The following is a 57,671-nucleotide window of genomic DNA, read 5'->3' as shown; positions in this document are numbered from 1 at the left end:
AGCGTCACCAATACAAACCAAAAGAACAGCGCGCTGTAGATCCATGAATAGATGGTGCCTTTACCCAGCGTACGAATCGAGATTTGCAGAATCACGCCAGCAACAATAGCGCTCCAAACGTAACGACGAATGGTTGAAAGACGTAGGGCAATCACCTCTTGGCTAGTGCTGCGGCTGTTTCGATAAGTGAATTCCAGAATAAAGCTAATCGCGATAGAACCACCTAGAACCCACCAAGTGAAGATTTCTAGAATGATCAAATGCTGCAAGCTTGGGATTTCTGATAGCACTCGAAGCGAGAGCGTAATCGCAATCAACCAAGCAATTGCTCTGTGCGCACGGCTGATATACCAAATCAAACGAACCCAAATTGGCGGTTTGGCAACGTTATCCAGTTGTGTTTCGCGGAATAGGGTAATGATGCGCTTGCTGTTAGTTAACCACCATACTAAACCGAAGTAGATAAACAACACTTTGATGCCAGCCCAAACGACCGGAATCGGTGAAATCAGAATTTCCTTAATCAGAGATTGGAAAGAGCGAATCTGGAAGAACACCAAATATTCAACGTTAAGCTGAGTTTGACGCCACTCTTGCTTAAACTGCGTGACACCATAAGGACCAAAACCGGTCAATTTGTCATGCGTGATAGGGTCGGTCAGCTCTAATAAACGTTCTTTGCTTTGACCTAGGCTGTTGACCGTCAGGTAACTGGATTGCGTTTCAAACCATTCTTTGTCTTCACCAGACTCACGGAATGTCTTTAAGTGTTGATCAAAGATAAGGGTTTGTTTGCGCTGCTCACTCATTACTGCATTGAGCAATTGGTTGACCTTACGTTTGTCTTGGTCAGACATAAACAAAGGTTCTGGCAGCTTGTTGATCTCCTGAGTGATCTCTTGTGCCACAGGGAGGATTTGAGGCTCAGGTTGGAATTCGTACTCCCACTCAGCGTGAGCAGGTAAAGAAAGCACGAGACCGACTAGCATTAAAATGCGCGCCATGAAATGCATAAAATTCTCTTAAAACTTATAAGGTTAGAGTTAGTGTAGTTGCTTTATCGCGATATGCGAGTTTTACCCAATGACCGTGCGTGATGTTGCGATTGCCTTTGAGAAACGGATGCTTAATAAAGGAATAACGTACGGAATTGATAAAAGGGGACGCACTATAAACCCAATTTCATGGGGTATGTCAATGGTTAGTCATGACGGATTTATGTCTCAGTTTTGAGTCGGTTAGAGTGAGAAACCTTAAAGTTGGAGCGGTTTATGTTATCCAAATCTCAAAATTCAGCTCGCGAAAGAGTGCTTTTTCTCATTAATTAATAAAAACAAAACTTGAAGTGTGTAGCCTTAAGCAGTAACGTTGCGCGGTTTTTCCCAATAAACTTGAATTGCTAAGGTAAAGGTTTTGATTTCCACAGCGAATATTACTCAACAATTTGGCGCTAAGCCGCTATTTGAAAACATCTCAGTTAAGTTCGGCGAAGGTAACCGCTACGGCTTAATCGGGGCTAACGGTTGTGGTAAATCAACCTTTATGAAAATCCTGAGCGGTGAGCTTGAACAAACAAGCGGTAACGTAAGCTACGATCCAAACGAGCGCGTTGCAAAACTGAACCAGGACCAGTTCGCGTACGAAGAATTCACTGTAATCGATACAGTAATCATGGGTCACAAAGAGCTATGGGAAGTGAAGCAAGAGCGTGACCGCATCTACTCACTTGCTGAAATGAGCGAAGAAGACGGCATGAAAGTGGCTGACCTAGAAGTTCAGTTCGCGGAAATGGACGGATACATGGCAGAAGCGAAAGCGGGTGAGCTTCTTCTTGCTGTAGGTATTCCAATGGAGCAACACTTCGGTCTAATGAGTGAAGTTGCACCGGGTTGGAAACTTCGTGTGCTTCTAGCACAGGTTCTATTCGCAGACCCTGACGTTATGCTTCTTGACGAACCTACCAACAACTTGGACATGGACACTATCCGTTGGTTGGAAGACACGCTAAACGCGCGTAACTGCACAATGATCATCATCTCGCACGACCGTCACTTCCTAAACTCAGTATGTACGCACATGGCTGACTTGGACTACGGCGAGCTACGTGTTTACCCAGGTAACTACGACGAGTACATGACTGCAGCTTCTCAAGCTCGTGAACGTCTACTGAACGACAACGCGAAGAAGAAAGCACAAATCGCTGAGCTACAAACGTTCGTTGCACGTTTCTCTGCAAACGCATCGAAAGCAAAACAAGCAACATCTCGTGCGAAGCAAATCGACAAGATCAAACTGGACGAAGTAAAAGCGTCTAGCCGTCAAAACCCATTCATTCGTTTTGAACAGTCTAAAGAGCTATTCCGTAACGCTCTGATTGTTGAAAACCTAAGCCAAGGTTTTGAAGACGACCTGTTTGCCAACTTCAATGCTATTTTTGAAGTTGGTGAGCGTGTTGCAATCATCGGTGAGAACGGTGTGGGTAAAACAACCCTACTGAACACACTTGCTGGTGTACTAGAACCACGTACTGGTGAGTTCAAATGGTCTGAAAACGCGAACATCGGTTACTACGCGCAAGACCACGCACACGATTTTGCTGAAGACATGAACCTAACAGATTGGATGGGTCAATGGCGTCAAGAAGGCGATGACGAGCAAGTCGTTCGAAGCTTCCTAGGTCGTATGTTGTTTGGCCAAGACGACATTAAGAAGTCAGTAAAAGTACTGTCGGGTGGTGAGCAAGGTCGTATGCTGCTTGGTAAGCTAATGATGCACAAACCAAACATGCTGCTGATGGACGAACCAACCAACCACATGGATATGGAATCGATCGAATCATTGAACACGGCACTAGAGCAGTACAAAGGCACATTGTTCTTCGTATCGCACGACCGTGTATTCGTAGACTCGCTAGCAACACGTATCATCGAAATCCGCGATGGTAAAATCACAGACTTTAAAGGCACTTACTCTGAGTTCCTAAAATCTCGTGGTATCGAAGGTTAATCCTTCTTCCGAATAAAGAAAAAGACCTCATCGCGAGGTCTTTTTTTATGTCTATTCTTTGTGAGCGCTAATGCTTTGCTAGCGCTAGGTTGTGGCGTTCAATCCTTAAATTGCCTCATTAGGTAAGCATATATCCCAACGAGCCCGAAGGTAATGATCATCGAAACGATGATGCCGCTTGGGGTGAGTAGATAATTCCACAGCTGATCGTTGTTCATAGTTCACATCCTTTGTGAATCCACATGATAGTTTAAGTCTAACTCATCTGATGACTTAGTGAGAGGTTATTGATTTCCTTTCACGTCAAAATCAATCTTCTCTGCACCAGTAAAGACTTGGAAGCGTAAGCCTTTCGCACGAGCGATGGTGGTGATGCCAAACTTTTTCGCCAGATCCAAACCCATTTGAGTTACGCCCGAGCGAGAAAGTAAAACAGGGACACCCATCTGCGCCACTTTAATCACCATCTCTGATGTAAGGCGACCAGTTGTGTAGAAAATTTTATCTTCACCCGTTTCTTGGTTAAGCCACATTTCACCCGCAAGCGTATCAACTGCGTTGTGGCGACCAACATCTTCCACAAAAGACAGTACTTCGTTGCCTTTACACACCGCACAGCCATGCACAGCGCCAGCTTTTTTGTAGGTATCGTTGTAATGCGTCAACGCTTCAAGCGCCGCGTAGATTTCAGATTGCTTCAAAGGCACTTGTGGCACTTGGTAATCTTCAAGCTGCTTCATCACGTTGCCGTACATAGTGCCTTGACCACAACCAGACGTCACCGTCTTCTTCTTCAGCGCGCCTTCTAAGTGCTCAGTATTTTCTTTGGTGATAACCGCAGCTGAGTGCGTTTCCCAGTCAATAATGACCGATTCAATCGCCTCAGGATCAGACAAGAAGCTCTGGTTCTTTAAATAACCCAACACAAGCGCTTCAGGGCGAGAGCCAAGCGTCATTAGCGTAACGACTTCCTTCCAGTTCAACATCACCGTAAGAGGGCGCTCACAGGCGATTTGCTTAGTCAGCTTCTCACCGTATTCGTCAAACACTTCTACTTCGATGGTCTGTAGGGGATTTTCACTGGTTTTAATAATGTTTGGTTTTACCACAGTCATGTCCTAATGAATGAGAGAGCCGATACACGCTCTCATTAATGGGTCTATTCGTCTTAACTCTGCTTACAAAGCAATTCTCATTCCAAAATAGCCGTTATGCGAGAAATTGCGAGGCTTTAGGTCAATTCAATGCAAAAACCGCGATATCGCAGTAATGACACAGATATCGGTTTGCGTATCGACTAGTTTTGATCTTGGGGAGAATTTGAGTTTGATTTGGCGCGTTTATTGCTTTGTACCGCTAAAATGGTTGAAAGCAAAGTACAAAATGTCCTTTTCTGTCTTAAAGCCAACATAGAACAAATTGGGTGAGTTATGTCGGATAAGAAACAGTTCGAGAAAAATGAAGATTCATGGCCGGTAGGTGTGGATCTTGTAGAGCATGAGATCAGTACCGGTATTTGGGTTACGACCCAATGGCAACTGACGGGATTTGAGATTAATCCAACCGAAGACACTCAACACGTGTGCTTGCTGCAATTGCACAAAGACGAGCGCACCGATTATCGCTTTAACCTGAGCTCGCAACAGCCAAAGCTTTTCTTGGTTATGGACAATGTCGACTCTGGTGATACACCGACGATTCAATTGCTTACGGCGTCTCAAACTGTCGCTGCGCAATATATGGATGGCGATAACCTAGTATTATCTAATGATATGCCGTTAGCTATTCAAGCTTGGATGGAAGCCTTTATTGGGCGCCACGGTGAGTTGTTAGAAGTAAGACGCAAGAAACGCAAAGGAGCGGGCAGAGCAAATGGCAACTAGTTTTTTTAGCCGTTGGTCGAAACGTAAGTTAGAAGAAGCCACTACCGAGCCTACAGACGCTAAGGTCGTGGAGTCTGTTGAATCTACTGAACCAGAAACCGCACAAGCTCATGAAGAATTAAGCACTGAAGCGCAAGCATTGGCTACTGAGGCTTCTGCGACAGAGACTGAATCTCAACAGACATCAAGCGAAACTACTGATCCTGAAGAGATGTCCGTAGCGCAGCTATTGGTTTCTGAGGCATCAGAGAGCGTTAAGAAAGCCGCACTGCGTAAGATGTTTTTGTCAGAAGAGTTTAACGTTCGCGATGGTTTGGATGATTACGACGATGACTACAGTAACCTCAAGTCGCTTTCTGAAGGGGTGGCTGAAACACTTCGTGATTGGGTGAAAGAGAAAACGGAAGAAGAACCAGCAGAAGAAACCGCACAATCAACTGAATCTCATGAAGAAAGTGATATTGAATCGGCTGATGTAGAACTTGCTGAAGGTGCCGAAATTCCCGAAGAACAAAAAGAACTGGATATAAATACAGTGCCTGGTGAAAGTGATAATCTAGAGACAAAACTAGCCCCTGAAGAGGTGGGACAAAATATACCACACAAAGAATAGGTACATTTTGACTAAACGCTCAATGAACCGGCTGAGACAAAATGTCCCAGTCGGTTTTTTTATCCCTACAATTTCTAAGATAAATAGCTAACCTATTGAAAATTAGCTGATATTTAATTGGCACGACATTTGCTATCTGTTGCTCATTACCATTCTTGTTGAAGTTAGACCATTTGCCTAACAGGCAGTGATAACCCGGGTGGGACTACCTAAAAGGGGTAGTTACTGACGAGTTAATCAGCAGAATCGCCTGCGCTAACTACAATGAAAGATGGAAGAAACTATCCATGCGTATAAATGGAACTGAGCAATGTTGAAACAACTATTAGAACAAGCAACTTCCAATAACGGTAAAGCGCGTCTGTATGCGTTTGAGAATACCGTAGAGTTGACCAATCTTATTCCACCAACGGTGAGCTACGAGAGTGGCGGTAATACACTGATTGTTGGACCGACTGCCATCATTGAGAGTGCAGCCGCGCAGCTATCTCAAATGAACAGCCTGACACTTCTTTCTACAGACGGAGAGAAAGGCGCCAATCCAGAACTGTACTTTGCAAACTCAGTTCAGGTTTCTGGTTTCCTAGGCACGTTTGAAGTGCTTATCGAAAATAACGGTCTAACAAGCAACCTAGCAAAAGTCGCTATTAATAGTGATTGTTTCGATGTTGTTCTCGATCTTTGTCTAAGCAGCTGTATGTCAGAAGAGGTTCCGGTTCCGGGTTACTACCCAGTGGGACGCGGTTATCCAAAACTGGCAGAAGCGCTAGAAGAAATCCCAACATTGATGGGTACGTTTGATAAGCCAAAGTTCTTCCGTCTGGACACTGATCTATGTGCGCACAGTTCTCGTGGCGTAAAAGGTTGTGAGCGTTGTGTGGATGCTTGTCCTGCTGGCGCACTATCAAGTGAAGGCAGCGATAAAACGGGTCATCGCATCGAGATTAACCCATACCTATGTCAGGGCGTGGGTACTTGTGCAACGGCTTGTCCGACAGAAGCGATTCATTACGCGCTACCTAATCCTGAAGATACGCAAAAATTCATTGAACGCACGTTAGCGAACTACGAGCAAGCGGGCGGCCTAGATCCTATCGTTCTTATCTGTAGCTCTCGTCACGAGACTTACAACGTGATGGCACTGAAAGCGCTACCAGATAACGTGATTCCAATTGTGGTTGAAGAACTGCCTTCTATTGGTATCGATACATGGTTCGCCGCTCTAGTTAATGGCGCGACGCAAGTACTATTTGCAGCTTCTCGTTTTATGCCTGCAACCATCATTCGTGTTCTGAACAACGAAGTAGGTATCGCGCAAGAGCTATTGGATCAACTTGGTATCGCAAAAGAAACTATCGATATCCTTTACTTGGAATCGCTTCGTGAAGGTCCTCCAACACTATGTACAGATTCATTCGATCTTGCCCTTGGCGATCTTCAAGGTAACAAGCGTCAACGTTTGTTTACTGCGCTTGATGCAATGTCTTCTTCTCGTATTCCGGTTGAGAACATTGTTGAACTGCCTGCGAACGCGCCTTACGGCAATGTTTCTTGTGAGAGCAAAGATTGTACGTTGTGTATGAGCTGTGTGGCGGTTTGTCCGACGCGTGCACTTCATACCGATGGTGAATCTCCATCACTTAAATTCGTTGAACAAGATTGTATTCAATGTGGTTTGTGTGAAAAGGCATGTCCAGAGAAAGTTCTGACTCTAACGCCACGTATGAACTGGGTGAAAGAAGAGCGTCAAAAAGCGGTTGTGATTCACGAAGAGAAAGCCGCGGAATGTATTCGCTGTCATAAGCCATTCGCACCTCAGTCTATGATCGACATGCTACAAAACAAGTTACGCGGTCACTCTCATTTCTCTGATGAAGCGGCGATCAATCGTATCGCGATGTGTGAAGACTGCCGTGTGATCGACATGTTTGAGTCGATGGCAGAAGACCCAATGAAACAACTGAAATACTAGGAGCTCGCAGTGGATACACAACGAGAACAAGAACAAACACTGAGAACAGAGATCTACTTAGTTTTGTCAGCGCTTTTCCGTAGCGCACCAAGTGAGGAGATGATCGAGTTCCTGACTTCTCTAGAAGTTGAACCATCAGAAAGCGCAATGCAAAAAGCGTGGATTGCGCTTCAGCAAGCGGCAAAAGATTCTAATCGCGAAGCGCTCGAAGATGAATACCAAGATCTTTTTATTGGTATCGGTCGTGGTGAAGTGATGCCATTTGGCTCATGGCACATGACGGGTGCAATGATGGAAAAACCACTGGCTGAAATTCGTCACGATTTGGAACTGCTTGGTTTCGAGCGCGATGAAAATGTGAAAGAACCGGAAGACCATATCGCGGCACTTTGTGAAGTGATGTCGATGCTAACGGGTGAAGAAGAAGATCTTCAACAAGCGGTGTTTAACAAACACATCGCACCTTGGTTCAACTCTTTCACTCAGCAACTAGAAAACGCAGAGAGCGCGAACTTTTATAAGCCAGCAGCTCAACTGTGTGAGGCGTTCTTAACACTGGAACAAGTGCGCTTTAGCGTGAACACCAAAAGCAGTAAGCACAAATTAAAAATTGATGTGAAAAACGTCACTGATTACGAGTAATCGAGCAGTACTTGGTCATATCGATAGAGGGGCAATAGCCTCCAAAGATCTACCGTAAGGTAAGGAAGCAATGATGAAAGATAATAAAGAAATAAACACAAGCCGTAGGGATCTCCTGAAAGGCTTAACGACTGCAGCCGTAGCTGGTGCGGTTGTCGCTGGAACAACAAAAGTGGCAAGCGCTTCAGAAACGGTTGAGCCTTCTGAAAAAGACGTGAAGAAGAAAGGGTATCGTGAAACTCAACACATTCGCGATTACTACGACACACTTTAGGAGATAACGGATGAAACTTGTCAAACGCTCCGACAGTGTGAGCAAAGAAACCAATCAGCTTGGCGTTTCTCGCCGTGCATTCATGAAAAACACCTTGCTTGCTGCTGGTGGTGCGGTTGTAGGTGCAAGTCTTTTTGCACCGGGCATGATGAAGAAAGCACAAGCTAAATCGGTGGATCCAGAAGCGAAAACAGAAGTAAAACGTACCATCTGTTCTCACTGTTCTGTAGGTTGTGGTATCTACGCTGAAGTTCAAAACGGCGTGTGGACAGGCCAAGAGCCTGCATTCGACCACCCATTCAACGCTGGTGGACACTGTGCAAAAGGCGCAGCGCTGCGCGAACACGGTCACGGTGAGCGTCGTCTGAAATACCCAATGAAGCTTGAAAACGGTAAGTGGAAGAAGCTTTCTTGGGATCAAGCGATCGAAGAAATCGGTAACAAGGTGATGGACATCCGCAAAGAGTCGGGTCCAGATTCAGTTTACTGGTTGGGTAGTGCGAAGCACAACAACGAACAAGCGTACATGTTCCGTAAGATGGCGTCGCTTTGGGGTACCAACAACGTTGACCACCAAGCGCGTATCTGTCACTCAACAACCGTAGCAGGTGTAGCAAACACTTGGGGTTACGGTGCGATGACCAACTCTTTCAATGACATGCACAACTGTAAGTCGATGCTGTTCATTGGTTCAAACCCTGCAGAAGCGCACCCTGTTGCGATGCAGCACATCCTGATCGCGAAAGAGAAGAACAACTGTAAGATCGTTGTTGCGGATCCTCGTCGTACTCGTACTGCTGCAAAATCGGATCACTACGTATCTCTACGTCCGGGTTCTGACGTTGCGTTCATTTGGGGCGTGCTATGGCATGTCTTCGCGAACAACTGGGAAGACAAAGAGTTCATCCGTCAACGCGTATTCGGTATGGATGAAATCCGTGCAGAAGTAGCGAAATGGACACCAGCAGAAGTTGAGCGCGTAACTGGCGTTCCTGAGTCTGAAGTTTACCAAACAGCGAAACTGCTTTCTGAAAACCGTCCAGGTTGTATCGTTTGGTGTATGGGTGGTACTCAGCACACGACTGGTAACAACAACACACGTGCTTACTGTGTACTTGAGCTTGCGCTAGGTAACATCGGTAAATCAGGTGGTGGTGCAAACATCTTCCGTGGTCACGATAACGTACAGGGCGCAACTGACCTTGGCGTACTATCTGACACGCTACCAGGCTACTACGGCTTGTCTGAAGGTTCTTGGCGTCACTGGTCGAAAGTGTGGGAAATCGATTACGAATGGATCAAAGGTCGTTTCGATGACAACGCTTACGGCGGTCAAAAACCAATGAACAGTGCAGGTATTCCTGTATCTCGTTGGGTGGATGGTGTTCTTGAAAACAAAGACAACATTCGTCAACGTGAAAACATCCGCGCCATGTTCTACTGGGGTCACGCAGTAAACTCTCAGACTCGTGGTCCTGAGATGAAGAAAGCGATGCAGAAGCTGGATATGATGGTTATTGTTGACCCATACCCAACAGTTGCAGCGGTAATGAACGATCGTACTGATGGTGTTTACCTGCTTCCTGCAACGACTCAGTTCGAAACACACGGCAGTGTGACAGCATCTAACCGCTCACTTCAGTGGCGTGATCAGGTTATCGAACCATTGTTCGAATCTAAACCTGACCACGAAATCATGTACCTGCTAACTAAGAAGCTAGGTTATGAAGATCTGCTGTTCAAAAACGTACGCGTAGAGAACAACCAGCCAGTGATCGAAGACATCACTCGCGAATTCAACAAAGGCATGTGGACTATCGGTTACACAGGTCAAAGCCCAGAGCGTCTAAAAGCGCACCAACAAAACTGGCACACATTCCATAAGACATCTCTGGAAGCAGAGGGTGGTCCTGTGAATGGTGAGACTTACGGTCTACCTTGGCCATGTTGGGGCACGCCAGAGATGAAGCATCCAGGCACACACATTCTGTACGATACGTCGAAGACGGTCGCAGAAGGTGGCGGTAACTTCCGTACGCGTTTCGGTGTTGAATTCGAAGGCCAAAGCCTACTTGCTGAAGACAGCTACTCAAAAGGCTGTGAAATCAAAGACGGTTACCCAGAGTTCTCTGACAAGTTAATCAAACAGCTTGGTTGGTGGGACGACCTAACAGCTGAAGAAAAAGCAGCAGCGGAAGGTAAAAACTGGAAAACTGACCTGTCTGGCGGTATCCAACGCGTAGCAATTAAGCACGGTTGTATCCCGTTTGGTAACGCAAAAGCGCGCGCGATTGTTTGGACATTCCCAGACCGCGTACCGCTACACCGTGAGCCGCTATACACGCCTCGCCGTGACCTTGTAACGGATTACCCAACTTGGGACGACAAAGAAGCAATCTTCCGTGTACCAACGCTTTACAAGTCTATCCAAAAAGAAGACAAGTCTGGCGAATACCCAATCATCCTGACTTCTGGTCGCTTGGTTGAGTACGAAGGTGGTGGTGAAGAAACGCGTTCAAACCCATGGCTCGCTGAACTTCAACAAGAAATGTTCGTTGAAGTGAACCCGAAAGACGCAAACGACCTTGGCTTCAAAGACGGCGATGATGTTTGGGTTGAAGGTGCAGAAAAAGGCCGCATCAAGGTGAAAGCGATGGTAACTCGTCGTGTTAAACCGGGTCTGGCATTCATTCCGTTCCACTTCGGCGGTAAGTTCGAAGGTGAAGACCTACGTCCTAAGTACCCAGAAGGTACGGATCCTTATGTTGTTGGTGAAGCAGCCAACACGGCAACCACTTACGGTTACGACCCTGTTACTTTGATGCAGGAAACTAAAGTAACCCTATGTAACATTCGTAAAGCGTAAGGAGTCTGACAATGGCACGAATGAAATTCCTATGTGACACCAAACGCTGTATCGAGTGTAACGGCTGTGTTACTGCATGTAAGAACGAAAACGATGATGCGCTTGAGTGGGGTATTCAACGTCGTCGCGTGGTAACACTGAACGACGGTGAACCAGGTGAAAACTCAATCTCTGTTGCTTGCATGCACTGTACAGATGCGCCTTGTATGGCAGTTTGTCCAGCTGACTGTTTCGAGCACACAGAAGACGGCATCGTTCTTCACAACAAAGATCTTTGTATCGGTTGTGGTTACTGTCTGTTTGCTTGTCCATTCGGTGCGCCTCAGTTCCCGAAACAAGCGTCATTCGGTGAGCGTGGCAAAATGGACAAATGTACTTTCTGTGCAGGCGGTCCAAACACAGAACCAGGTTCTCTAGAAGAGCGTGAGAAGTACGGTGCGAACCGTATTGCTGAAGGTAAGCTACCTATGTGTGCGTCACTATGTTCAACAAAAGCACTGCTAGCGGGTGATGCAGAGAAAGTATCTGACATCTTCCGTCAACGTGTGGTTGAGCGCGGTGCGAAAAACGCAGGTTGGACAGACGGTAACGATCTTTCTTACGACGCAACCAAAAGCTAAGTAGGAGAGACACATGTTAAATACTCTTAAACGTGCGTCTCTTGTAATGCTGTCGATGATGACAGCATTACTGCTGACCTTCGCGATGCCAGCGTCTGCGCAAGAAGACACATCTCCAGTGGTCCAACAGGAGATGACGCAACTTGCAGGTGCAGACTTCTGGCGTCAGGTCAAAGAGGGGCAAGAAGGCTATACCACGTCGAAATCAGCGGAACACGGTGTGCTGATCAGTACTCCGGGTGAGACTTGGTACATTCTTAAAGAGAAATGGATGTCTCCTGCGGGCGCTGTCGCGATTTTCGGCAGTATCGCAATGGTTATCATGGCTTACGTATTCGTTGGTCCTCTGATGCTAAGCAAGCCACGTACTGGCAAGAAGATGAAACGCTGGTCTCGACTAGACCGTGCACTACACTGGAGCATGGCGTTTACCTTCTTAACGCTGGCATTCAGTGGTTTGATGCTGGTTTACGGTAAGCACTTCTTAAAACCGTACGTACCCACTGAGTTCTGGGGCTTCATCGTCATGTTGGCGAAGCAGTACCATAACTACATGGGTCCGCTGTTCTTCATCTTGCTGATGTTTGTTCTGCTGAAATGGTGGCGCAAATCTATCCCTAACATGACAGACATCCGTTGGTTCATGAAAATGGGTGGCATGGTTGGTAAACACAAAGGAACGCACCCATCGGCTGGTTTCTCGAACGGTGGTGAAAAGGCGATCTACTGGTTGTTGATCTTCTTCGGTGCTATCGCTGCAGTGAGTGGCTTAATTCTGGATTTCCCAATTTTCGGCCAAACTCGTCGCGATATGGAATTGTCTAACCTCGTTCACGCGATTTCGGCACTGATTCTAATCTGTGGCTTTATCTTCCACATCTACATCGGTCTATTCGGTATGGAAGGTGCGTTAGAAGGTATGGTTACCGGTGAAGTTGACGAAACATGGGCGAAAGAACACCACGATCTTTGGTATGAAGAAGTAAAATCCAAAGAAGCGATGGGCGAAACAGATACGGCAAACACGGAACCAAAAGGAGCGAAAGCGAATGAACAAACCTCATAACGGGATTTGGGTTGCGTACATCCTGAGTTGTTTGACCCCGTTTACGTTTTTGATCTCAGGCGTTATCGCAATCATTTACGCGGGCTACCGCTTGGATAAAGGCGAAGACAGTGATGTAGTGAACTCACATTACTACGGCTTGATTCGTACTTTCTTCCTGTACTTCACGTTCTTTGTTGTATTGATCGTAACAGTGGCAACATCGAACGGTGTGTTGGTTGGCGTAAGTGACTATTGGGTACACAGCAGCTTGCTAGACACGGTGGCTTACTTCATTCCTTGGATAGGTATGCTGTTCGCAACGCTTGCGATTCTTGTATGGTTCCTACGTATGTACCAAGGTATGAACCAACTGCGCAACAATATGCCTCACAGACCGTCTACAGGTCCAAACCTGTAGACCGGAATCTTTGCTCAAAAGCCTCGCCATCGCGGGGCTTTTTTATGCCTGAAAGACGGAGTGATTCCATCAGTTTTTAAACAGAAATTAGAGGCAAATCAGCAGGCTTACGACCATGGTCTAATCCTTATTGCTATTGTTGTTTTTCTATCGGTGTTAAGCTTAATAAAAAAGAGCAACAAGGATCGGTTATGAATTTCCCATACAGAAATATTGTCGTACTTACTGGCGCTGGCATCTCGGCTGAGTCTGGTATTCAAACATTTCGCGCTCAAGATGGTCTCTGGGAGAATCACCGCATTGAGGACGTTGCAACACCCGAAGGGTTTGCTCGCGATCCCGATCTTGTTCAATCGTTCTATAATCAACGTCGAAAAAAACTACAGGGCGAAGATATCAAGCCTAATGCTGCTCATATCGCGCTAGGGCGCCTAGAAGAGCAGTTGGAAGGTAAAGTGACTATCATTACTCAAAACATTGATAATCTGCATGAGAGAGGCGGTAGCGCCAATATCATTCACATGCACGGTGAGTTGCTCAAAGCGCGTTGCAGCGAATCCAATCAAGTCATCGAGCATTCAGAAGACATTGAGACTGGCGAGTTATGCCATTGCTGCCAAATTCCGGCTCAAATGCGTCCACACATTGTTTGGTTCGGTGAAATGCCACTGCGCATGGGTGAGATATATGCGGCATTGGAAGAGGCGGATTTGTTTATTTCTATCGGTACTTCTGGCGTGGTATATCCAGCCGCAGGCTTTGTTCATGACGCGAAGATGCATGGTGCACATACGATTGAAATCAATTTAGAGCCAAGTGCCGTCGAGAGTGAGTTTGAAGAGAAGCGTTACGGTAAAGCAACTATTGAAGTGCCAAAATTGGTTGACGAAATTCTTGCTCTGGAAAACGAAGCCAGCGCTTAATCAAACGGACAGAACCTTCATTTCAAAAAGGCATCGAGTGATTCGATGCCTTTTTGTATTTTGAAACGTTGTATTCTGATGCTTTGCAATTCGAGCAGTATGGATTGAGCCACAAATAGCGATCTACAGATACAAGAAAAGCGACCGAAGCCGCTTTTCTAAACTATTTCGACAGACTGATTAGTTGTCTACTTTTAGCTTTTGGAAGTACTCATCGTAAAGCACGCTTGCTTCACCAACTTCGTCTTGCCATGTACCGCTGTCCATCACTTCTTGTGGTGGGAAGATGCTTGGATCGTTAGCAAATTCTTTCGGTAGTAGATCGTGCGCTGTTTTCACTGGAGTAGGGTAACCAATCTCTAGTGCAATCTTAGCTGCGTTCTCTGGACGTAATAGGAAGTCGATCATCTTATGAGCTGCATCAACGTTCTTCGCACCAGCTGGAATTGCTAGGCTGTCCATCCAGAAGATAGTGCCTTTTTCTGGCCAGATGATGTCGATGTTCGCGCCTTCTTGACGAGCCATGTAAGCAGAACCATTCCAAAGCATACCAAGTGATACTTCACCTGCTAGGTATGGGTTCGCTGGGAAGTCTGAGTTGAATACCAACACGTTTGGCATTAGCTTTTTCAGTTCTTCGTAAGCTGCTTTGATCTCGTCTGGGTTAGTCGTGTTTGGCGAGTAACCAAGCTTAGTCAATGCAATGTGGAATACTTCGCGAGAATCATCCATCAGCATTAGTTGACCTTCCCACTTGCTATCCCAGAAATCGTCCCATTTAGAAACTGATGACTTGTCTAGCATGTCAGCATTGATACCAATACCGGTCGCACCCCAAATGTATGGGATAGAGTAGTTGTTGTTCGGGTCGAACGGCTTGTTCAGGAAGTTAGTGTCTAGATCAGCAAAGTGAGACAGTTTCTCTTTGTCGATCTTTTGCAGCATGCCTTCTTTACGCATTTTAGATACGAAATAGGTAGACGGTACTACCAAGTCGTAACCAGAACCTTGAGTTTTCAACTTCGCGTACATGCTTTCGTTAGACTCGTACGTAGAGTAGATAACTTTGATGCCGGTTTCTTTTGTAAAGTCTTCAAGAACTTCGTTTGGAATGTATTCCGACCAGTTGTAGAAATACAGTTCTTGATCAGCAGCCATTGCAGGGGTAGCGATTAGCGTCGCCGCACACAGTGCGCTTGCGTAGAATTTACTTTTCATTTTATTTCCGTTTTGTTCAGCAACAGGACAAATCAATACTAGTAACAGATACTGGTTTGAGCCAAATTGCGATAAGCACAATCCTGTTTATTTGAACTACGAAAACCAACATTACGACCAAAATAGGTAGTAATGCTTGAACTCGAGTCAAATAAACCTAGCAACATACAATTATATCAGTCAATTACAAAAATAGGCAGCGTATTGCTGCCTATTTTCATTTAGTAGATGGCTTATTAAGCAAGATCAGATTATTGACCCGCTTTTAGCTTTAGGAAGTAGTCTTCGTACTTCACCGTCATGTCGCCAACAGAGTCTTGCCATTCAACGCGGTCAAGGTCTTCTTGAGAAGGGAACAGTGGTGCAACGTCTTTGAATTTAGCGTTAGATTCTGCAACCGCCGTTAGGTAACCTGTGTCCGCTGAGATTTGCTCTGCGATTTCTGGACGTAGTAGGAAGTCGATCATCTTGTGAGCCGCTTCTACGTTCTTCGCACCAGACGAGATTGCGAAGTTATCTACCCAACCGATACCGCCTTCTTTAGGGAATACAAGTTTCAGGTTCATGCCTTCGTTTTGAGCGGCTGCTGCGCTACCGTTCCAAAGCATGCCAACGCCAACTTCGCCAGACATGTATGGTGCGCCTGGGTTGTCAGAGTTAAATACTAGAACGTTAGGCATTAGCTTTTGTAGCTCTGCGTACGCTTCGTCGATTTGTTTTGGATCCGTAGAGTTACCTGAGTAACCCAGTTTGCGCAGTGCAATGTGGAACACTTCACGAGTGTCGTCCATCAGCATTACTTGACCTTCAAGCTCAGGCTTCCATAGGTCAGCCCAGCTTTGGAAGTCGTTTGGATCGTACATGTCTGCGTTAACCGCTAGACCTGTAATCGCAACAACGTGTGGAATAGAGTAGTCGTTATTTGGATCGTAAGGCTTGTCTAGGTAGTTTTTATCTAGGTTGCCGAAGTTTTTCAGCTTAGTCTTATCGATCTTTTGTAGCATGCCTTCATCACGCATCTTCGCTACGAAGTACGTTGAAGGTACTACTAGATCATAACCTTGGTTATGAGTTTTTAGCTTTGCATACAAAGTTTCGTTCGACTCGTAAGTCGAGTAGATCACTTTGATGCCAGTTTCTTTAGTAAATTGCTCTAGGATATTACTGTTGATGTAAGGACCCCAGTTCATAAATACTAATTCTTTATCATCCGCTGCCGCTGTACCAGAGAACAGAGAAAGCGCACATGCACTACCAGCTAATAGAGTAGCCCATTTTTTCATTGACGTTAGCTCCAAACCAAACGTTGTCCAATTTTGGACGATAGATAGAAAAACAGAATGGCATGTAACCATTCTGTTTCGTGATGTTAACGGGTGCGGATTCTACTTCACTTTTTCTCTTGCTAGCAACTGAGAAATTACTACCAAGACCAAAGAAACAATCAACATCACCGTTGCTAGGGCGTTCACTTCCGGTGAAATGCCCACCTTAACCATTGAGTAAATCTTCAATGGCAAGATTTCGTAAGTTGGACCTGTTACAAACGAGCTGATAATTACGTCGTCCAAAGACAGGGTAAAGCTCAGTAGCCAACCTGCAGCAACCGCTGGTTTAGCAAGAGGAAGGATGATCTGTTTCAAGATAACCCATTCGCTTGCACCAAGGTCTTTTGCAGCTTCCAACATTTTCACATCAAAGCCATTTAAGCGGCTGTACACTGTTACCACAACGAACGGTAGACAGAAGGTGATGTGAGCAATCAATAGAGTAAAGAAGCCAAGCTGTGCGCCCAATACAAGGAACAGAGCAAGTAATGAAATCGCCATTACAATATCTGGAGACATCATTACGACAAACAGCATGCCGTTTACCGCGCCTTTACCTTTGAACGAGTAACGGAATAGGGCAACAGCCGTCAAGCTACCAATAATGGTTGCTGCTGTTGCTGAAAATACCGCTACGTTCAATGAATGCCATGCAGCCTGCATTAGGCTGTCGTTATTTACTAAGGTTTCGTACCATTTCGTGGTGAAACCGCCCCATTTCATACCAAATTTGTTGGCATTAAATGAGTTAACAATTAGGACGATGATTGGCAGATACAAAAATGCATATACCAGCGCCATAAAGCTAAATCTAACTGTGCGTCCCATTAGTCTAGCTCCACTTTCTTATTCAATAGTTTGCCTGCTCTGTAGTAAGCGTAAAGCATCACAGCCATTGCGAAGGTGAGGGCGATACTGGTCGCAGCACCAAATGGCCAGTCACGAGCGTTCAATACTTGGCTCTTAATTACGTTACCGATCAGTAGGTTCTTCGCACCGCCAAGAAGGTCAGAGATGTAGAACATACCTAGTGCAGGTAACAGAACCAACAAACAGCCACCGATAATGCCAGGCATTGTCAGAGGTAGAATAACGCGTGTAATGGTTTGAAACTTGTTCGCACCAAGGTCTTTTGCTGCCTCGATGTATGTGTTGTCTAACTTCTCGATTGCCGAGTAAAGCGGCAAAATCATAAATGGAAGTAAGATGTACACAAGACCAATCATTACTGCGGTTTCGGTATACATTAAACGCATCGGCTTATCGATGATTTCCATCGCCATCAACGACTTGTTCAAAATGCCTTGAGTACCTAGAACAATCTTTAAGCCGTAAGTACGGATAAGAGAGTTAGTCCAGAACGGTACAATCACCAAGAACAACATGAACGGACGCCATTTTTCAGGCATTTTCGCTACGATGTAAGCAAATGGATAACCAATCACCAAACACAACAATGTTGCGATGATCGCCATGTAGAAAGAGTGCATCAGCACCTTTGCGTACAAAGGATCGAGTAGGCGAAGATAGTTGTCGAATGTAAACGTTAATTCAATGAGGTTCGCTTCATCACGCGTCAAGAAACTTGTACCGATAATCATTAGGTTTGGTACTAACACAAACAGTGTTAACCAACCAACGATTAGGGTAATGATCGCGTTCTGAAGATTAAGCTTCTTGCTTATCATTTAGTACTACCTCCCAGCTCTCAACCCAAGTAATAGCGACTTTCTGGCCGAGAGAGTGGTCCACATCTGGATCATCTTCGTTAAAGAATTCGCTTACCATCACGCGCATGCCTGAATCCAATTGGATAACAGAATCAAGCGTCATACCTTTATAGGTACGCTCAGTTACGTGACCTACGATGCCTTTTTCTTCAGACTCTTTGATCTCTTCGATTCGTAAGTCTTCTGGGCGAAGTAGTACTTGTAGTTTGTCACCGGCTTGTGCTTCTTGATCGTAGTAAACAACGGATTCAACACCTTCAATCTCTGCACGAATACGTTTCTCGTCGATACGATCTAGCATGGTTGCGTTGAATACGTTGATCTCACCGATAAAGCGAGCAACAAATAGGTTCTTAGGTTCTTCGTAGATCTCACGCGGAGAGCCATCTTGCTCGATAACACCGTCGCGCATAACAATAATGCGGTCAGACATCGATAGGGCTTCTTCCTGATCGTGCGTAACGAAGATAAAGGTAATACCAAGTTGACGCTGAAGCTGTTTAAGCTCGATTTGCATTTGCTTACGTAGTTTGTAATCAAGTGCAGATAGAGATTCATCTAGCAGCAGTACTTTTGGCTTGTTCACAACTGCACGTGCAATGGCGATACGTTGTTGCTGACCACCAGAAAGTTGGTGAGGCTTACGCTGTGCCATTTTTTCTAGGCGAACCATGCGTAGCGCATCCATAACTCGTGGCTCGATCTCTGCAGCAGGTGTTTTCTGCATACGAAGACCAAAAGCAACGTTTTCAAATACGGTCATATGAGGGAAGAGTGCGTAACTCTGAAATACCGTGTTGACGTGCCTTTGCTCTGCAGGAACCTGTGTTACATCTTGGTCATCTAATACGATTTGACCGTTATCTGCCGTCTCAAAGCCCGCGATCATGCGTAAAACTGTTGTTTTACCACAACCAGAAGGACCAAGAATCGTCAGAAACTCACCATGATTAACATCCAGATTTAAATTACCGATGATTTCCTTGCCATCGAAACTTTTGCTAATACCAGATAGACGAACTACTGGCTTTCCTGCTTGCTGTTTAGCGTTCAACGTCTGTATTTCTCCCACGTTCAAATTGGGTTTCGACCAATTGATGTGACATTAGTCATTCACTTTTGAGGCGCGCATCATAATCACCAAAATTGTGAAATCAAAGCATTTTCTTATCTTGAAACAGAAAAAATTTTGCAGGCAAAAGTAAACATTCCTTACCATACTGTTTTTATGGGGGTATTCAATTTTCCGCTATACATAAGCAAGGCATTAATTTCGTCAGCAAATGTTTTCAATTTCATAGATTTGCGAGTGGTTAATTATCGACCAAATAGCAGATTTTGCAAGTATTGAGGCCGACTTATGATTTTAGACGTGGAAAGATTTCTTTATAATGACGCCCTTATTAATTAACTGGTTTTCCAGAAAAAATCTTACAAGTTAGCCTTGGATTAAATATGAACAACGATTTTGAGAAAGATTTCAATCTTGGAGGGAGTGTAGAGCGAGCTCTTTCTGGCAAGTATGAACTAAAAGCAGCAGCCGTTTTTAGTGAAGCTTGGCGCACCACCATTCAACAGTTTTTGTCCTTCTCACCTGCGATTATTCTTTTGCTTTTCGTACAGTTGGGTATCTTCTATATCGCACTGCAACTTCAACTGGGTGATCCAGGCGTAATCCTTGATGCTATTCAAGACCCAGAATCTTTCACCACTGACATCGTTTCCGCTATTTATGTGGCTAACTTTAGTTACGAAGTGATCAGTGCGCCGATTTATGCTGGTATCAGCTTAATGGCGATGAGCCACGTTGCTGGGCTACGAACCAAGATCCGTCATGTGGGCAAAGGTCTTCAGTTTACGGTACCAGTGATTCTAGCAACGCTGTTTAGCTTGATGATGCAGGGTGTGGCGGGAATGATTTTCCCATTGCTGTCTCTGTATCTTTCTTTAGCGTTTAGTCATTCTATCTTATTGATTTGTGAGAAAAGAGTGCCGCCAATGCAGTCACTTCTTTTGTCACTTCGTGCAATCAACAAGAAGCTTTTTGTCGTCGCAGGGCTTTACTTAGGCGTGATGTTGATGTTTATTGTTGCTGCAATGTTCTACGGAATTGGCTTGATCTTCGTGCTACCGTTCTTCTTCCATTTGAAGGGAATCCTGTACCGCGAAATGTTTGGTATCAAGTTAAAGATCGTAGCGACACAGCAAAATGATAACGATCACGATGGTAACTCTCAGGTGTTTGATGCCTAAATCTTTAAAATCAATGAGTTTACGAGTGGCGGCTATCACAATAGCCGCCACTTTTGTTTCTGTAGGACCATATTTGCACTACGACCGCGAATATCGCAATGCGATTGACCCGCAGGTAGTGCACGGCCCGGTAACACACCCAGACTTGTCTAACCTCCCTTATATTGGTGACATTCCTGATTTCAACTCGATTAAGGACACGAAAGATAAGAAGACAGCGTTCTTCGACTTCCTTCGACCGAAAATAGCGTTAGAAAATCAACGAATCGAGAAAGAGCGAGCATTCCTAACGTCTTTAAAAATCGGTGAGGTGAGCGCTGAGCAAACCTCTTACGCTGAACGTTTGGCTTCGCTTTACTCTTACCCATTGCAAGAAGGCACGGTGACACAAGTTTGGCTAGGTGAAATGTTCAAACGTGTCAACGTGTTACCAGAAGCGCTGGTTTTAACCCAAGCCGCCAATGAATCTGCGTGGGGAACCTCTCGTTTTGCCACTCAAGCAAACAACTTGTTTGGTCAATGGTGTTATAAGAAGGGCTGCGGAATTGTCCCGGCACATCGTGGGGCAGGAAAAACGCATGAAGTAGAAAAATTCGACACAGTACAAGAGTCGGTGCACGGCTACTTTATGAATGTAAATCGCAACCGTGCTTACGCTGATTTACGCGACATTCGCGCTAATTTAGCAGGGAAACACAAGGATTTGTTATCTGTGGCGACGGCATCGGAGCTAACTCATGGTTTGCTCGCGTATTCCGAACGTGGCATCGCTTACGTTAATGACTTACGTGCGATGATTCGTCACAATAACGCTTACTGGACACAATAGAAGAAATAACGGATCGGATGAAGAAGTTAAGCCTAAGTTTACTAGGCAGTGCGGTACTGGTCTTAGCATCGCCTGCAACTCACGCGCAAGAATACATGTTTACGTATTCTAAGCTCTACACACAATTGAAGAACAATGCCAAAGAAGGTCATGACGACGTTAAAGTCGGTGTCTTTTTTGTCGATGCAGATACTAAGCAACTGTGTGAGATAGAAAAAGCATGGATGGAAAAAGAAGAGCATTACGAAGAGTTTGTGATTCCGGCTTCTAAAGAACTTCCTATTCCGATCGACAAGAACTTGAAGTCTGCGAACCCACTTGTCTTCGTCCAAACGCCGAAAGACACACGATGTGATTACTCTTTAGTTGTGATGACCAAAGAGCCATTACAGGGTAACGTATCTTACGAACAACTTACGCCTTTGATGCCACAAATGCAGGCGTTACTTGAGGATCTAGGCGGTATGTTTGCAGGTTGGTTCACTCCAGAGGTACAAGGTGTGACTATGGAATTTGCGGATAACTTGAATGACACTATCACATTCTCCGATGGCACAGAAAAAGCCATTGTGAATGGTAAAGTTCAGGTGGCTTTGAGTGACATTGGCGTAGGAGGTCATATGATTTTGCCTCAGCCAACGACTCGTGTCCTACCTTATCTGCCAAACGCGAAAAAGTAATCGTGATTTGATTTTTGAAGAGCTGCAATTGCGGCTCTTTTTTATTTTTATCGCCCATCGCGCTGTTTTAGAGTGCATTTATTGACGACTCGGTCACACAAACATTTAATCCTGCGTAAAAAGCTCGTATAATCCACGCCCCATAGAAACCCATGTTAGGAAGCCCTAGTCGATTTATCGGCGATGTGAGAGCCCGCAATGAACCAAGTAGATACAAGAAAAGAAACCCTAGAATTCAACAAACTTCAGAAGCGTCTAAGAAGAAATGTTGGAAATGCCATTACTGATTACAACATGATCGAAGAAGGCGATGTTGTGATGGCATGTATTAGTGGTGGTAAAGATTCATTTGCGATGCTTGATATCCTGTTGAATCTACAAAAGGCAGCACCAATCAAGTTTGAAGTGGTTGCGGTTAACCTTGACCAGAAACAGCCTGGTTTCCCTGAGCACATTCTTCCAGATTACTTTGAAACACTGAACATTCCTTACTACATCGTAGACAAGGACACTTACTCAGTGGTTAAAGAAAAAGTGCCAGAAGGCAAAACGACTTGCGGCCTGTGTTCGCGTCTTCGCCGTGGTACGCTTTACTCTTTCGCTGAGAAGATCGGTGCGACCAAACTAGCACTTGGTCACCACATGGATGACATTGTTGAGACTATGTTCTTGAACATGTTCCATGGTTCACGCCTTAAAGCGATGCCACCAAAGCTTCGTTCAGACGATGGCCGTAACGTTGTTATTCGTCCTCTTACTTACTGTCGTGAGAAAGACCTGATCAAATACGCAGAGCACAAAGAGTTCCCAATCATTCCTTGTAACCTGTGTGGCTCTCAAGAGAACCTTCAACGTCAATCGATTAAAGCAATGCTTATCGATTGGGACAAGAAAACACCTGGTCGCGTAGAAGCTATCTTCAAGTCGATCCAGAACGTAAGCCCAAGCCAGCTTGCAGACCGTGAATTGTTCGACTTTGAAAACCTTCCACTGGACCGTGAAGGAAATCGCGAAGAATACGAATTCAGTGAAGCTGTAGTTTCTTCGACAAACATCGACGAATCAATGTTTATCGATGTAACCAACATCTAATTCGAAAAGAGGAGGCTAAGTTAGCCTCCTTTTTAATTTGCGTGCTTAGGGCCGTGAACAGAATAAAAAAATCCCCCAACAATTGGGGGGATTTTCAGTTCTATATTATTTCAAAAACGAGCGCTGTTATGTCGCTGTATTCGGATCGAGCGGACTGATGTAACCGTTTGGTTTTAATGCCAGTACGTCGCAATTGATTTTATCAATCACATGCTCCGCTGTGTTACCAATAAACACCGCAGAAAGCCCCGTACGACCAGTTGTGCCAAGAATAACCATTGCTGCATTTAGCTTTTCTGCAGTTGCAGGGATAATGTCTTCTGGTAGACCTTGTTCAACGATTGTTTGCTCTTCATCCAAACCGTGTTTTTGGCGAAGTGCTTTCATTGCGGTTAGGTGATGCCCGCGAACTGCATCTGTGTACGTTGTTGGGTCAAACTCGGGCAATTCAATCGTAATATTCGCCGGAGTAACCGGATAGGCATTAACGAGATACGGTTCAGCATCGAGACGATTGGTGATTTCTTTAAGGCGCTCGACCATTGAGTCGTTCAAATCAATGTGCGTTGGGTTTTCCGAGCCAACATGAACAGACGCGAGAATCTTCGCGTGCTCTGGCCAATCGGAGTTCTTAATTAGAAGCACAGGGATAGGGCACTTACGCAACAAATGCCAATCTGTAGGAGTGAAAATGACGGATTCTAGAACATCGTGTTTACGCGTTCCCTTAATAACGATGTCGTGACCGCCAGCAAAGACTTCAGCAATGATCGCTTCATAAGGGCGATTATGCCAAACAACACAAACATCAAAGTCGAAGCTATCGTCTAAATACGGTTGGGCTATCTTACGCATCCATTGTTCACGTTGGTGGATAACACCGCGACGCATAGCATCTCTTTCATCGACCGACAGCATTGAGGTCATGTCATACGAAAAATCGTAGATTGACAGAAAGAAAGTGATTCGGCTTCTGGATACACTTTTTCGAGCGAGTTGAACTGCTCTTGCAAGTGCTGGCTGCTCATCATTATTGATGTCAGCAACAACAAGGATCTTACTGTATATACTCATATCTAAGCCCACTTATTATTGTAAAACCAAATACCGAATATAAGGTAAATCAGTATATTGGAGTACACAAGGTACATTTTTACTGTAGCTCAGTTTGAGGAAGAATTTGAGGACTTTCGAAGGGATTTTAGAAGAAATATGATGTAGCTCATTTTCGAGCTACATCAATTGATAGGGCAAATTAGTCTTTGCTGACGCCAGCAAGTTCCATCAATGCATCATGGTCTAAGATGGTGATGTACTTACCTTTTACGCTCAGAATTTCAGATTTCTGGAAGCGGCCAAGTAGGCGACTGATGGTTTCAACCGTCAAGCCAAGGTAGTTACCGATGTCACCACGAGTCATGGTTAGACGGAATTCTCTTGGGCTAAAGCCACGTTGAGAGAAACGTGTCGATAGGTTGTATAGGAAAGCCGCAAGACGCTCTTCAGCATTCTTTTTAGAAAGCAGAAGGATCATCTCTTGGTCACCTTTAATTTCGTTACTCATCAGACGCATGATCTGTTGGCGAAGTTTAGGCATTTTTCCTGATAGGTCATCAAGGATTTCGTAAGGAATCTCACATACCATTGATGTTTCAAGTGCTTGAGCAAAGCTAGGGTGTAGATCGCCTGTGATTGCGTCAAAACCTACAAGGTCACCCGCTAAGTGAAACGCAGTGATTTGCTCATCGCCTTGTTCTGTAATGGTGTAGCTCTTGATAGTACCAGAGCGGATAGCGTACAGAGATTTTAGCTCATCACCTGCTTTAAAAAGCTCTTGGCCTTTTTGGATTGGCTTTTTACGCTCGATGATTTGATCCAACTGATCCAATTCAGACTCGTTAAGAGTAAACGGAATACACAGTTGGCTAATGCTACAATCTTGGCAATGAATCGCGCAACCGCCTGATTGGATACGCTTTGTTGCAGGTTTTTCAGAAATCATAACAACCTTTCACTATTTGATATACATCAATATTTTATCACTGCTTACTTCTAAAGGGTAGCAAAAAAATTATCGAAAACGACTTTCATATTATATGAAACCAAGCATTCGCATAGCTCCGGCGGCAGTATACACGCCATAACTTATGAGGATTAATGCTGAGATGTTTCTAAATATTAACGACTTTTGCAGTTTCTGAAAATGAGTGGCACCGTATCCGACCGCGAGCATCGACGGTAGAGTACCCAAACCAAATGCCAACATGATTAATCCACCGTTCAATGCACTCCCTGAAACAGCGGACCATGTGAGTGCTGAGTAAACTAAACCACATGGTAACCATCCCCAAATAAAACCAAATGGGAATGCGTGCGTCGGATGTTTTAGCGGCAACAGGCGCTTGCCTGCAGGGGAGATAAACTTCCAGATATACTGACCTGCTTTTTCAACAACAAGCAGTCCTTGCCACCATTTGGCAATGTAGAGCGCGACTAAGATCATGAAAATTGCAGCGACAAATCGAAACCAAGCGAGAGATTGGGTTAAACCGCTCAATTCTGACAGGCCTGATATGGCACCACCAACAATAGCGCCAATCAAAGCGTAGCTGGAAAGCCTGCCAAAGTTATAGAAAAGAGGAATAGAAGAAGATGGTTTGTTGTTCGGTGCACCCATGGAGAGTAACGAGGCGATACCGCCACACATTCCCATACAATGACCGGCCCCAACGAGACCGATCATGAACGCACCAATAAAATCTGGACTCATAGAGTAACGCTATTGTTTTTTGTTATTTGGTTTTTCGTCTTCATCAAGAAGAATGTTGTGACCTTGTCGCTCTAGGTCTTCGAACTGATCACTACGAACGGCCCAAAGGAAGATGGCAACGGCGACACAGACCAATACAATGGCGATAGGGATTAATATGTAAAGACTTTCCATGTTTGATCTCTCACTTACTTCTCTTTAAGCAGTCGCAACGAGTTGGATACAACAATAATAGAGCTTGCTGACATACCCACTACAGCAACGTACGGAGCGACTAAGCCTGCAACTGCCAGTGGCAAAATTAGCAGGTTGTAGCCCAAAGACCAAGCCAAGTTTTCTCGGATTATCTTTCTTGTACGTATTGCAAGCAATCTAGCCTCTAAAAGCTTCTCTAAATTGTCGCCAAGAAGCGTCATATCTGCAGAAGCTTTAGCGACATCCGTACCACCACCCATCGCCACGGATAGGTGAGCTCCGGCTAGAGTCGGCGCATCATTGATACCATCACCAACCATCATGGTTATGTCGTTTTGATCTAGCTCTTTAAGATACGCGAGTTTGTCTTCTGGTTTTGCCGATGCGATCACATGGTCAATACCCATTTCATTCGCAACAGGCTGCGCATTTTGCAGTGAGTCGCCTGTCAACAAGGTTGTTTTGATACCGGCGTCTGCAAAGCGTTGAATGAATGCTTTACTCTCTTTACGAATAGGGTCGCGGTAATAGAAGGTCGCAACGTGCTCTTCGGCTATAGAAAGATACACAGCGTTACTCTCATCTCGGTTTTCACCAACTACGAAGGTGGCACTACCAATTTTTACCGTCTTGTTGTTCCATACGCCTTGAATACCAGAACCAATGATATTTTGAACATCGCTCACGGTAACGTCTTCTTGACCAAACCCTGAGAATGCGCGAGCAATCGGGTGGTTTGCGTGTGCTTCAAGTGCCGATGCAATCGCAAGTGCTTCAGTTTCATTGAAGCCAGCGAAGGTCTGGGTTTGACTAATTTCTATGTCGCCTTTAGTAAGGGTGCCTGTCTTATCAACGACAAGATGATTAATCTTACATAGAGTTTCGAATACATGACCTTTACGCAGCAAAATACCAAAGTTGCCCATACGAGAGGTAGCGCAAGTTAGCGCGGTTGGGGTTGCCAAGGATAGAGCACATGGACAAGTGGCCACCAAGACAGACAGCATAATCCAGAACGCATCATCAGGTTTAGTCTGATGCCAGTAGAACCAAGTACCTGCGGAAATGATTAATATCGCGCCTACGAAATAACGAGCCACGACGTCAGCGATTTCAGCGATTTTTGGCTTAGAATGCTGGGCTTCGTCCTGAAGACGAACAATGTTAGAAATCATTGAGTCTGCTTTCGAGCTCGTCACTTCTAACTCAAACGACTCCTCGCCATTCAATGTACCGGCGTAAACCGCATCTCCGGCTTTCTTAACCACGTGAACCGACTCACCGGTAAGCATCGACTCGTCGATATGGATACGGCCAGAAATCACTTTACCATCGGCAGGAATGTGCTCGCCAGGAAGAACACGGATACGATCGCCTATCTTCAACGTTTTCACTGGGATTTGTTCACCATCTAACGTTGTAGCAATCGCAGGGATGAGCTTAAGAAGGTTACCACTCGCTGCCGCTGCTTTACGACGAGCTCGCATTTCTAAGAATCGGCCAACCAACAAGAAGAAGGTAAACATCGAGATAGATTCAAAGAAAACTTCGCCTTGTTCAGTCACTGTTGCAACTAAGCTCGCTACATAAGCGAAGATCAATGCAATAGAGACTGGAACATCCATCCCAAGCGTTCGCCCCCTAATGCTTCGCCATGCATTGAGATAGAAAGGGAGCGCGGAATAGAGGAGTACAGGGGTTGCAAAAATTAAGCTCACCCAGCGGAAGTAGTTTTTAAACTCGGGCTCTAAATCACCAAAGACTTCCAAATACAGCGCGACTGCGAGCATCATAACTTGCATGGTGGCGAGACCTGCAATACCCAAACGATAGAGGTACTGCTTCATCGTATGGTGGTAAGCCGCTTCTTGTTTGTCTGCTTCAAAAGGGGCGGCTTTGTAACCGAGTTTATGAATGACCGACAGCAGTTCACTAAGTCGAACTTGAGTTTTATCCCAAGCGAGTAGAGCGCGGTTGGTCGTGGTGTTAACACGAATGGAAACCAAGCCTTTAACACCCGACACTTGTTTTTCAATCAACCAAGCACAAGCGGCGCATGAGACGCCCTCCAATGAAAGCGTGACTTCAGAAGTGTTTTCATGGTTACGAACAAACTCTGATTGAACGTCCTCGTTGTCATAATGGATAAGGGCTTGGAGTTGCTCAGGAACTAGATCCGCCTTTTCTGCTGGTGCAGTACGGTATTGGTAATAGGAGACAAGACCACTATCGACAATGGTCTGAGCCACGGTTTCGCAGCCCGGACAACACATGTCGCGAATTTCACCCAATATCTCTACTTTGAAATCCGTGTTGGCTGGTACATCTTCACCACAGTGATAACAGGATTTACACATAGACTTACTTCATCAAAGTTGTTGGTTGTGCTGGGAACTCGACTCGACCTTGAATCATCCATTCTTTGTTGTGTGGTTCAAGTTCGACAAACCAAGGGCCTTGAATGGAACTTTCAGGCGTTAAACGGTAATTACCAGTCGCATCAGCTGTCAGAAGCTTAGTAAAGTCACGATCTGGTAGAGTGCGGTGTGTGAACGTTGCAGTTAGTGCAGGGAAGTGTGGCAGCTCTCCTTTGTTGAAGGAGATAACCACCGTGTTGTCATCTGACGAGACGGTAGCGTTAAGACCAAGGTCTCGAGCGACATTCATTTTACTGATGTCGATGTTGATACCTTTGCCTTTTTTATAGTAATCCTCGGCGACCAAAGAAACAGAGTTGTTGGCGAATACGACCACTGTAACGATTGTCCATACCACAACGGTTAAAGGCAGGATGATCAGGAACCACGGCCAAAATTGTTTATACCAAGGCTTTACCATAAAAAAGTTCTCAACAGCTAAATGAAAAAATGTAAGGCTTTAAATTTAAAGGAAAGACAGCCCCTATGAAAGGGGCTGTTATTGAAATGTTACTTATTGTCAGAGTTGCTTAAACTCCAGACGTATGCCGCGACAAGTTGAACTTTGTCTTCGCCTAGAATGTCCTTCCAAGCTGGCATCACACCAGAGCGACCGTTCATAACTGTTTCTGTTACTGCAGCGCGTGAATCGCCGAATAACCAGTCTTGGTCAGTTAGGTCAGGTGCGCCCACAGCAGGGTTACCTTTACCATCCGTGCCGTGACAAGCTGCACACACGACAAAGCGAGCTTTACCAGCTTCTGCTTCACGAGCATTCACCTTACGACCAGACAGGCTTAGCGTGTAGCTTACAACTTCTTGAACACCTTGTTCGCCAAGTGCATCTTTCCACGCTGGCATCTGACCGATACGGCCTTGCATGATAGTAGTCACGATAGCCGCTGGCTCACCGCCATATAACCATGCGTCATCAGTTAGGTTAGGGAAACCTGTCTGACCACGAGCATCAGAACCGTGACATTGCGAACAGTTCTGTAGGAACAAACGCTGACCAACTTTAATCGCTTCAGGGTCTTGCGCAATCTCAGGGATAGGGCGTAGACCATCTGCGTTGTGAGCAAGTGCGCGGAATGCTTCACCGAAGTAAGCATCAGCATCATCAAGCTCTTTAGCGTATTGGTTAAGTTGTTTGTTTTCTTGTGCTCGTGCGATGGCTTCTTTTGATTCTTCCAACGTACGTACGGTTTGATCTGAACTCTGCCAGTTAAGGACACCTTTAAAGCTGCCTAGACCTGGAAATAAGGTCAGATATACAGCTGCAAACACAAATGTGCTCACAAATAAGTATGTCCACCATTTAGGTAGAGGGTTGTTAAGCTCGCGAATACCATCGTACTCGTGGCCCATGTCTTCCCCTTCCTCGACGCCCATTTTATCTTTTGCGCACCAAGTAAGGAGAATCGCACAGCCTACCAGCGTACCGACAGTAATCACGATAATCCAGAGACTCCAGAATGTAGTCATTACTTCTTCACTCCTTGGTTATTTGGGGTCGTTTTTTGCTCTTCGTCGGCAAACACCAAGTTAGCATCTTCCTCGAAGCGTGCTTTACGCTTCTTACCAAATGCCCACCAAACGATGCCAATAAAACTCGCGAAGAGTACAACGGTATAAATACTATGAATTGTACCGAAATCCATGTGACCCCCTTACTTCATTGCATGACCAAGAGACTGAAGGTAAGCGATGATTGCATCCATCTCTGTTTTACCTTCTACTTCTTTAGCCGCATTCGCGATTTGTTCATCCGTGTACGGAACACCAAACTGATTGCGGAAGATTTCTAGTTTCTTCTGCGTTAGTTTGCCGTCTAGTACGTTCTCTTCAAGCCAAGGGAAACCAGGCATGTTTGATTCAGGTACTAGCTCACGTGGATCAATAAGGTGAACACGATGCCATTCGTCAGAGTAACGTCCGCCTACACGAGCCAAGTCTGGACCAGTACGCTTAGAACCCCATAGGAATGGGTGTTCCCAAACGCTTTCACCAGCAACAGAGTAGTGACCGTAGCGCTCTGTTTCAGAGCGGAAAGGACGAATCATCTGACTGTGACAAACGTTACAACCTTCACGGATGTAGATGTCACGACCTTCCATTTCCAGAGGAGTATAAGCACGTAGGTTTTCTACAGGCTCCGTCGTTTGCTTCTGGAAAATCAGAGGAGTGATTTCTACAAGCGCACCCCAACTGATTGCAAAGACGATGAAAATTGCCAACAAACCGACATTACGTTCTAGGATTTCGTGGCGATTATTCGAATTATTACTCATTCTTTAATCTCCTTATGCCGGTTGAGGGATAGCTTTTAGGCTTTCTTTAGGTGCAGTTACCGTCTTGTACGTGTTGTATGCCATTAAGAACATACCGAATAGGAAGATGAAACCACCTAGGAAACGTACGAAGTAGAACGGGTAAGATGCTTCTACAGATTCAACAAAGCTGTAAGTTAGTGTGCCGTCAGAGTTAACTGCGCGCCACATTAGGCCTTGCATTACACCAGAGATCCACATTGCTACGATGTAAAGAACAGTACCAATAGTCGCCAACCAGAAGTGAACGTTGATTAGACTTACAGAGTACATGCGCTCTTGACCAAATAGACGTGGAACAAGGTGGTATACAGAACCAATTGAAACCATTGCAACCCAACCTAATGCACCGGAGTGAACGTGACCAATGGTCCAGTCTGTGTAGTGCGATAGCGCGTTTACAGTCTTGATTGACATCATTGGGCCTTCGAAAGTAGACATACCGTAGAAAGACAATGAAACAATTAGGAAGCGCAGGATAGGGTCGTAGCGAAGCTTATGCCATGCGCCAGACAGCGTCATAATACCGTTGATCATACCACCCCAAGAAGGAGCGAATAGAACCAAAGACATCACCATACCTAGAGACTGAGTCCAGTCTGGTAGTGCTGTGTAATGCAGGTGGTGAGGGCCAGCCCAAATGTATAGAGAGATCAGTGCCCAAAAGTGAACGATAGATAAACGGTAAGAGTAAACAGGACGTTCAGCTTGTTTAGGGACAAAGTAGTACATCATACCTAGGAAACCAGCGGTTAGTAGGAAACCTACCGCATTGTGTCCATACCACCATTGAACCATCGCATCCACTGCACCAGAGTAAATCGAGTAAGATTTACCAAGTGACACAGGGATAGCCATGCTGTTCACGATGTGAAGTACTGCTACTGTGAGGATAAAGGCACCGAAGAACCAGTTAGCCACGTAGATGTGAGAGGTATTACGTTTGACCAATGTTCCGAAGAACACGACCGCGTAAGACACCCATACAATCGCGATTGCGATATCGATTGGCCATTCTAGCTCAGCATATTCCTTACCAGAGGTTAAACCTAGAGGTAGGGTGATTGCTGCGGCTAAGATGATTGCTTGCCAACCCCAAAAGGTGAAGGCAACGAGTGGGCCACCAAAAAGACGAGTTTGACAGGTGCGCTGAACAACATAATAAGATGTCGCGAACAGGGCACTGGTACCAAACGCAAAAATTACCGCATTAGTATGCAATGGACGTAAACGACTGTACGTCAACCACGGCGTATCAAAGTTTAGCTGTGGCCAAACTAACTGAGCGGCAATCAAAACACCAACAGCCATACCAACTATGCCCCATAAAATGGTCACAAGGGTAAATTGGCGAACGACTGTATAGTTGTAGTTTTGTTCAAGCTGCTTTACTTGGCTCATTTGCATGCTTCCAATTTCTAATTAACTACACTTTACTTCCAACACGACTTGCGTCGTAACACCACCCAAGTAAACTCTAGAATTCAAGTGTTATCATCACTTTATTTCCATTGCTGACTTTAATAAAAAGTGGCATTTTCAGCGTGACACTATACTTGAATTAACAATTCAATGACAGAGTAGTAACCTTACAAGGCCTCTGGAAATCATTTTTTATTTAAAAAGTTTGAAGTTTGTAACAAGGATATTAGGAATTATGGCTGCACAAAAGTTAACAAAGGCAAGACTTGCACAAATCTTAATCATGCTCAGTCTTTTAATCGGTGCCTTTTTCTGGCGCACCTTTACTTATGAGCAAGATAGAGAGGTCGATTGTTCACAAAAACAGCGATGTGATGTAACAATTGGGGTAGCAAAGATCACTATAAACAAGGCTTCAGAAGGATTTTCGATTGAAAGCTCGGAAACTGATAGTGTAAAAATTGATCTAAATCAATCTGGCAATTTTATTAACTTAGATGATAAATATAAGGAGATTGATTGGAGCGCTATTTCTGAGACAAAAGCAATTAATCTCAAAATAAACGAAAATATTGTCCGAGTTCATTTATAAATCAGATCTGACGCGAGATAATTGTATCTTCTTTGTGCAATTAATACTTTCTTGCCTAGCGCTTAATTTTCGCAATGGTATAACAGTAAAGTGATAAACAATAATAAAACCGTATGCAGTGCCAATCATTATTTACTCATATTACTGATGAATGTTTAGCAATAGAGAAATTTCGCTCTGAGTTGAGTCCGGACAACTTGTCCCATCTCATCTGTTATTACACAGAGGAGTATGATTTCAGAAAAATCCAAAACGCGTTCGTTGAACTCTTTCCTGAGGTAACCGTCCACGGAGCTAGTTCGTGTCAAGCTATCATGACCAATCATGGGTACCATCAAGGGCCTGTTATTGCAGTACTTGCGATTTATGATTCCGGTCAGCACGCATATGGGACGGGCATTGCAACCTATGGGGATAATATAGAAACAAATGTTGATGACGCACTTAATATGGCGCTTCTTCATGCAAATCGCGTAGGTGAAGTGCCGAATCTGATCCTTCTTCACGCAACCCCGGGAAATGAAGAATCAATTATTGAATGTATCGATGAACGCTTTGGCACTTTGGTTCCCATTATTGGCGGTTCGTCAGCCGACAATAATGTGAAAGGGAATTGGTCTGTAATCACTTCACAAGGATACGAGCAGAACGGTGTTAGTTTGACACTATTCTATTCATCCCAACCAGTTGATATCGCTTTTAGCGCGGGGCACTCACCAACAGGCATTACTGGCATCGCAACAAAAACGAAAGGGCGCTGCCTTTTAGAAATAGACAACCAACCTGCATTAGATGTCTACCGTAAGTGGACCAATCATCAAGAAACGCAATCCGATGAAGAAAGCTTTCTATTTACAAACTCTAGTGCTTACCCTTTGGGGCGCATTGCAGGGCACCTTTACGATAGGCCTTACTACAAGCTGTCTCACCCAATAAGAGAAACAGAGCAGGGTGGTATCGAGCTTTTCACAAATATTGAAGAAGGTGAAGTGTTAACCCTCATGCAAGGAAGTCGCCAGCACCTCGTGGCTAGAGCGGCCAGAGTGGTGAACGCGGCTTTTAATCAAAAGTTAGAAGAGTCTCGAAAAATAGGGGTGATCAATATCTTTTGTGCAGGTCCTATGCTGCACTTAAAGCAGGATATTAATAGTGTTTGTGAACAAATTAACCAGGAATTAGAGAACCTACCTTTTATTTGCCCGTTTACTTTTGGTGAGCAAGGAAGATTTATAGGTGGCGAAAATGGACATGGAAACTTGATGATATCTTCAGCAATTTTCCATAAACCTTATGAAAGATAAATATTTAGAGATATACCAACAAGAAGCGTTACAAGAGGCACTTGTCGAGCTAAAAGAAGCGAGGCAAAGAGAGAAATTACTAGCAGACGAGAACAAAGCAATCTTATCTGCAATTTCGGCAATGAGTGAAGCCAGAAACCGGCATGAGATTTTTTCAGGGCTGAACAATGTTCTGAAAAAGTATATTGATTTTGATGACTTTATCGTAATCACACGTGACAGCAATCGCCAAAGTTTCAAGACTCTTTTATCAACCAATAGTGTATTTGATAGGGTAAATTGGTTACAAGGTAACGCGACAGAGCGAGCGCTTAATGGCGAGTGTATTTTGCTGTTCGAACCTATGCGTTTAAAGGAGTTTGAGAGCCTAAACTCCTTTATAAAAAGTCAGGTAAGTTCCATGCTCTTAACTGGCATTAGGTCTGAAGTAACGCAAACGATCATCATACTTGTCGGCGCTCAAAAAGGGCATTTCAGTATTGAAAACAAAGAGACGCTCCGACGTTTCAGACCTTTGATTGAAAGGGCTGTTATCGATATTGAAACTAAAGAAAAGTTACAACGTATCGTAGAAGTCCGCACCTCGCAACTTGCAAAAGCAAGAGAAGAAGCGGAAAGAGCAAACCAATCTAAGTCCGAGTTCCTGGCCATGATGAGCCATGAGATTCGAACTCCATTAAACTCGGTTTTAGGCATGCTCGATATATTGAGACAATCGACTCTAACCGAAGACCAATCAGAAGTTCTCAATCAGATGGAGCGCTCAGCTGATCTGCTTCTGGCAATCATTAGCGATATTCTAGACTTGTCAAAAATAGAGTCGGGTAGCTTTCATTTGAATGAACAGTGGACTGATTTAAGTGACGCCGTAACTCTCATTATTTCTCAACAAAAACAAGTAGCTACAGCTAAGAATTTGAGTTTTGAGTTCGATTGTAACCTTGATAAAAACAAGCAATATTGGATTGATTCAACACGCTTGTCTCAAATTCTCTTTAACTTGATTGGCAACGCAAGCAAATTTACTGACTTTGGTGGCATCGATATCTCTGTGATTGAAAAAGATAGCGAGCTTATTATTTCTGTTGCTGATACCGGCATCGGAATTCCAAAAGCTAAGATTGGCCATCTTTTCACGGCTTTTCATCAAGGTGACAGTTCAATAACACGCAGGTTTGGTGGTACTGGTTTGGGGCTCGCTATAACCAAACATCTGGTTGAGATGATGCGCGGAACAATCAGCGTAAAAAGTGAAGAGAACGTTGGCTCACATTTCAAAATCAAGATTCCCGTGTTAACCAGGAATAATCAAGAAAGGCCCGTAAAGATAGAGCAAAATCATCCATCAAAAGCGATGAATCTTCTTGTCGTAGAAGACACTGAATCAAACCAACTAGTCATTAAGCTTATTTTAAACAAGCTTGGGCATAACGTTTTTATCGCCAGTAATGGTGCAGAAGCTTTAGCGTTCTTGGAAGAACAACGGCAAAGTATCGATATCATTTTAATGGACGTTTCAATGCCAGTAATGGATGGGATAACAGCAACAAGGTTGATCAGACAAAAAGGAATCAGCACACCAATCATTGCTTTGACCGCGCATGCGCTTGAGAGTGACAAAATCACATGCATGAAAGCTGGCATGGACGGTTTTGTTTCGAAGCCAGTTAGAAGACAAGATATCTATGAAGCAATCCAATCACTAGTAGAACTCGCGTAGCGCATTAATATAGATCTTAACAATCGTAAGATTATTAAGATCTATATTAAGTATTTTATGGTAAATCACCATTATGTTTAATAACACCAACAAAAAGCGCTGTATTTTAAAATTTGAGAGGGATAGGAGACCAAACTAGAGAAGAATTGGCGTACGTGTATATTTTATTTAACATAACACATATAATGCGCACTGTAATAATGATTCTGACGGACTCGAAATCACCATAGCCAAACCACCACAAGCCATTGAAATTCCTGCTAATCCAAGTCCGTTATACTTTTTTGCTATGCCTTCCCATACAGCTTTTATCTGTGGATTCTCGTTGCGATCAGCGTGACAACCTAACAGCTTTGTTTCTGTTTTGTGTTTCACTAAATCTAATTTACCAATTGTTCTAGTTCTTTGTTCTTATGCTAATCTTGCACTAGTTTGTTTAGTCAACTTATTCTCTATCTGTTCTTTTAGTAGTTATTGCGTTTCATCGGAGATGTTTGGAGATGCACTTTGTTTTTCACGTCCTATGTTGCGTCACTCACGTCAGTGAACAATTTCAAGATTCTGGAAGCACCTTGGTAATCCATCGCCTTAGAAACATGCTTTCAGTAGCTCCGTCATAATTTTAAAACTTGGCGTCAGTTCTTCTAACATTGCTTATTTCTTTAAGTGACATTGTCACTGAGGGTTTGGTCATTTTTAAAAACTAACGAACTCGGATTTATAATCTGTGGATTTCTCTTTTTCAGGCAATAAAAAGCGACCAAACGCGGTCGCTATAAACGCATGTGACGTCGTAACTCTTTTACATCAAAAGAGTCATCTTTCCTGGGGCGCTCATTCTAATGGATGATAACGCTTCTCCAGATATTTGAACGTTAGCAAACCAAAATGGTTTGTGCTTTTCCGTAAACACTTCACTTCTTGATAAGTTATCGTAGATTGCATATGCCCTAGCCTGTGCCAAAGCTGCACCATATACGCTGCGTTCTAAGACAGGTTTATTTTCTATGTCCTCTAGAATCGCGACTTTAATATGTTCTACATTTTTCGGCCAGTTGAAGTTTTCCACAAGTCGTTTCGTCACCAGCGCTTCCATATCGACAATGACTTTAGGTAAGAACGCTGAATTGGGTCGGACATCAGCACACGCGTAGTACTCATCTTTCCGGTTAGTCTTTCTGTAATTCAGCATGACTTCAATGAGTGCATCTTCAAACGTGTCGGTGAAATGATTAATGAGCACGATACTGCCGAGACTTCGAAGCGTTCCGATTAAAACTCCGCAATCGGGGTCAGGAACATCAGTTTCATTCAATCGCATCTTGGTGATGTTGGCGGTTAAAACCAATTGTTGCCAAAACTTCGGAGTAAGAACCTTAGTATTATTGTCTGACCATCTCATCATTGGACGCGCCATCAATACTGGGAATAACTTGCGGCAATTCTCAACTCCTATGCGACCGATCGCAATTCGAACATCTGAGTTGTTCTTTGCCGCGCTGCCTCGTTCACGTAGCCTCGAGTTTTCAATGAGATCAGCGATTGTTGAACTTAACTGATGACTGTTGTTGGCTAAATCAGTCAGTTTTCTCAGGCTCAGAGATGGCGTATAGGCAAATGATGCGAATTGTTCAAATGCTGGTAGGTTGCTAGATAATTTATCAATAGGTAGAGCTTCTAGCTTTTTCCCTAACATTCGCTCGGCAACTTTAGATACGTCATTGATCACTGTTTGCAGTGTTTTCTGCCTATCTTCAACAACCTGCCGCTTTTCTTTTACTCTCTCTTGTTCACACATGAGAAGTATTCTTTGGTTACGTGTAACTCGCTCTTCCTCACTGAAGATGACGTCGTCGCAATAGCGTCCTTGTAAACTGAGAAGCTTGTCCACCTGTGACTGGTCCACTTGGTGGTTCATGCTTGCTAGCCATTTTGCATGCCTAAGTTCTACTTCTTTCGATACTTTGGCTGCGATGTCCATTGCTTCTTGTGTGTAATTTTTTTGTGTGAGCAACAAACTGATATTCCTAACGTTGTTTTATTTTCCTGTCGGCAAGTTTATCTATAAAGCCACATGCAGTAAACGAAATGTGATATTAATTCCAGTTATAAATGATTCGAACTTATCGAAATGTAATTAGCAAATACTAATCCCCCGTTGTTATGTGTAATCGTATGTACTTTTCAGAGAATTTATAGCGATAACGTTTTCCAATTTTCACATTTGACTTAGCGAACTGGCATACGCGTTTATCGCCACTTCCGTTTACTTTTTTGATCTTGGCGCTCTTGCCTTTGTGCTCCATTTCAATCATCAAGTCACAATAACCGTAATAACCATCAAACTTTCTGTTGGTTTTCTTTTGAAGTTCTATTTTGATTTTGTTCGCTACGGGATTGGTCTGTGAGTCGTCAGCTTTAGCAACAGATGTACTAAATAACACGAGCAAAAACGTGACAGTGTATCGCATAGAGTTACCTTTTAGTTAGTCAAAGCTAAAACTCTAACTCACTGACTTAGTTAATATAAAAACGGGGCGCAATTAATGCGCCCCGTTTAACATGAACAAGTAACTGATAGTATGCTTAAGCTCGTTTTTTGCCTTTAGTCGACTTAAAACCTTGGTGAGGGAATACGTTTCTAATACGCTGTTGGACTTTCTTAGGGACCTCTTTAGAGAAAGTTAAACGCATACCAGTACGTTGATTGTAGACTTTCATCTCACCATCAAAGGGGTCATGCTCAGCGATGTCTTGCAGGTTGTGTTTAAAAGAAGGTGGAATATGACCTTTCACGTTAGATATGTGCCCTTTCTCGAATTTTACCTTTAAGACGGGTCTATCTACAGCGATAAGCCAAAAAATGACAACAGCAGCAATCAATATTACATAAAGCATTTGATACTCCTTAGCTGGACAACAATTTACTCAAATCTTCTTTCAAAGATGATACCTTCATACTCGCTTTCTCACTTCGTGAAGCTTCTGATAAAAGGTATTCGATGGCGTCTGATAATGTACACCCTAACTCATTAGCTCGGTTTGAGAGCTTTTCCCACACTCGGTAATCAAGATCAATTGATTTCTTTTTCGTGTGTACTTGCTCAGCATTGAAGTGACGTTTACGCTTTGCTCGAATTGCCTGTTTGAGCTTATTATCAAGCTCTTCTGACATGTGATTTTCTATCCAAGTTAGCACTTGTGTTGGCTCATGCTCTAACTTGCGTAGTTCGGCAATAGCAGCATCAGCTTCACTCGTATCAATGTATCGAGTGATGGCTTCACCATCTTTCCATTTTTTGATGAGGTACTTCCATTTCCAACCACATTCTAAATTCTCAAGCTGCTGATATTTCATCCTTCCGACCCTTAATGCGCATATGGTGACAGCGTAACCCAGATGCACAGATTCAGCAATTAAAACTCATAAAAGTATCGATGTTGATCACTTATTTGTCGAAGGTTTAATCAACTGAATTTGCAGAATTTTTGGATAGGTCAAATTGTTACTAGGGAGTTGATCATCGTTTCGCTATAATGCGCACAAGACTAAATTACGATGAATTTGAATGAACCAAGTTAACTGGCAAGATGTCACCCCCTCTTTTGAGCAGTACGAAGAAATTCTGAGCAACGCTCTTTCACTCCCGCTAAAGTCCTTTATTGATTTACAACCAAGACTGGAAGCGACTATCCGTCGATTCGTCAATGTGAGAGGCCTAACTCGCATACTGCTAGTTAACTGCACGGACAACTCGGTTTATCGCGGATTTATCCGTGACGCTTTGCAAGTGACAACTGATACTCCTGTCATTGTTACAGAATCATTGGACGCAAAAGAGCTGTTCGATCGTTATAGCGTCAATCTAGATGGGCAAACAACATTTGAATCAGGTTTAATCGCCAAAGCACATGGTGGTTACCTTATTGTTCCAGCAAACTTAGTTTTGGCGAATGCTGCTCGATGGCCAAGTATTAAAGCAGCTATTCAAGGTGGAAGCTTTGCACCGGCCAATTTGACACCTAATCGTATCGCGTCTTCTCCGCTAGGCAGCCAAGAGTACGACGTAAAGCTTGTTATAACGGGGGATCGCAATCAGTTAGCGGAAATTGAGTACATTGACGAAGACTTCTCGGCTGGAATTACCATGTATACCGAGGTTGAAGAAGATATCCATCTTTCCGAAGAAAGCCTCCGTAGTTACATCGGTCTAGTGAATTGGGTATGTCAACGCTATCAATACCCTGCGTTGAGCTCTCAAGCGTTTAGAAGACTTATTCTCGCTGGTATGCGTTACACCGAAGATCAACACTATTTACCACTTGGAGTAATGTGGCACAGCCAATTGCTGGCTCTTGCTAGTCAGTATTCAAATGCTTCTGTGATCGAATTCGATGATATTGATAAGGCAATTGATGACAAATATTATCGTGAATCGTACCTACCACAACGCGCAGTAGACGATATCCTTGATGGACAAGTGATCATTGAAACAACTGGCGAGCAAGTCGGTCAAATTAATGGTCTCACTGTCATTGATATGGCTGGACACCCTGTCTCTTATGGTGAACCTGCACGTATTTCCTGTGTTATTCACTTCGGTGATGGTGATATCTCAGATGTTGAACGTAAAGCAGAGCTTGGTGGCAACCTGCATGCTAAAGGCATGATGATTATGCAAGCGTTTGTGAGTTCTGCTCTGAACCTAGATGAACCTCTGCCTTACTCTGCATCGATCGTATTCGAACAATCATACAGTGAAGTCGACGGAGACAGCGCCTCGTTAGCAGAGCTTTGTTGTTTGGTGAGTGCCCTATCTGAATCTCCGGTCAACCAGCAGATCGCTGTTACTGGCGCGGTAGACCAATTTGGTCGCGTACAGGCCGTTGGCGGTTTGAACGAGAAGATTGAAGGCTTTTACCAAGTATGTAAACACCAAGGCTTTACAGGTGAGCAAGGCGTAATTATGCCTAAATCCAACCTAAAACATCTCGCTTTACATAAAGATGTCATAAAAAGTATTAAGAATGGTGAGTTCCATATTTGGTCAGTTTCTACTGTTGATGAGGCGATTCCTATTCTGATGTCTAAACCGTTCCGTGGTGAAGACGATAGCATCATCGGTAAAATTGCTGAACGTATTGAAAACTTTGAAAGACATGAGCATCCAGTCGGAATTGTGGAGCGCATCAAAAACTGGTTTGTCTAGTACTGATCGGAGTTGTTTAGCGTACACGTGTTCACTAAGATGCAGCTATCAAAAATTGGAGTAATTGATAATGCAAAACAAACGTGATTCTTACAACCGCGACGATCTTCTAGCTTCCAGCCAAGGTGAACTTTGGCCACAAGGTCCTCAGCTACCAGCACCAAACATGTTGATGATGGACCGCATTACAAAAATGTCTGAGACTGAAGGTGATTTCGGTAAAGGTTTGATCCTAGCAGAGTTGGACATTACTCCAGACCTTTGGTTCTTCGACTGTCACTTCCCTGGCGACCCAGTAATGCCTGGCTGTCTTGGCCTTGATGCAATGTGGCAGCTTGTTGGTTTCTTCCTAGGTTGGGTTGGCGGTAAAGGTAAAGGCCGTGCTCTAGGGGTTGGCGAAGTGAAATTTACTGGTCAGATCCTACCAACAGCGAAAAAAGTGACTTATGAGATCCACATGAAGCGTGTCGTTAACCGTAAATTGGTAATGGGTCTAGCTGATGGTCGTGTTTGTGTAGATGGCAAAGAAATCTACGTAGCAAAAGATCTGAAAGTGGGCTTGTTCCAAGACACTTCAAGCTTCTAGTCTCCTACTCTGAATTATTTTAGAAGGCTCCTTTAAGGGGCCTTTTCTTTATCTTTATCTAGATACCTATACTCCTATCTACCAAACGCAGAAAAGGCTCTTAACGAGCCCTTTCAAATCCTTATGTTTGTATGTGGAGAGTTATTTGTAGAGACCAGATTGTTTTTCATCTCTGGCATCACGCCAACCACCTAACCAATACGACCGAGCGTCAATTTGTTGATATGGGCAAGCCTCTTGAGACCTTCCATTCAACCCAGCTTTATAGCCTTGAGATTGAGCTCGTTCTAGGCGATCACGCTTTTGTCTCTTCATAGTTAATTCCTCATACAGGTCCATTTACAAACGTACTACTGTTACTGTGAAACTTTGATGGAGTTTTTATGACTCCACTTATAAGAATCGATCAAATTGCGCGTTTTCTCAAGGCATAAAAAAAGCAGAGGTTCATTTCTGTGAGCCTCTGCTTGATTTAAAAATTACTGACTATTTTCTACGGAACCCGAACAAGCCAAGCATGGTCAAAGCCAACCAACCAAGGCCAGCACCTTCGCGCTCAGAAGCCTCGTCTTCGATACTTCTCTGTTGGATATCTGCCGAAGTAGCACCGGCAATAGGCATCAACTTAACGGCAACGATCTTTTCAGTACCATCACAAGACGCGTTATGGTCAGTACTCTTGTACCCACCTTCACACTTCATTGCGGTTGCTGAGATAACGCCAGCGTCGTTAATGTCTGTCGCATTAATGATGCGGAACGCGTTGTTGTCAGCAGAGAAATCTCCACCATTCGTCAGGTTATCCAAGAACCATGCTTTGCCATCGAAGATTTCTTTAGCACGGTCGCTAACTTCTCCACCAAGTGCATATGGATAGATAAATCCGCGTTTACGACGAGGTTTACCTTCATCTTCACGAGTTGTTTCAGCGTCTAATTGACCAACGATCTCGTTGTACGAGTTAATCGCTCCCATGTGACCGCCTGCACCACTGAAGAAAATACCTGTGGTTGGATATTCTGCAGCAACAGAGTCTTTCCTTACGTCTTCAACAACAAAAAGACGATTTGGTGCAGAACCTGTTGGCATCAAATAAGCGCCTGATCGCTTGGCTTCACCAATCGCGACAAAGTTAGAGTTAACATCCGTTAAACGGGAGTTTGAGTGGACTGTATCACCATCAATACGCTGCTGCGCACCACTAACTTGTTTGTTAGTCCATTCAACGCCCGTTATGTCACCAGGTGTTGTCAACTGACCTACAAATACAGTCGCATTCATGTAGTTGTCATCTGAGTAAGTATTGTAACCGACGCCGTATACAGTACTTCCATCTTCAATAACACCACGCATACTACCTTGAGCTAAGCGCTCGCCGTCTTTTGCAGTATTACTAGGCCAATCAACCTGACTTACCGTGCCGGATGCATCCCAAATTGCCGCTTTTGAGGTGTGGTGCGTACCATTATCGTTAGTCGCTTGCTCAGAAATGCTGCCCACTGTAAATGTGCCGTCAGTACGCCATGCTCGGCTCGCTACAACAGTTGCGTCTTCATCACTCGGAACTATCGTAGGCACCACTGGTGCAACAACAGTATTTCGAGTTTCCAGTTCAGAAGAGTCAGCATCGCTAACTACACTTTGATTACCAACTGGCTTGCCGTCGTCAGTAAGGCTATTAATAACATTGTTGTATTTGTTATCGTAAGCATTTGAGTCACCTTCAACAAACGCTAGTGCATTTGTCGTGAAGTCTTTGCTTAACTCTTTGCCCCATGGTTGCCAATGAACGTAAGCCCAAGATTCACACGTTGAGTAACGACGCTCGTTGTAGCAGTAGCGTTCGAAATCATCGTATTCTTGTACATAATAAAAACCTGAGTCCATCGCGAATGGGACTTCTTCACGGTAGCTAACACCATCAACAGCTTCTCCTGCTGATATAGCCGTTGTGCGAGTTTCCATCGCCAATTTAAATTGTTCCGGCGTACAACCAGCTGCAGAATCAAAACAACCATGGACAAACGGTGAACCAGTGCTTACATCCTGAACATCACCTTGCTGAATCGCAACGCCATAAGCGGTCTCGTAATTAACGACATCACCGTTTGACTCCGGTTCTACTTCAATAACTTGATACAATGCTGCATTAGCATTCATTGCTGTACCAACCATCATCGCGACGGCGGTTAATTTGAATTTGTTACTACAATTCATTGAATTCTTAACTATCCTGTTGCATTGCTTCGAGTTCTTCCCATCTCTCGAATGCGATTTCCAACTCCTGCTCTACTGCAGCGAGCTGTTCCAATACCGGTTGAGTCTGTTCCACAGACTTAGTGAAGAACTCTGGGTCATTCACTTGTTCTTGTAGCGTCTCAATATCCGACTCTAATTGTTCTAGTTTAGCTGGAAGAGCCTCTAATTCTCTTTGCAGCTTATACGATAACTTCTTCGAATTGTTCTTAGGTTGCGTAGTTTTGGGAGTTTCCTCAACCACTTTCTCTTTCTTCGTCGCTTTTTCAACCTGACTGCGTGAAGCAAGAACTTGATCACGCTGCTGTTTAGCATCGTGATAACCACCAACAAACTCTTCGATTACGCCGTTACCTTCAAAAATCCAGCTGGTTGTTACCGTATTGTCTACGAACTCACGGTCGTGACTTACTAACAGTAACGTACCCTGATAATTGGCAAGCATTTCTTCTAAAAGTTCCAACGTTTCGATGTCCAAATCGTTGGTTGGTTCGTCAAGAATAAGCAAGTTGTTAGGTTTCAATAAGATACGCGCTAACAAAAGACGGTTTTTTTCACCACCTGATAACGCTTTTACTGGCGTACGGGCACGTTTTGGTGCAAACAAGAAATCTTGCAAGTAGCTCAATGCATGACGTTGACGGCCACCCACCATCACTTCTTGCTTACCATCCGCTAAGTTATCGATAACCGTCTTTTCAGGATCGAGGATTTCACGATACTGGTCGAAGTAAGCTACTTCTAGCTTTGTGCCGCAATGTAGACGACCACCTTGTGTCTCTAATTGGCCTAGTAACAACTTGAGAACCGTACTTTTACCACAGCCGTTAGGGCCAATCAGGGCGATTCGGTCACCACGCATGATGTTGAAGCTGAAGTCATCCACGATCTTTTTGCCTTCAAAAGCAAAAGAGACGTTCTCTGCTTCAAAGACGATCTTGCCTGAACGCGATGCATCGTCGATGTTAAGGTTAACTTTACCTTGCACTTCACGACGGTTACGACGTTCTTCACGAAGCTTCTTAAGAGCGCGAACACGACCTTCATTACGCGTACGACGCGCTTTAATCCCCTGACGAATCCACACTTCTTCTTGAGCTAGCTTTTTGTCGAACTCAGCATTTTGCATTTCTTCAACACGAAGCATCTCTTCTTTGTCATTCAGGTACTGATCGTAATTACCAGGGAAAGACGCCAATTGACCACGATCTAAGTCAACGATGCGTGTGGCCATCGATTTGATGAACGTACGGTCGTGAGAAATAAAGATGATTGAGCCTTTGAAGTCTTTTAAGAAGTTTTCTAGCCATTCGATGGTTGTTACATCAAGGTGGTTAGTAGGCTCATCAAGAAGCAATACATCAGGGTCACAAACAAGAGCACGAGCCAGAGCTGCTTTGCGTTGCCAACCACCCGATAAGTCCGTCAGTTTAGTTTCCGGGCTTAGCTTTAAAGCGCCTAAAACGTTCTTTACACGGTCATCAAAGCGCCAAGCATTTAGGTGATCCAGCTGCTCTTGAATCTTAGCAAGACGATTAATGTTCTTTTCACTTGGGTCCTGAGCCACAAGATCGAGAAGATCATGGTAGATCTTCAGCTGTTCACCGATTTCAGCTAAACCACCAGATACGTATTCGTAAACCGTACCCTCTTGATTGCGTGGTGGATCTTGTTCTAGTCGAGAAACAACTACGTCTTGAGTGATTTGAATCTTGCCATCGTCCAACAAAATGTCGCCGGCAAGCACTTTCATTAACGTGGACTTACCTGCACCGTTACGACCAACTAAACAAACGCGTTCGTTTTCTTGAAGAGCGAACTCCGCTTTATCTAGCAATGGATGGTCACCAAATGCAAGTTGCGCGTTATGAATGGTAAGTAATGCCATTATTATCCAACCAATGTGTGAGTTGTTCTAAGTCAAACGGCCAGTTCAACTCAGAATCTTGATATTTTAATACGGGAATCGTGACGCCGTAACGAGAAAAGAGAACATCGTCGAACGCAATGTCGACGATGTGAGTTTGTTCGGCGAGACCAATCTGACCAACGAGATCAAACGCCATCTCACAGAGATGGCATCCTTCAGTGCTGTAAAGTGTTAGCTCGTTCAACATCCTTTTACTGTTCCGTCCCTATTCTGCGTGAGTAACCAGCCAGCAGTTGTGAATCTGTTTGTTACGAGAGAAATCCAATGGCAGAGTTTGAGAAGAAATGTTCTGCGCTTTCAAGCCCAGTTCTGCAAGCCCTACTTCGTCCATCTTGAAGTGACGTTTGTTGTTTGAGAAAACAATCGTACCGCCAGCACGCAACAGGCGCTTAAGGTTTGTCATTAGCTTAATATGATCGCGTTGTACATCGAACGACGTTTCCATACGTTTAGAGTTAGAGAACGTCGGTGGATCAATAAAGATAAGATCGTATTCACCTTTCGCGTTCTCAAGCCACTGTAGACAGTCAGCTTGCTCAAAACGATGCTGGCGACCCACACAACCGTTTAGCTGCATGTTGTCTTTCGCCCAGTTCAGGTAAGTGTTAGACATATCTACCGTTGTTGTAGAACGAGCACCACCAACAGCTGCGTGAACTGTTGCACTACCAGTGTAAGCAAAAAGGTTAAGGAAATCTTTACCCTGTGCCATTTCGCCAAGACGACGACGAGTGATCTTATGATCCAAGAACAAGCCAGTGTCTAGATAATCGTGAAGGTTTACGATCAGCTTCACGCCGTACTCGTTAACTTCAAGTGTCTCTGAAACTTGCCCCAGTTTTTGGTACTGACTACGGCCTTTTTGCTTCTCACGAACTTTCAGTACAACTTTGTTCGCTTCTACCCCGGTTACCTGAATCGTTGCACGGATAATGTCCGTCAAACGACGCTTAGCTTTTTCTTCCGGAATGTTCTTAGGTGCCGCGTATTCTTGAATAACGATTTGATCGCCATAAACGTCGATCGCTACGTTGTATTCTGGAAGGTCTGCGTCATAGATACGGTAACAGTCCAGCTTCTCTTTACGAGCCCATTTACCGATCTTACCAATGTTTTTCTTCAAACGGTTTGAGAAATCAGGTGCGATTTGAACGCTAGTATCCGCGCCTTTCACCTCTTCAGCGCTGCGCTCTGCAATACTGTAGTTCTTTTGGTGACACGGTAACGCACCATTATTCAATTTGAACTGTTTGTCCGCACGCATACGAAGACAGCTTAGTAGCTCATCTGAACTAGAGAAGATAGACGCTTTACAACCGCCAAACTCTGCTTTTAGCTGGCCACCAAATGCTGTGTATAGCGCAATCAGACCTGGCTCAGTACCAAGACGCTCACCATAAGGAGGGTTAGAAACGATAACGCCAGCTTCGAAACCTGCTGGACGAGTAATAGTTGCCGCGTCACCTTGTGCAAATGTAATCAGCTCTTCAACGCCAGCTCTACGAGCGTTGTCTTGTGCAACTTTTAGTACTTTCGGGTCGTTATCGAAGCCGAAAAACTTAGCGTCAACTTTTTTGACACCACGTCGAGCTTGTACATTTGCCTCTGATTTTATCTCTGCCCAAAGTTCTGGTTCAAAGTCTTCTAGTGCTTCAAAGCCCCACTGTTTGCGCTTAACGCCAGGTGCCATGTTCGCTGCCATCATTGCCGCTTCAATCAGCAACGTACCAGAACCACACATCGGGTCTAAAAGTGGTTGAGAACCATCCCAGCCACAACGCATTACGATAGCTGCTGCTAGTGTTTCACGCAGCGGAGCTCGACCAGATTCTGGACGGTAGCCACGTTGATGAAGACCACTACCCACCATATCCACACCAAGGATTGCCTTATCTTTGTGTAGACGGACATGAACACGGATATCTGGACGCTCTTTGCTGATATTTGGACGAGGAAGTCCTTTCTTCTCAAAGCAGTCTACGATGCCATCTTTTACTTTCATTGCACCATATTGGCTGTTGCGGATTTCGCGGTTAGTACCGTTGAAGTCAACCACAAAACGCTTTGAGCTATGGAATTGGTTTACCCAGTTGATTGCAGACGTTGACAGGTAAAGGTCCATGTCGTCGTTACAGGTAAACTCCGATAAAACACGTACAAATCGAGACGCCAAGCGGCTCCACAAACAGCAACGGTAAATCTGTTCATTCGTTGCTTTAAATTTTACGCCAGCCTGTACTGGTTTGGCGTTTTCAATGCCTAGTTTAGTCAGTTCTTCAACAAGCAAGTTTTCCATGCCATTTGAAGTTACCGCGAGATATTGATTCATAGTGTTCTTTCGTCGATAAAAAATGGCTTTGATTATACCTGACTTTACGATCAATGCCTCGTTTTTAAAGGCTTTTTCGATTTGTTAGCGCAATCCATCACCAACCCTTCCTGCTGAAAGTCAAAACACAACACCTTTCATCAAGAAATAAGTCTCTTTTTCACTACCTAATAAAAACAAGCCCTACAGAAGAAGTGAATACTTATTTACTGCAAATTTGGCCTATACCAGACGTACTATTGGTGTGTAATTTACTTACAAAACGCACATATAGAGGAATAAAAGGTGAAATATTAAGCGCCAAGTTGCCTAATTTAAGGAAACGCTAAAATGAAAAAAGTGAAATAAAAGTGAGCTGCTTCATATATGAGATACGAAATCCCCTCACCTAAGGGTGAGTTTGGAGCGTGTATTAGGAGAGATTTGGAAAATTCTAGGCAAAAAAAATCGACCTAGTACGGTCGATTAATGCAAACAAAGGAACGAAATTAAAGAAAAAATCAAAAGGAAACTAACCCACCATCGCCATCGGTGCCATCATGAATAAGTGATTAGCACAGACCATGCGATCATGCATTACTTTAATCGGTTGCCCAAACTGGAGCGTTTTGTTGCCGTCTAGTAGGAACTCTTCCTGTCCAACATAAGCACACAGGCTTGATGTTTCACCTGGCTCTAGGACGACGAACACACCTTCTGAATATCGGTTTGTTAGGAAGACCATGTCCCCTTCTTCTGGCTCGTGTCCATCGCATTGGGCATCGAAGAACCAGCTCTTAGGCTGAACTGGCTTATGAAAGCGTTTCGCGGCTACGCAATAAAGCGTAAGCTCGGCTTGACGGTATTCGTTGATGTCGAGACAACGGATTCGTTCGTTGTACGTTTGGAACGCGCTTGCGTCATCAACGGTGAATTCATTGTCTGAGAAGGCACAATTGACCAACAGCTTTCGGCATAGATTGGTTTGGAAAATCATTTCCTCCCCTAAATCCAGCATTAGGCAAGCTTTCTGCTCGTCAAAATACCAATTCCATTTGTCGCTGGGTTTAAGCATTATTCCGTTCTCTTGTGACTAGTTAAACAGTAATAAGAGGTAAGACGCTTAATTACCTACTCATGATTTTTAAATTTTACAAACGAACGGACAAAAAAAAAGAGGAAACGAATTCCTCTTTTTTTAGTAACAAGCGTCGATTTCTCAACGATTTAGCGATTGATCTTATAGATTTTTAACAATATCGCGTACGAGACCAGGTCCGTGGTAGATAAAACCAGTGTAAACCTGAACAAGCTGCGCACCTGCCATCATTTTCTCTTTTGCCGCAACGTAAGAGTCAATACCACCGACACCAATGATCGGAAGTTTGTCGCCGAGTTCTTCGTGAAGTTTGCGAACAACCTCTGTTGAACGAGATTGAACCGGACGTCCACTTAAACCACCCGCTTCGTTTGCATGCTTCATACCTTCAACGACTGTGCGATCCAGTGTTGTGTTGGTTGCAATAACACCATCGATATTGTTCTTAATTAGAGACTCGCAGATCTGGCTGATTTCGTCATCGCTCAAATCCGGTGCAATTTTTAGCGCAAGTGGTACATACTTACCGTGTTTTTCAGCAAGTTCGGCTTGTTTTGCTTTGAGTTCAGCTAGCAATTCGTCTAGCGCTTCACCGTACTGAAGCGAACGAAGTCCTGGTGTATTTGGTGACGAGATGTTCACGGCGATGTAGCCGGCGTACTCGTACACTTTTTCCATACAAATCAGGTAGTCCTCTGCCCCGTTCTCAATTGGTGTGTCTTTATTCTTACCAATGTTGATACCAAGAACGCAGTTGTATTTTGCCTTTTTCACATTCTCAACCAGATGATCCACACCTAGGTTGTTAAAGCCCATACGGTTGATGATACCTTCCGCTTCAACTAGGCGGAACAAGCGTGGCTTGTCATTACCTGGTTGCGGACGAGGCGTAACAGTACCAACTTCGACAAAACCAAAGCCCATAGCGTCAAACGCTTCAATGCATTCACCGTTTTTGTCCAAACCAGCAGCAAGACCCACTGGGTTACGGAATGTAAGCCCCATGTATTCTACTGGACGATTTGGTAATTGTTGACGATAGAAAAGATCGAGAGGAGTGCCGTTAAAGCGTTGGAAGTTTTTGATTGCAAGATCATGTGCCTTTTCGGCATCAAGTTGGAAAAAGCCAGTTCTGGCTAGACGGTAAAGCATTGTGCCTCCGAAAGAAAAAAGCCCCGTGTAAACGGGTCAATATTATTTACTGTTTTCCAATGCAATTCAATGAAAATGAATGAATTCAGCAAAATTGAGCCTCTTATTTTAGTTTTATTCTTAAAAACAGTCGATTAGCGCTAGTTCTCCTATACAAAATTGCTAGCTTTTTCATTAAAAGCAAACGATTTCATGTCATGAAAACTTAAAACCGGTGTTACAGCGTCACTGAGTTGGGTTAATTGAAATGGTTTAAACATAAAAAAGCCCCGCTATTGCGAGGCCTTTGTCAAAGTCACTTACCCTATTCGTTCGAAGAACAATTCAGATTAAGTAGAACCAATTCTCGAAGTGCTACAGAGAACTTAGCGAATTCATGGACGGAACCAACTTTGAATTCATTCAAGATACTCTCCCAACGATGCAATGACAGTTCATTTGTTGTCATCCAATCTTCGAGTGCTTGCATCACGTCTAGATCTTCTGTTGAACAGCCGCAAGTTAAAACTTGAGCAGTCAGTTGACGTTGTTGCCAATCAAGATCCTCACGGAATGCCGCACGAGCTAAGGCTTGCCAGTTGTTATCGACTGCTTGGCTATTGATCTGTTTCAAGAACCAATGAAGTGATAAACGGTCACCGAGGTTGAAGTAAAGCTTAGATGCTTGTTCAACCGTTTTACCCGTTTCGCTCGCTACTGAAGATATATCCAGTGCTGATTGTAAGCTAGAGAGACGAGCTACGTGGTGCGCAAGTTTCTCTTCTACTCCACGATCAATCCATTTCTGGGCAAGTTCGTTATGCTCTTCCACTTCTGATGCAACTAGCATGGTGTCTAGAGTTTCAGTAATAGTGTGAACATCGTCTTTATATAGTGCAACGAGCTCAGTTACTGTGCTCTTACCGCTGCGATTGCGAAGTAACCAACGAGAGATACGGCGCAATGCGCGACGTACGTAGAACATGATCTCATACTGTGCTTCTGCTGTTGCAACGTTATCAAGTGCTCGGGTTTGCTTAAGAATATCTTCCAGTTCGAAGATCTCACGTGTTGCACTGTAAGCGTTCGCAATATCAACCACACTCGCGCCCGTTTCTTCTTGAAGACGAGTCACGAAGTTACAGCCCATTTCATTAACCATTTGGTTTGCCAGCGCTGTTGCGATGATTTCAGCACGCAGCGGGTGGTTTACCATCTGATCTTTGTAGTTACGGCGTAACTCACTTGGGAAGTAAGCAACCAGTTGTTTTCCATGGAATTCGTCATTTGCGATTTCGTCAGCAACCAATTGTTCTTTCAAAACCATCTTGCCGTAAGCCACAAGCACTGAAAGCTCAGGACGTGTCAGACCAAGACCTTGTTTTTCTCGCTCAATCAAGGTTTCATCGTCTGGAATGTACTCAAGAGCACGATCCAAGTACCCTGCTTTTTCCATAGTGTGAATAAAGCGGATTTGCTCTTTAACGATGCCAACACCTTGTTGTTCAGTCACCGAAATCGACTCAGATTGACGGTATGCATCGTCCAATACGATTTCGCCCACTTCATCTTCCATCGATTCAAGAATTTGGTTGCGTTGTTTAACCGTTAAATCGCCATTTGATACAAGGCCGTTCAAGAAGATCTTAATGTTTACTTCATTGTCCGAGCAGTCTACACCGCCAACATTGTCAACAAAGTCGGTATTTACACGACCACCAGTGGTTGCGTACTCAATACGACCAAGCTGAGTCATACCCAAGTTACCGCCTTCACCAACGACTTTCGCTTTTAAATCACGTCCATCGATACGGAGTACGTCATTTGCACGGTCGCCAACATCAGTGTGCGTCTCGCTAGAAGCTTTAACGTACGTGCCGATACCGCCATTCCAAAGTAGATCCACTTCCATTTGTAGGATCATCTTAATCAGATCGTTTGGCGCTAGAGACGCTTTTTTAGTGCCCAACATTTTTTGGATTTCAGGCGTAAGTTGGATCGATTTAGAGCGTCGAGAGAAAATACCACCGCCCTGTGAGATCAACTCGGCATTGTAATCTTCCCAGCTTGATCGTGGTAGATTGAACAAGCGATTACGCTCTTCCCAGCTGGTGGCTGAATCCGGGTTTGGATCAATGAAGATATGCATATGGTTAAACGCAGCTTGCAAACGAATATGCTTAGATAGCAGCATACCGTTACCAAATACGTCACCCGCCATATCACCAACACCAATTGCCGTGAAGTCAGTGGTTTGACAGTTGATGCCCATTTCACGGAAGTGGCGTTTCACCGATTCCCAACCACCTTTAGCAGTGATCCCCATTGCTTTGTGGTCGTAACCGTTAGAGCCACCTGACGCAAACGCATCACCTAGCCAGAAGTTGTACTCATCCGATACAGAGTTGGCCAAATCAGAGAACGTTGCTGTACCTTTATCGGCCGCAACAACCAAGTATGGGTCGTCTTCATCGTGACGCACTACACTCTTTGGCGGAATAACTTCGCCTTCGATGATGTTATCGGAAACATCGAGTAATGCACGAATGAAACGTTTGTAACAACGTTGACCTTCAGCGAAGATTTCATCACGGTTAGTTAGAGTTGGCTGACGTTTACATACGAAGCCACCTTTTGCACCCACAGGGACAATCACCGTGTTCTTAACTTGCTGTGCTTTAACTAGGCCAAGAATCTCAGTACGGAAGTCTTCTTGACGGTCCGACCAACGTAGACCACCACGCGCGACTTTACCGCCACGTAGGTGTACACCTTCGATATCCGGTGCGTACACGAAGATTTCAAACGCTGGCACTGGCTGAGGAATGTCTGGGATTTCGCTTGGTTTCATCTTCAATGATAACCAAGGTTTCGGCTGTTTATTTTCGTCCAACTGGTAGTAGTTAGTGCGTAGCGTTGCTGTGATCATTTCCATGTAGCGACGGATAATACGATCATCATCTAGGCTTTCAACACGATCCAATTGCTCGGTTATTTTCTTAATAAGATCGTTCTGACCTTTTTCACTGCCCTTGTGTTTTGGATCGAATCGCTTAGCAAACAGATTCACCAAACCTGTTGCCAAATCTGGGTAATGGCTCAGGGTATCTTCAATGTATTGTTGGCTGAATGGGAAGCCAACTTGGCGCATATAACGAGCGTATGCACGAAGAATTGAGATTTCACGACCAGACAGTGAAGCGCCCAGCAACAAGCGGTTGAAGCCATCACTCTCTAAATTACCAGCCCAAATCGCAGCAAATGCTTGCTGGAAACGATCGCGAGCTTCACGAAGATCAACGGTCTTGTCGCTCTTATGCAGCATTGAGAAATCAAGGATCCAAAACGTTTGGCCATTGTTGGTTTCGATCTCATAAGGCGATTCGCCGATCACACGTAAGCCTAGGTTTTCCAACATTGGCATCACGTCGGATAGGTGAATTGGTTCGTCACGGTGGTATAGCTTTAAGCGCACCGCTTTCGATTCTGCCGCCTCTTCTTGCGGACGGTAGAACAACATGCCGAGTTTATTATCATCGCTTAATGCTTCAAGACGTTCGATATCTGCAACCGCAGAACCAGGCATCATGTCTTCTTTGTATGAACGTGGGAATGCGCTCATGTACTCTTTCGAAAGCGGAAGACCTTTGCTTTCACCGAAGTTAGCAATGATAGATTCTTTTAGGCGATCATCCCACGAAGTCGATACTTCCATTAAGTTCTGCTCAATCTTTTTCACGTCTACATCAATGTTGTTATTGTCTACACGAACAATGTAATGGGTTCTCGCCAGCGGGCTCTCTGAGAAGAAGGTCGTGAACTCAACTTCTTGCTCACAGCCAAAGTACTGCTTAAGAATACGTTGTGTTTGACGGCGAAGCTCGGTGTTGTAACGGTCTTTTGTCACATAAACCATGCAGCTGAAGAATCGACCAAACGGGTCTTTACGAACAAATAGACGTAACAAGTCACGGTCTTGCATTTGTACGACGCCCATCCCCACTTCTAATAGCTCTTCTTCACGAGCTTGAAGCAGTTCATCACGTGGGTAGTTTTCTAGGATGTTGTGCAGAGCTTTGTACGAGTACGATCCGTTACGGTAGCCGCTCGCTTCTAGAATACGATCCACTTTCTCGCGAATCAGAGGAATACTTTGTACCGCTTGGTTGTATACCGCAGAAGTGTAAAGACCTGTGAAACGGTGCTCACCAATCACTTTGCCATTCTTGTCGAATTTCTTAACACCAATGTAGTCAGTGTAAGCTGGGCGGTGAATACGAGAGGCTTGATTGCCCTTAGTGATGATCAGCGCATAAGGTTTTTTCGCTTCAAGGCGCGCTGAGTCTGACAGTTCAGAAAGCTTGATGCTGCGAACGCGACTATCATCAGCAAACATGCCAAGGCCTTTCTCTTTCACCGGCTGAAGCTCAGTATCACCATTGACACTGACAAGATCATATTCCTTATACCCCATGAAGGTGAAGTTATGATCCCCTAACCAGCGTAGGTATTCGATCGTTTCATCTAAACGATCCGTTTTCATTGAAACACGATCTTTATTCTTCTCAAGGTCGTTGGTAACGATCTTAAGTTTTTCAACCATTTGCTTCCAGTCATCAACGACTAAGCGCGTGTCTGATAAGATGGTTAGCAACTCATTTTTCAGCGCTTGCATTTCATCTTTACTGGTTAAACGGTCTACTTCGATGTGGAATAGAGATTGAAGAACGCCGCCCTCGCCATTTACGTCCGTCACTTGTCCTTTCTTATCGCGTTCTAGTTGCGTTGGGTTGTTGAGCATCAAGTGAGAAACAAGGTCGAGTCGCGTTAGCGCCATCTTGATGGAATCCACTAAAAACGGGCTATCCGGTACAACGATTTCAACAATCGTGTGAGTTGATTGCCAACCTTGGCGGCTGACAGTCGGGTTGAATACCCTGACAGAAATGTCTTCTGGTTTCTTTTCATTGATATGATGCCACAGGCTAACAACGGCACCATAAAGGTCGGATTCATTTCGCTGAATCAAGTCATCATCAGCAATGTTGCTAAATAAGTGTTGAGCAAGTTTAGTTACAAGCGGTTGGTGAGAAAGCTCGAGTTTGTCTTGAATTAGTTGGTATACCTTTTCAAGCAGAACCGGCACTACATTTTCACGCGCGGTCATATTCACACTCCACATTAGAATTGTTGTTTTGTAGGGGGACTTAACTTCGGGTTTTAGCCTCGAAACTAAGCATAGGTAATGCATGCACTTATTGTAAAAGCATAATTACAAATGTTTAACAAAAATTCGCAGTGGTAAGAGGTGAAATGTTTGATTATGTGACTAAGATTCCTGTTTAACTCACTAGGAATATCAGGCATCACAGAGTTTCTAACTTTAGAAACTTATTATTTTGGTCAGTTGTGAGTCTAAAACGGCCTCTAACGCCTAATTGACTAAGAAATGGTCTGAATTTTGACGCATCTAGTTGCACTCTCAAACCATTGTCAGTAATGACTTGTACCGAACTTGCGGCACCGGAATAGTGTGAAAGAAATGTTTGATAAGAGATGTTGAGAGAGAAGTAATACTGGTTCATTAGAATGGATTATTGTCAGAACAAAAAACTAGGGTGATCATAACGACCACCCTATTCTTTTGTCGATTATTCGTCTAGTGCTTTAGTCACTTTTTCGAATAGGTCTTTCGCTAAATTGTCCATCGCCTTTAGCTTTTCAAGCTCTGCGCGGATAAGCGCTTGGCGGCCTTCATCGTATTTACGGAACTTCAATAGAGGATCGATCATACGAGACGCCACTTGTGGGTTGGTATCGTTCAACTGACGAAGGATCTCACCAGCAAACTGGTAGCCAGAGCCTGATTTATCATGGAAGCGTACTGGGTTTGCGTTTAAGAAAGAACCAATCAAGCTACGCGTACGGTTCGGGTTCTTCAAGCTAAATGCTTCGTGGCTCATGGTTTCTTTCACTTTCTCAAGTGCGTTTTCAACCGGGTTGCTGCCCTGAAGAACAAACCATTTGTCCATAACCAGACCATCGTGCTTCCACTTGTCGCTGTAATCCGCCATTAGCGCTTCACGACATTCAAGTTGTGCATTGTTCGCTGCACTCATTGCCGCGATCGTGTCTGTCATGTTGTTTGATGACTCGTACTGCGTTTTAGCTAGTTCGTTGCCCTTTTCAGTGTGGGCTAGGAACTGCAGACATTGGTTACGCAAAGCTCGTTTACCAATAGCGTCGTGATCAATGCTGTACTCTGCTTGGTTCAATGCGTGGTAAGTAGCACTCAGTTCATCTTCTAGCTCTTTAGAAAGTGACACTGTAATGTTATTCAGTACCGTATCTACCGCATCAATATCAATCTGCTTGTACCAACCAGTGATTTCGTTAATTGAAGGTAAAGACAGAACTTGTGCGATAAACGCTGGCTCAAGATTCGCATCAAGTAACACGCCACGGAATGCATCGATTAAGTCTTCTGATAGCTTAACCTCACCACCCGCTTGAACGTTAGTTACGTTTTGACGAATGTACTTCGCTAGCAGCATTTGGCTTGCATCCCAACGAGCAAAATCGTTTGTTGCGTGCTTCATCAAGAAGATCAGTTCATCATCGCTGTAATCGTATTCCAATTTAACCGGTGCAGAGAACTCACGAAGCAATGATGGCACTGGTTGTTCTGCGACGTTTTCGAATACGAAAGTCTGCTTATCTTGCTTCACGTCTAGAACGTTGTGTACCGATTCACCGTTGATAACCAGTGGAATCACATCACCGTTTTGCGCGTATAGCTCAATATCGAATGGAATATGTAGCGCTTGTTTTTCTGCTTGGTCGTGCGTTGCTTCAGTAAATTGCTCAACCGTTAGTGCGTAAGTTTTTGCTTCCGCATTGTATTCACTGTTTACACGAAGTGTTGGTGTACCAGACTGGCTGTACCATAAGCGGAATTGCTTAAGGTCAACGCCCGTTGCGTCTTCCATTGCAGAAACGAAATCTTCAC

The 57,671-nt window shown here is 44.3% G+C and carries 51 protein-coding genes and 1 pseudogene (2 of these 52 cut by a window edge); 20 read left to right on the top strand and 32 right to left on the bottom strand.

The window, feature by feature from the left end; genetic code table 11:
* A protein-coding gene (locus ACLIIY_RS07035; protein ID WP_041055827.1) for an ATP-binding protein crosses the window boundary here: on the bottom strand, positions 1-1,013 show its beginning. Its footprint begins 1,333 nt before the window's first position; only the first 1,013 of its 2,346 coding nucleotides appear in the window; the start codon lies at positions 1,011-1,013; its stop codon lies beyond the left edge, outside the window.
* Between the two features lie 400 nt (positions 1,014-1,413).
* On the opposite strand from ACLIIY_RS07035, the gene ACLIIY_RS07030 reads away from it, so the two are divergent.
* The gene (locus ACLIIY_RS07030) at positions 1,414-3,006 is read left to right on the top strand and encodes an ABC-F family ATPase (protein ID WP_005441564.1); all 1,593 of its coding nucleotides are present in this window, start codon (positions 1,414-1,416) and stop codon (positions 3,004-3,006) included.
* Between the two features lie 284 nt (positions 3,007-3,290).
* Here the strand turns inward: ACLIIY_RS07030 and ACLIIY_RS07025 are convergent, their stop codons facing one another.
* Positions 3,291-4,115 carry a formate dehydrogenase accessory sulfurtransferase FdhD gene (locus tag ACLIIY_RS07025; protein ID WP_434528391.1) on the bottom strand — a complete coding sequence of 275 codons (825 nt, stop codon included), beginning with the start codon at positions 4,113-4,115 and terminating at the stop codon, positions 3,291-3,293.
* A 321-nt stretch (positions 4,116-4,436) separates the two neighbouring features.
* Here ACLIIY_RS07025 and ACLIIY_RS07020 point away from each other — a divergent pair, with 321 nt between their 5' ends.
* The 10 genes from ACLIIY_RS07020 (at position 4,437) to cobB (ending at position 14,265) form a co-directional block, all read left to right on the top strand.
* On the top strand, positions 4,437-4,889 hold the full coding sequence (locus ACLIIY_RS07020; RefSeq protein ID WP_005441569.1) for a DUF3305 domain-containing protein: 453 nt from the start codon (positions 4,437-4,439) through the stop codon (positions 4,887-4,889).
* Positions 4,879-5,502: a DUF3306 domain-containing protein gene (locus ACLIIY_RS07015; protein WP_434528390.1), complete on the top strand. Its 624-nt coding sequence runs from the start codon at positions 4,879-4,881 to the stop codon at positions 5,500-5,502. The genes ACLIIY_RS07020 and ACLIIY_RS07015 overlap by 11 nt, the downstream gene beginning before the upstream one ends.
* Before the next feature lie 310 nt (positions 5,503-5,812).
* Positions 5,813-7,474 carry a 4Fe-4S dicluster domain-containing protein gene (locus tag ACLIIY_RS07010; protein ID WP_408676597.1) on the top strand — a complete coding sequence of 554 codons (1,662 nt, stop codon included), beginning with the start codon at positions 5,813-5,815 and terminating at the stop codon, positions 7,472-7,474.
* A 9-nt stretch (positions 7,475-7,483) separates the two neighbouring features.
* Complete coding sequence (locus tag ACLIIY_RS07005; RefSeq protein ID WP_005441574.1) at positions 7,484-8,116, top strand: TorD/DmsD family molecular chaperone; 633 nt, start codon at positions 7,484-7,486, stop codon at positions 8,114-8,116.
* A 73-nt stretch (positions 8,117-8,189) separates the two neighbouring features.
* On the top strand, positions 8,190-8,390 hold the full coding sequence (locus tag ACLIIY_RS07000) for a twin-arginine translocation signal domain-containing protein (RefSeq protein WP_005427585.1): 201 nt from the start codon (positions 8,190-8,192) through the stop codon (positions 8,388-8,390).
* 10 nt (positions 8,391-8,400) lie between these two features.
* On the top strand, positions 8,401-11,256 hold the full coding sequence (locus ACLIIY_RS06995) for a formate dehydrogenase subunit alpha (protein WP_434528389.1): 2,856 nt from the start codon (positions 8,401-8,403) through the stop codon (positions 11,254-11,256).
* 11 nt (positions 11,257-11,267) lie between these two features.
* Positions 11,268-11,876, top strand: coding sequence for a formate dehydrogenase FDH3 subunit beta (gene fdh3B / locus ACLIIY_RS06990; protein WP_005427693.1), 609 nt, complete (start codon positions 11,268-11,270; stop codon positions 11,874-11,876).
* A gap of 13 nt (positions 11,877-11,889) precedes the next feature.
* Entirely contained in the window at positions 11,890-12,942 is a 1,053-nt protein-coding gene (locus ACLIIY_RS06985; RefSeq protein ID WP_009706095.1) for a formate dehydrogenase subunit gamma, read from the top strand.
* Positions 12,926-13,342: a hypothetical protein gene (locus ACLIIY_RS06980; RefSeq protein ID WP_434528388.1), complete on the top strand. Its 417-nt coding sequence runs from the start codon at positions 12,926-12,928 to the stop codon at positions 13,340-13,342. Before ACLIIY_RS06985 ends, ACLIIY_RS06980 begins: the two co-directional genes overlap by 17 nt.
* 191 nt (positions 13,343-13,533) lie before the next feature.
* Positions 13,534-14,265 (top strand): Sir2 family NAD+-dependent deacetylase, encoded by a 732-nt coding sequence (gene cobB, locus ACLIIY_RS06975; protein WP_434528387.1) that lies wholly within the window; start codon positions 13,534-13,536, stop codon positions 14,263-14,265.
* A 180-nt stretch (positions 14,266-14,445) separates the two neighbouring features.
* Here cobB and ACLIIY_RS06970 read toward each other — a convergent pair whose 3' ends face one another.
* The 5 genes from ACLIIY_RS06970 to potA form a co-directional block, all read right to left on the bottom strand.
* Entirely contained in the window at positions 14,446-15,483 is a 1,038-nt protein-coding gene (locus tag ACLIIY_RS06970) for an extracellular solute-binding protein (RefSeq protein WP_005528441.1), read from the bottom strand.
* A 251-nt stretch (positions 15,484-15,734) separates the two neighbouring features.
* The gene (locus tag ACLIIY_RS06965) at positions 15,735-16,766 is read right to left on the bottom strand and encodes an extracellular solute-binding protein (RefSeq protein WP_009706099.1); all 1,032 of its coding nucleotides are present in this window, start codon (positions 16,764-16,766) and stop codon (positions 15,735-15,737) included.
* Positions 16,767-16,868: 102 nt separating this feature from the next.
* Positions 16,869-17,639, bottom strand: a complete 771-nt coding sequence (potC, locus tag ACLIIY_RS06960) for a spermidine/putrescine ABC transporter permease PotC (protein ID WP_005389180.1) — start codon at positions 17,637-17,639, stop codon at positions 16,869-16,871.
* Positions 17,639-18,499, bottom strand: a complete 861-nt coding sequence (potB, locus tag ACLIIY_RS06955; RefSeq protein ID WP_005441590.1) for a spermidine/putrescine ABC transporter permease PotB — start codon at positions 18,497-18,499, stop codon at positions 17,639-17,641. The genes potC and potB overlap by 1 nt, the downstream gene beginning before the upstream one ends.
* Entirely contained in the window at positions 18,480-19,595 is a 1,116-nt protein-coding gene (gene potA, locus ACLIIY_RS06950; protein ID WP_009706100.1) for a spermidine/putrescine ABC transporter ATP-binding protein PotA, read from the bottom strand. Before potA ends, potB begins: the two co-directional genes overlap by 20 nt.
* 401 nt (positions 19,596-19,996) lie before the next feature.
* Between potA and ACLIIY_RS06945 the strand changes: the two genes are divergently transcribed.
* From ACLIIY_RS06945 to ttcA, 4 genes are all read left to right on the top strand, one after another.
* Positions 19,997-20,794, top strand: a complete 798-nt coding sequence (locus tag ACLIIY_RS06945) for a hypothetical protein (RefSeq protein WP_005441595.1) — start codon at positions 19,997-19,999, stop codon at positions 20,792-20,794.
* A complete protein-coding gene (locus tag ACLIIY_RS06940; RefSeq protein WP_434528386.1) occupies positions 20,787-21,623 on the top strand; it encodes a glucosaminidase domain-containing protein in 837 nt (278 codons plus the stop codon). Before ACLIIY_RS06945 ends, ACLIIY_RS06940 begins: the two co-directional genes overlap by 8 nt.
* A 17-nt stretch (positions 21,624-21,640) precedes the next feature.
* Positions 21,641-22,303: a DUF2987 domain-containing protein gene (locus ACLIIY_RS06935; RefSeq protein WP_009706103.1), complete on the top strand. Its 663-nt coding sequence runs from the start codon at positions 21,641-21,643 to the stop codon at positions 22,301-22,303.
* Positions 22,304-22,501: 198 nt separating this feature from the next.
* On the top strand, positions 22,502-23,395 hold the full coding sequence (ttcA, locus tag ACLIIY_RS06930; RefSeq protein WP_005441601.1) for a tRNA 2-thiocytidine(32) synthetase TtcA: 894 nt from the start codon (positions 22,502-22,504) through the stop codon (positions 23,393-23,395).
* 126 nt (positions 23,396-23,521) lie between these two features.
* Here ttcA and uspE read toward each other — a convergent pair whose 3' ends face one another.
* The 10 genes from uspE to ccoN all read right to left on the bottom strand — a co-directional run bounded on the left by uspE (position 23,522) and on the right by ccoN (position 32,508).
* Positions 23,522-24,469, bottom strand: a complete 948-nt coding sequence (gene uspE / locus ACLIIY_RS06925; RefSeq protein WP_005441604.1) for a universal stress protein UspE — start codon at positions 24,467-24,469, stop codon at positions 23,522-23,524.
* A 181-nt stretch (positions 24,470-24,650) separates the two neighbouring features.
* A complete protein-coding gene (locus tag ACLIIY_RS06920) occupies positions 24,651-25,397 on the bottom strand; it encodes an FNR family transcription factor (protein WP_005429849.1) in 747 nt (248 codons plus the stop codon).
* Positions 25,398-25,487: 90 nt separating this feature from the next.
* Entirely contained in the window at positions 25,488-26,165 is a 678-nt protein-coding gene (locus tag ACLIIY_RS06915) for a sulfite exporter TauE/SafE family protein (RefSeq protein ID WP_409580816.1), read from the bottom strand.
* 9 nt (positions 26,166-26,174) lie between these two features.
* Positions 26,175-26,339 (bottom strand): cbb3-type cytochrome oxidase assembly protein CcoS, encoded by a 165-nt coding sequence (gene ccoS / locus ACLIIY_RS06910; protein WP_005429857.1) that lies wholly within the window; start codon positions 26,337-26,339, stop codon positions 26,175-26,177.
* A 14-nt stretch (positions 26,340-26,353) separates the two neighbouring features.
* Positions 26,354-28,717, bottom strand: a complete 2,364-nt coding sequence (locus ACLIIY_RS06905; protein WP_434528385.1) for a heavy metal translocating P-type ATPase — start codon at positions 28,715-28,717, stop codon at positions 26,354-26,356.
* A 4-nt stretch (positions 28,718-28,721) separates the two neighbouring features.
* Positions 28,722-29,198, bottom strand: a complete 477-nt coding sequence (locus ACLIIY_RS06900; RefSeq protein ID WP_009706107.1) for a FixH family protein — start codon at positions 29,196-29,198, stop codon at positions 28,722-28,724.
* Between the two features lie 89 nt (positions 29,199-29,287).
* The gene (gene ccoP, locus ACLIIY_RS06895) at positions 29,288-30,262 is read right to left on the bottom strand and encodes a cytochrome-c oxidase, cbb3-type subunit III (RefSeq protein ID WP_005441609.1); all 975 of its coding nucleotides are present in this window, start codon (positions 30,260-30,262) and stop codon (positions 29,288-29,290) included.
* Positions 30,262-30,438, bottom strand: coding sequence for a cbb3-type cytochrome oxidase subunit 3 (locus ACLIIY_RS06890; RefSeq protein ID WP_009706108.1), 177 nt, complete (start codon positions 30,436-30,438; stop codon positions 30,262-30,264). The genes ccoP and ACLIIY_RS06890 overlap by 1 nt, the downstream gene beginning before the upstream one ends.
* A gap of 9 nt (positions 30,439-30,447) precedes the next feature.
* The gene (ccoO, locus tag ACLIIY_RS06885; protein WP_005441610.1) at positions 30,448-31,068 is read right to left on the bottom strand and encodes a cytochrome-c oxidase, cbb3-type subunit II; all 621 of its coding nucleotides are present in this window, start codon (positions 31,066-31,068) and stop codon (positions 30,448-30,450) included.
* Between the two features lie 12 nt (positions 31,069-31,080).
* Positions 31,081-32,508, bottom strand: a complete 1,428-nt coding sequence (gene ccoN, locus ACLIIY_RS06880; RefSeq protein ID WP_009706109.1) for a cytochrome-c oxidase, cbb3-type subunit I — start codon at positions 32,506-32,508, stop codon at positions 31,081-31,083.
* A 256-nt stretch (positions 32,509-32,764) separates the two neighbouring features.
* On the opposite strand from ccoN, the gene ACLIIY_RS06875 reads away from it, so the two are divergent.
* From ACLIIY_RS06875 to ACLIIY_RS06865, 3 genes are all read left to right on the top strand, one after another.
* Complete coding sequence (locus ACLIIY_RS06875; protein WP_039840888.1) at positions 32,765-33,121, top strand: hypothetical protein; 357 nt, start codon at positions 32,765-32,767, stop codon at positions 33,119-33,121.
* 113 nt (positions 33,122-33,234) lie between these two features.
* A complete protein-coding gene (locus tag ACLIIY_RS06870; RefSeq protein WP_434528384.1) occupies positions 33,235-34,422 on the top strand; it encodes an FIST signal transduction protein in 1,188 nt (395 codons plus the stop codon).
* Positions 34,412-36,142 (top strand): response regulator, encoded by a 1,731-nt coding sequence (locus ACLIIY_RS06865; protein ID WP_434528383.1) that lies wholly within the window; start codon positions 34,412-34,414, stop codon positions 36,140-36,142. Before ACLIIY_RS06870 ends, ACLIIY_RS06865 begins: the two co-directional genes overlap by 11 nt.
* A 168-nt stretch (positions 36,143-36,310) precedes the next feature.
* On the opposite strand, the pseudogene ACLIIY_RS06860 reads toward ACLIIY_RS06865, so the two are convergent.
* From ACLIIY_RS06860 to matP, 5 genes and pseudogenes are all read right to left on the bottom strand, one after another.
* Positions 36,311-36,502: pseudogene (locus tag ACLIIY_RS06860) on the bottom strand (DUF3693 domain-containing protein); the annotation flags it as partial.
* A 442-nt stretch (positions 36,503-36,944) separates the two neighbouring features.
* Positions 36,945-38,159, bottom strand: coding sequence for an HDOD domain-containing protein (locus ACLIIY_RS06855; RefSeq protein WP_434528382.1), 1,215 nt, complete (start codon positions 38,157-38,159; stop codon positions 36,945-36,947).
* A 130-nt stretch (positions 38,160-38,289) separates the two neighbouring features.
* Positions 38,290-38,613: a hypothetical protein gene (locus tag ACLIIY_RS06850; protein WP_038894164.1), complete on the bottom strand. Its 324-nt coding sequence runs from the start codon at positions 38,611-38,613 to the stop codon at positions 38,290-38,292.
* Positions 38,614-38,728: 115 nt separating this feature from the next.
* Positions 38,729-39,040 carry a DUF3634 family protein gene (locus ACLIIY_RS06845; RefSeq protein WP_009706121.1) on the bottom strand — a complete coding sequence of 104 codons (312 nt, stop codon included), beginning with the start codon at positions 39,038-39,040 and terminating at the stop codon, positions 38,729-38,731.
* A 10-nt stretch (positions 39,041-39,050) separates the two neighbouring features.
* On the bottom strand, positions 39,051-39,500 hold the full coding sequence (matP, locus tag ACLIIY_RS06840) for a macrodomain Ter protein MatP (RefSeq protein WP_005440054.1): 450 nt from the start codon (positions 39,498-39,500) through the stop codon (positions 39,051-39,053).
* 211 nt (positions 39,501-39,711) lie between these two features.
* On the opposite strand from matP, the gene ACLIIY_RS06835 reads away from it, so the two are divergent.
* Complete coding sequence (locus tag ACLIIY_RS06835) at positions 39,712-41,352, top strand: S16 family serine protease (protein ID WP_434528381.1); 1,641 nt, start codon at positions 39,712-39,714, stop codon at positions 41,350-41,352.
* 70 nt (positions 41,353-41,422) lie between these two features.
* Positions 41,423-41,938 (top strand): bifunctional 3-hydroxydecanoyl-ACP dehydratase/trans-2-decenoyl-ACP isomerase, encoded by a 516-nt coding sequence (fabA, locus tag ACLIIY_RS06830; protein ID WP_005440057.1) that lies wholly within the window; start codon positions 41,423-41,425, stop codon positions 41,936-41,938.
* Positions 41,939-42,079: 141 nt separating this feature from the next.
* Here fabA and rmf read toward each other — a convergent pair whose 3' ends face one another.
* From rmf to pepN, 10 genes are all read right to left on the bottom strand, one after another.
* Entirely contained in the window at positions 42,080-42,253 is a 174-nt protein-coding gene (gene rmf / locus ACLIIY_RS06825; RefSeq protein ID WP_005532367.1) for a ribosome modulation factor, read from the bottom strand.
* Between the two features lie 171 nt (positions 42,254-42,424).
* Positions 42,425-44,155 (bottom strand): DUF3466 family protein, encoded by a 1,731-nt coding sequence (locus tag ACLIIY_RS06820; protein WP_434528380.1) that lies wholly within the window; start codon positions 44,153-44,155, stop codon positions 42,425-42,427.
* A 7-nt stretch (positions 44,156-44,162) separates the two neighbouring features.
* Positions 44,163-46,082: an ABC transporter ATP-binding protein gene (locus ACLIIY_RS06815; protein WP_434528379.1), complete on the bottom strand. Its 1,920-nt coding sequence runs from the start codon at positions 46,080-46,082 to the stop codon at positions 44,163-44,165.
* Positions 46,060-46,311 (bottom strand): glutaredoxin family protein, encoded by a 252-nt coding sequence (locus ACLIIY_RS06810; RefSeq protein WP_334542021.1) that lies wholly within the window; start codon positions 46,309-46,311, stop codon positions 46,060-46,062. Before ACLIIY_RS06810 ends, ACLIIY_RS06815 begins: the two co-directional genes overlap by 23 nt.
* 18 nt (positions 46,312-46,329) lie before the next feature.
* On the bottom strand, positions 46,330-48,453 hold the full coding sequence (gene rlmKL, locus ACLIIY_RS06805; protein WP_434528378.1) for a bifunctional 23S rRNA (guanine(2069)-N(7))-methyltransferase RlmK/23S rRNA (guanine(2445)-N(2))-methyltransferase RlmL: 2,124 nt from the start codon (positions 48,451-48,453) through the stop codon (positions 46,330-46,332).
* A gap of 511 nt (positions 48,454-48,964) precedes the next feature.
* Positions 48,965-49,507, bottom strand: coding sequence for a cell division protein ZapC (locus tag ACLIIY_RS06800; RefSeq protein WP_005426674.1), 543 nt, complete (start codon positions 49,505-49,507; stop codon positions 48,965-48,967).
* Positions 49,508-49,672: 165 nt separating this feature from the next.
* Positions 49,673-50,683 carry a quinone-dependent dihydroorotate dehydrogenase gene (gene pyrD, locus ACLIIY_RS06795; RefSeq protein WP_434528377.1) on the bottom strand — a complete coding sequence of 337 codons (1,011 nt, stop codon included), beginning with the start codon at positions 50,681-50,683 and terminating at the stop codon, positions 49,673-49,675.
* 304 nt (positions 50,684-50,987) lie between these two features.
* Positions 50,988-55,829 (bottom strand): NAD-glutamate dehydrogenase, encoded by a 4,842-nt coding sequence (locus tag ACLIIY_RS06790; protein ID WP_434528376.1) that lies wholly within the window; start codon positions 55,827-55,829, stop codon positions 50,988-50,990.
* Between the two features lie 199 nt (positions 55,830-56,028).
* Positions 56,029-56,247, bottom strand: coding sequence for a DUF2835 domain-containing protein (locus ACLIIY_RS06785; protein WP_078607003.1), 219 nt, complete (start codon positions 56,245-56,247; stop codon positions 56,029-56,031).
* A gap of 66 nt (positions 56,248-56,313) precedes the next feature.
* Positions 56,314-57,671 carry the 3' portion of an aminopeptidase N gene (gene pepN / locus ACLIIY_RS06780; protein ID WP_434528375.1) on the bottom strand. 1,249 nt of this gene lie beyond the right edge of the window, so the window shows 1,358 of its 2,607 coding nt (coding positions 1,250-2,607); its start codon lies off the right edge, out of view; its stop codon occupies positions 56,314-56,316.

This window comes from Vibrio sp. K4, from assembly GCF_051122595.1.
Classification (GTDB): domain Bacteria; phylum Pseudomonadota; class Gammaproteobacteria; order Enterobacterales; family Vibrionaceae; genus Vibrio; species Vibrio owensii.
This window is presented reverse-complemented; position numbering and strand designations above follow the sequence as displayed.

Bases quoted from the DNA above. Each gene is read 5' to 3' on its own strand.
- ACLIIY_RS07020 (WP_005441569.1), top strand. From the start codon at position 4,437: ATGTCGGATAAGAAACAGTTCGAGAAAAATGAAGATTCATGGCCGGTA.
- ACLIIY_RS07015 (WP_434528390.1), top strand. From the start codon at position 4,879: ATGGCAACTAGTTTTTTTAGCCGTTGGTCGAAACGTAAGTTAGAAGAA.
- ACLIIY_RS07010 (WP_408676597.1), top strand. From the start codon at position 5,813: ATGTTGAAACAACTATTAGAACAAGCAACTTCCAATAACGGTAAAGCG.
- ACLIIY_RS07000 (WP_005427585.1), top strand. From the start codon at position 8,190: ATGAAAGATAATAAAGAAATAAACACAAGCCGTAGGGATCTCCTGAAA.
- ACLIIY_RS06995 (WP_434528389.1), top strand. From the start codon at position 8,401: ATGAAACTTGTCAAACGCTCCGACAGTGTGAGCAAAGAAACCAATCAG.
- fdh3B (WP_005427693.1), top strand. From the start codon at position 11,268: ATGGCACGAATGAAATTCCTATGTGACACCAAACGCTGTATCGAGTGT.
- ACLIIY_RS06985 (WP_009706095.1), top strand. From the start codon at position 11,890: ATGTTAAATACTCTTAAACGTGCGTCTCTTGTAATGCTGTCGATGATG.
- ACLIIY_RS06980 (WP_434528388.1), top strand. From the start codon at position 12,926: ATGAACAAACCTCATAACGGGATTTGGGTTGCGTACATCCTGAGTTGT.
- cobB (WP_434528387.1), top strand. From the start codon at position 13,534: ATGAATTTCCCATACAGAAATATTGTCGTACTTACTGGCGCTGGCATC.
- ACLIIY_RS06970 (WP_005528441.1), bottom strand. From the start codon at position 15,483: ATGAAAAGTAAATTCTACGCAAGCGCACTGTGTGCGGCGACGCTAATC.
- ACLIIY_RS06965 (WP_009706099.1), bottom strand. From the start codon at position 16,766: ATGAAAAAATGGGCTACTCTATTAGCTGGTAGTGCATGTGCGCTTTCT.
- potC (WP_005389180.1), bottom strand. From the start codon at position 17,639: ATGGGACGCACAGTTAGATTTAGCTTTATGGCGCTGGTATATGCATTT.
- potB (WP_005441590.1), bottom strand. From the start codon at position 18,499: ATGATAAGCAAGAAGCTTAATCTTCAGAACGCGATCATTACCCTAATC.
- ACLIIY_RS06945 (WP_005441595.1), top strand. From the start codon at position 19,997: ATGAACAACGATTTTGAGAAAGATTTCAATCTTGGAGGGAGTGTAGAG.
- ACLIIY_RS06940 (WP_434528386.1), top strand. From the start codon at position 20,787: ATGCCTAAATCTTTAAAATCAATGAGTTTACGAGTGGCGGCTATCACA.
- ACLIIY_RS06935 (WP_009706103.1), top strand. From the start codon at position 21,641: ATGAAGAAGTTAAGCCTAAGTTTACTAGGCAGTGCGGTACTGGTCTTA.
- ttcA (WP_005441601.1), top strand. From the start codon at position 22,502: ATGAACCAAGTAGATACAAGAAAAGAAACCCTAGAATTCAACAAACTT.
- uspE (WP_005441604.1), bottom strand. From the start codon at position 24,469: ATGAGTATATACAGTAAGATCCTTGTTGTTGCTGACATCAATAATGAT.
- ACLIIY_RS06920 (WP_005429849.1), bottom strand. From the start codon at position 25,397: ATGATTTCTGAAAAACCTGCAACAAAGCGTATCCAATCAGGCGGTTGC.
- ACLIIY_RS06915 (WP_409580816.1), bottom strand. From the start codon at position 26,165: ATGAGTCCAGATTTTATTGGTGCGTTCATGATCGGTCTCGTTGGGGCC.
- ccoS (WP_005429857.1), bottom strand. From the start codon at position 26,339: ATGGAAAGTCTTTACATATTAATCCCTATCGCCATTGTATTGGTCTGT.
- ACLIIY_RS06905 (WP_434528385.1), bottom strand. From the start codon at position 28,717: ATGTGTAAATCCTGTTATCACTGTGGTGAAGATGTACCAGCCAACACG.
- ACLIIY_RS06900 (WP_009706107.1), bottom strand. From the start codon at position 29,198: ATGGTAAAGCCTTGGTATAAACAATTTTGGCCGTGGTTCCTGATCATC.
- ccoP (WP_005441609.1), bottom strand. From the start codon at position 30,262: ATGACTACATTCTGGAGTCTCTGGATTATCGTGATTACTGTCGGTACG.
- ACLIIY_RS06890 (WP_009706108.1), bottom strand. From the start codon at position 30,438: ATGGATTTCGGTACAATTCATAGTATTTATACCGTTGTACTCTTCGCG.
- ccoO (WP_005441610.1), bottom strand. From the start codon at position 31,068: ATGAGTAATAATTCGAATAATCGCCACGAAATCCTAGAACGTAATGTC.
- ccoN (WP_009706109.1), bottom strand. From the start codon at position 32,508: ATGAGCCAAGTAAAGCAGCTTGAACAAAACTACAACTATACAGTCGTT.
- ACLIIY_RS06875 (WP_039840888.1), top strand. From the start codon at position 32,765: ATGGCTGCACAAAAGTTAACAAAGGCAAGACTTGCACAAATCTTAATC.
- ACLIIY_RS06870 (WP_434528384.1), top strand. From the start codon at position 33,235: ATGCAGTGCCAATCATTATTTACTCATATTACTGATGAATGTTTAGCA.
- ACLIIY_RS06865 (WP_434528383.1), top strand. From the start codon at position 34,412: ATGAAAGATAAATATTTAGAGATATACCAACAAGAAGCGTTACAAGAG.
- ACLIIY_RS06850 (WP_038894164.1), bottom strand. From the start codon at position 38,613: ATGCGATACACTGTCACGTTTTTGCTCGTGTTATTTAGTACATCTGTT.
- ACLIIY_RS06845 (WP_009706121.1), bottom strand. From the start codon at position 39,040: ATGCTTTATGTAATATTGATTGCTGCTGTTGTCATTTTTTGGCTTATC.
- matP (WP_005440054.1), bottom strand. From the start codon at position 39,500: ATGAAATATCAGCAGCTTGAGAATTTAGAATGTGGTTGGAAATGGAAG.
- ACLIIY_RS06835 (WP_434528381.1), top strand. From the start codon at position 39,712: ATGAACCAAGTTAACTGGCAAGATGTCACCCCCTCTTTTGAGCAGTAC.
- fabA (WP_005440057.1), top strand. From the start codon at position 41,423: ATGCAAAACAAACGTGATTCTTACAACCGCGACGATCTTCTAGCTTCC.
- rmf (WP_005532367.1), bottom strand. From the start codon at position 42,253: ATGAAGAGACAAAAGCGTGATCGCCTAGAACGAGCTCAATCTCAAGGC.
- ACLIIY_RS06820 (WP_434528380.1), bottom strand. From the start codon at position 44,155: ATGAATTGTAGTAACAAATTCAAATTAACCGCCGTCGCGATGATGGTT.
- ACLIIY_RS06815 (WP_434528379.1), bottom strand. From the start codon at position 46,082: ATGGCATTACTTACCATTCATAACGCGCAACTTGCATTTGGTGACCAT.
- ACLIIY_RS06810 (WP_334542021.1), bottom strand. From the start codon at position 46,311: ATGTTGAACGAGCTAACACTTTACAGCACTGAAGGATGCCATCTCTGT.
- rlmKL (WP_434528378.1), bottom strand. From the start codon at position 48,453: ATGAATCAATATCTCGCGGTAACTTCAAATGGCATGGAAAACTTGCTT.
- ACLIIY_RS06800 (WP_005426674.1), bottom strand. From the start codon at position 49,507: ATGCTTAAACCCAGCGACAAATGGAATTGGTATTTTGACGAGCAGAAA.
- pyrD (WP_434528377.1), bottom strand. From the start codon at position 50,683: ATGCTTTACCGTCTAGCCAGAACTGGCTTTTTCCAACTTGATGCCGAA.
- ACLIIY_RS06790 (WP_434528376.1), bottom strand. From the start codon at position 55,829: ATGACCGCGCGTGAAAATGTAGTGCCGGTTCTGCTTGAAAAGGTATAC.
- ACLIIY_RS06785 (WP_078607003.1), bottom strand. From the start codon at position 56,247: ATGAACCAGTATTACTTCTCTCTCAACATCTCTTATCAAACATTTCTT.